Raw genomic sequence first — 57,141 nt, 5'->3', positions numbered from 1 at the left:
CCAACCCCTAGCCGGCGCGCCGGAAACACCCGCAGAAACAACCCCGGACCCGTCTTCGCGAGCACTCTAACGGCGGGGGATGGTCGTGGCTCCCCCGAAGACCGAGCCGTTACCTAACCGTTGCGCGAGGAGTCTGCGGATGGCGACCTCTGGGACCGGTTGGTGTCGCCCCGATTGTTGTCGGAGTCGCCTGAGGAGCCGCCCGGGAGGCTGGGGCGGTCACTATCGCCGCCGCGCGAGCCGGTGGCGCCCTTTCCAGGACCGCGGCCAGCGCCCGGCCCGCCTGGTCCGCTGCCGCCTGGTCCGCCCCCGGGCCCCCAGCCACCCGGTCCCCCGCCACGGTCGCCCTTCATCGGTCCGTGCTGACCGAACTCACCACGAGGGTCACCCTGGTGGTGGGTCAGCGCATTGACCGTTGCTCCGCCGAGGGCACCCACGAGCAGGGCGACGGCCCCGATGCCGATCACTGCGGGCAGACGGAGCACCCGATCTTGCCAGCGCTGCGTCGGCGCGGTCACAGGCGCCGGCGGCAGTACGGCAGAGGACGCGATCGCCTGGGTATCGGCCTGTTCGGCCTCCTGGCCAGCGGCCTCGTTCGGCGGGTCCTGCGGCACTGGCGTCGATGACTGGTCACTCATACCAGCAGTGTGCGGCTGCCGACTGTGCTAGGCCTGTGAATCGGTGACGGGTCCAGACCAGTTGTCAGAACGTGTGGGGGAAGCGCATGGCCTGCTGTGCGATGCCCCGAGGGCGCTGCGCGGCGTTGCGGAATCTCGCGAGACGACCCGGGATGGCTTCGATTCCGCGCCTTGCCGAGTCGCTACCCTCCGGACAGGCCGTTCACAGCAATCTCACAGTCGATCAGATCAGGGTGGTCATATGGACCTGCTGCGCCCCGACGGTTCCCCCTTGCGTGTCCTCGTCGTCGACGACGAGGTGAACATCGCCGAACTGATCGCCATGGCCCTGCGATACGAGGGCTGGGAGGTGCAGCAGGCGCACACCGGCAGCAAGGCCGTGGCCGCCGCGAAGGATTTCCAGCCCGACGCGGTGGTGCTCGACGTGATGCTGCCGGACTTCGACGGTCTGGAGGTGCTGCGCCGGATCCACCGCACCGATCCCACCGTACCCGTCTTGTTCCTCACCGCCCGCGACTCGGTCGAGGATCGCGTCGCGGGCCTGACTGCCGGCGGCGACGACTACGTGATCAAGCCATTCTCGCTGGAGGAGGTCGTCGCCCGGCTGCGCGGGCTGATGCGTCGGGCGGGAGCGAGGAGCGCCGCCGAGCAGAACGTGCTCACCGTCGGCGATCTGGTGCTGGACGAGGACAGTCATGAGGTGTCTCGCGCGGGAGCAGACATCTCGCTGACCGCGACGGAGTTCGAGCTACTGCGCTACCTGATGCGCAACCCGCGACGGGTGCTGAGCAAGGCGCAGATCCTGGACCGAGTGTGGAACTACGACTTCGGTGGCCAGGCCAACGTGGTCGAGCTCTACATCTCCTACCTGCGCAAGAAGATCGACGTCGGGCGGGAGCCGATGATCCACACCATGCGCGGTGCCGGCTACGTGCTCAAGCCCGCTCCGGTCGACGGGTGAGATCCCTGACCGGTCGACTTGTTGCCACCGTGGTCGCGCTGGTGGCACTGGTCAGCCTGCTCGTCGTCGGGCTGACGACCGTCGCCATGCAGAGCTATCTTGCCCACCGCCTCGACGAGCAGGTGCTGCAGAGCCGCGTGGCCCCACCGCACCAGCTCGACCTGACGAACGGGCAGGGATCCGGCCCCGACGATGGTGGCCCGGGTGGCGCGACCGGGCCCGAAGACCAGAATCGGTACGGCGCACTCGGCACTCTGAGCGCCTTCCTCCCGGTCTCGGGCACCGCCGACGCCGTAGGCTCGGTGATCACCGGCGACGACGACGGCACCGACCTGACCGCCGCCGATCTCGCCGCACTCGACGACGTGCCGGTCGACGAGAAGGTGCATGTGGTGGACCTGCCCGACGCCGGTGAATACCACGTCGTCGCGCACAAGCTGATCGGCCAGTCCGGCAGCCAGGTCGGCCGGATGGTCGCCGGACTGCCGACCAGCGAGATCACCCGCACGCTGAACAGCCTGCTGACCCGTGGCGTCGCGGTCGCCGCGCTCGGGGTCGCCCTCACCGCCGGACTCGGCCTCGCGCTGGTGCGGCGCCAGCTTCGGCCGCTGCGCGAGGTGGCCGCCACGGCCCACCGAGTCTCCGAGATCCCCCTGGCCGAAGGCGAGATCAACCTGACCGAGCGGGTCCCCGAGCACCTGACCGACGAGCGGACCGAGGTCGGCCAGGTGGGCGCCGCTCTGAACACGCTGCTCAGCCATGTCGAGACCTCGCTCGACGCTCGCCATCGCAGTGAGCAGCAGGTCCGCCAGTTCGTCGCCGACGCTTCCCACGAGCTGCGCACCCCGTTGGCCACCATCATGGGCTACACCGAGCTCGCCCAGCGCCGCCCCGACGACGCCGCCGGCACTCAGACCGCGCTGTCGAAGGTCGGCGCCGAGTCCGAGCGGATGGCCGCGCTGGTCCAAGACCTGCTCCTGCTCGCCCGACTCGACGCCGGGCGGCCGCTGGAGCGCCATCCGGTCGATCTCTCCCGGCTGCTCATCGAGGCCGTCTCGGACGCGCGCGTCCTCGCGCCCGATCACGAGTGGCGGCTCGATCTCCCCGAGGAAGCCGTCGAGGTGGTCGGCGACGAGCAGCGGCTGCACCAGGTGGTCACCAACCTGCTCACCAACGAACGGCGACACACACCGGCCGGTACGACGATCACGGTAGCCGCTCGGCTCGGGGAGATCACCGGACAGATCACCGTGCACGACGACGGTCCCGGTTTCCCGGCCGAACTTGTCGACCAAGCCTTCGAGCGGTTCGCCCGCGCCGACACCGCCCGCTCCCGCACCGGCGAGGGCGGGGTCGGGCTCGGCCTCTCGCTGGTCAAGGCGATCGTGACCGCCCACGGTGGCGACGTCACGCTGACCAGTCGGCCCGGGGACACCACGATCACCCTCACCCTCCCCGCTGGCTGATCTCTGTGGCTCCAGCCGCGCCGGGCGAGCCTTCACAGGAAGGCGACAGCGAGGTATGAGGGGCGGCCCAGAGTCGCGGGCGACCGTCGCGGTGTGACTACCGACATCGCCACCACCCCCTCGTCTGCCTCGTCGACCGCCGTGGCCGACTCGTTGGCCGACACCGTCACCGCACCACCCGAGCGGCGGCGCCGTGGACATCGTGCTGACAGCGGCAACGGCTCGCCGCACCGTCCTCGACTCGAGCGCATCGGGCTGGCGGTCCTGCTGACCGGCACGGCCGTGCTCTACCTGTGGGGGCTGGACAAGTCCGGCTGGGCGAACTCGTTCTACTCCGCCGCAGCGCAGGCCGGCTCGCAGTCCTGGAAGGCCTTCTTCTTCGGCTCGTCGGACGCGGCCAACTCGATCACGGTCGACAAGACGCCGCTGGCGCTCTGGCCGATGGCTCTCTCGGTGCGCCTGTTCGGACTGTCGTCGTGGAGCCTGCTGGTGCCGCAAGCGCTCTTCGGGGTCGCCTCGGTCGCCCTGCTGACCGTGACCGTCCGCCGCATCACCCACTCCGCTGCGGCGGGCCTCGTGGCCGGCGCCGTCCTCGCACTCACGCCCGTGGCTGTGTTGATGTTCCGGTTCAACAACCCGGACGCTTTGCTCACTTTGTTGTTGATCGGGGCAGCCTATGCGACCGTCCGGGCGATCGAGCCGGACGCCCGCGCGCTGCGCTGGCTGATGATCGCGGGCGCACTGGTGGGGTTGGCGTTCCTGGCCAAGATGCTCCAGGCGTTCCTGGTGCTGCCGGGTCTGGTGGTGGCCTATGCGATCTTCGCCCACGGCCCCTGGCGGCGACGGGTCGGACATCTGGTCGCCGCCTTCCTTGCGATGGTGGTGGCCGGGGGCTGGTGGATCGCGATCGTCGAACTGTGGCCAGCGTCGTCGCGGCCCTACATCGGCGGCTCGCAGCACAACTCGATCCTCGAACTGGCGCTGGGATACAACGGCTTCGGTCGCCTCACCGGCGACGAGACCGGCTCGGTGGGTGGATCCGGCGGCTGGGGCGAAACCGGGCTGCTGCGGCTTCTCGACAGCGACAACGGCGGCCAGATCGGCTGGCTGCTCCCGGCCGCGGTGCTCCTCGGGGCCGGGAGCCTCTGGCTGGCGCGCCGCGACCGAACCCTGCTCGCCGGCCTCACCGTGTGGCTCGGCTGGCTCCTGGTCACCGGACTCACCTTCAGCCTGATGGCGGGGATCTTCCACCCTTACTACAGCGTCGCGCTGGCCCCAGCAATCGCCGCAACCCTCGGCATCGGCGGCTTCGTCGCCTGGCGCGAACGGCAGCGACCGATCGCTCGTGCGCTCCTGTCCAGCACGATCGCGGTGGCGGCCATCACCGCCTTCGTCTTGTTGGCCAGGTCCGCCGACTGGCTGCCTTGGCTGCGGTACGGCGTCCTCGGAGTCGGGCTGATTGTCGCGATCGGGCTGGTGCGCGTCGATCTGCTCTCCACCCGCGCTCGCGGCGTGGTCGCCGCTGCCGCGCTCATCACGGCCCTGGCCGGCCCGACGGCGTACTCCCTCCAGACGGCCTCCACCGGACACACCGGCTCCCTGCCAAGTGCCGGGCCGACAGTGTCGCAGTCCTTCGGCCGCGGCGGCGGACCCGGCGGAGGGCCGGGCGGTGGTGCTGGCGGCATGCCAGGCAACACGGCAGGCAGTCCTCCGGGTGGCACCGGCACGGGTGGTGGCACCGCCGGGCAGCCGTCGACCGGGAGCGCCCAGGCCAACGGTGCACCCACGAACAGAGCATCGACCGGCCAGGGTGGAGCCGGCGGTCCGGGCGCAGGTGGTGACGGTGGTGGCGGCCCCTCGGGGGCGGGCGGTCTGCTCGACACCAGCACGCCCGGCAGCGAGCTCACCGCACTGCTGAGCGCGGATGCGAGCTCCTACACCTGGGTAGCGGCCGCCGTCGGCTCACAGACGGCAGCGGGCTACCAGCTCGCGACCGAGGCACCGGTGATGGCCATCGGCGGGTTCAACGGGAGCGACCCGAGCCCCACTCTGGCCGAGTTCCAGGCCTACGTCGCCGCCGGCAAGATCCACTACTTCATCGCCGGCAGCGGCTTTGGTGGCCAGATGGGCGGCAGCAACAACTCCTCGCAGATCGCGTCCTGGGTGGAGGAGAACTTCACTGCCCAGACGGTCGACGGAGTCACCGTCTACGACCTCACCGCGGATTCGGCCGGGAGCGCATCGTGAGCGCGCTCGAGGCGCTCGCACCCAGCCCTCCCTGCTTGGAGGTCGTCTTGCCGGTCTACAACGAGGAGCGGGCGCTACCGGACGCCGTACGTCGCCTCACCAGGCATCTCGCCACGTTGCCGTGGAGCTGGCAGGTCACCATCGCGGACAACGCGTCGACCGACGCAACGCCACTGGTGGCGCGGCGGCTCGCGTCCGAGTACGCCGGCGTGCGAGTCGTGCAGCTCACCGAGAAGGGCCGCGGGCGCGCGCTCAAGCGGGTCTGGGAGGCCTCGGTTTCCGAGGTGTTGGTCTATATGGACGTCGACCTCTCCACCGACCTGAAGGCACTGATGCCGCTAGTGGCGCCGCTGCTGAGCGGCCACTCCGACCTGTCGATCGGCAGTCGGCTGAGTCGCACCTCCCGCGTCGTCCGGGGCCCCAAGCGGGAGCTGGTGTCGTGCGGCTACAACGTCTTGCTGCGCTCGACGCTAGGTGCTCGGTTCAGCGATGCACAGTGCGGCTTCAAAGCGATCCGGCGGGACGTGGCGGAGGCCCTGCTGCCGCTGGTCGAGGACGACACCTGGTTCTTCGACACCGAACTGCTGGTCCTGGCCGAGCGCGCTGGCCTGCGCATCCACGAGGTGCCGGTGGACTGGGTGGACGACCCGGACTCGCGGGTCGACATCGTCCGCACGGCCCTGGACGACCTCGCCGGCATCCGCCGGCTGGGCTGGGGGCTGCTGACCGGCAAGCTGCCCCTCGACGAGGTCCGCGAACGATTCGGGACCGCCCGAGCCAGCCAAAGCATCGCGCCCCAGGCGGCGATCTTCGCGGTCGTCGGCGGGCTGAGCACCGTCGCCTACGGGCTGCTGTTCCTCCTGTTCCGACAGCTGGTTCCCGCGCAGGCAGCCAACCTGGCGGCACTGCTGGTCACAGCCGTGGCTAACACTGCGGCCAACCGGCGGTTCACCTTCGACACCCGTGGGCCTGGAGCGCTGCGCCACCATCTCCAGGGTCTTGTGGTCTTCGCCCTCGGCCTGGGCTTCACTTCCGCCGCGCTCTGGGCGCTGAACACCACCGAGGGCGCCGATCATCCGCTGGTCGAGGTGATCGTGCTGACCGGCGCCAACCTCGTCGTCACCGTCCTCCGCTTCCTCGCCATGCGACTGTGGATCTTCCGCGCTCCGCCCGTGGTTGACCAGCACGTGGAAGACAAGCAGTTGGTTGGCGCCTCAGCCTCGGGTGAGGGACGTGGCGAGGGGTAGCACACCAGAGGACTTCGCCCGGAACAGAGCCGCCGGACGACCCCTACCAACGGCTGAGGGACGGCTCTCGCCCGTCTCGACGACGAAGTCCTCGGTGCGGCGCATCTTGCGCTGGAAGTTGCCGGCGTCGAACTGGGTGTCCCAGATGACCTCGTAGACGTGCCGCAGCTCCGACAGCGTGAACTCCATCCCGACGAAGGCGGTCGCCAGGGTGGTGTACTCCAGCTTGGCCCGGACTCGCTCCAGCGCATCGGTGAGGATCCGGCGGTGGTCGAAGGCGATCCGGCGCCGGCCGGCCAACAGCGGCGCGATCGGCACCCACCTCACGTCGGCCGCATCATCGCCGGCGTGTGCCTGCACCGGCTCCGGGAGCACCGCGAGGTGCGCCACGCTGACGACCCGCCCGCGCGGATCGCGCCGCGGTGTGCCATAGGTGCCCAGCTGCTCGAGCACGACCCCGGTCACGCCGGTCTCTTCCTCGAGCTCGCGCCGGGCGGCCTCGATGAGATCCTCGCCGGGGTCGACGAAGCCGCCCGGCAGCGCGAGGGAGCCCCGATGCGGCGCGGATCCGCGGCGAATCAGCAGGACGCACAGCTCGTCGTCGCTGATCGTGAAGATCGCGACGTCGGCGGTGACGTAGAAGATCGGGTACTCGCTCGTGTACACCACCCGATCGACCGTAGTTGTCTCTCTGACAACAGACAACAGCCCTGGTTCGCTGCGGGGCATCTGCCGCGGTCTTCTTGCGTCTGCCGCGGTCTTGTGGTGGCAGAGTGCCTTGTATTCCGGGTCCTCAGCCACCACAGCACCGCGGCAGACGGGGCGGGATGCGGAACACCCGACCGTGAGACGGTGTGCCCATGAGGTCACTCGACGGCAAGGTTGTGGTCATCACCGGCGCCGCCTCAGGAATAGGTCGGGCACTGGCTGTCGAGGCGGCCGGACGCGGGGCGCGCGTGGCCCTCTCCGACATCGACCAGGTCGGCCTGGCCCAGACCGCTCGACTGGCGCAGACGGCCGGCGCCCGCGAGGTCCGCACGGACCGGCTCGACGTCGCCGACCGCGCGGCATACGCCGTCCATGCCGCGGCCGTCGCCGACCACTTCGGGGTCGTGCACGTGCTCGTCAACAACGCCGGCGTGGCCCTGTCGGGTGACATCACCGACCTGTCCTATCAGGACCTGGACTGGATCGTGGGCGTCAACTTCTGGGGCGTGGTGCACGGCACCATGGAGTTCCTGCCGCACCTGATCGCCAGCGGCGACGGCCACGTGGTGACCTTGTCCTCGTTGTTCGGCCTGGTCTCGGCACCCCGCCAGAGCGCCTACAACGCCACCAAGTTCGCGATCCGCGGCTTCAGCGAGGCGCTGCGGGAAGAGATGCTGGTCGCCGGCCATCCGGTCGGCGTGACCGTCGTCCATCCCGGTGGCGTGCGCACCGCCATCGCTCGCAACGCCCGGTCCGCGGGGGACCTCGATCACGACCAGGCCGCCCGCGCCTTCGACGAGCAACTCGCCCGGACGGAGCCCGAACGCGCCGCCGAGATCATCGTCAAGGGCATGCTGGCCGGCAAGGCTCGAGTGCTCGTGGGTGCCGATGCACACACCGTCCACCACCTCGCCAAGCTGCTCGGGTCGCGCTACCAGGACATCGTGGCGGCCCGGGTCAGACGACAGCGGGCAGAGGAGGGCACTCAAGCCGCGACGCCAGCGGCGGGGCGATGAGGTTCCCCTGGGGCAGCACGGTCCGCGTCTCGACCCTGAAGTGGCCGGATCGGCCGCACTGGAACTTCGCCGGGAGCTACCTCGGCGCGGACGCTCACGGCGACTGGATCGGCTACCCGACGGGCAGCACCTTCGAGCGCCCCGGAGCGTCGTACGTCTCCCCGGTCGACCAGGTCACCCTCGTCCCCACCGACGGCGCTGAGACGCTTCTATGGGTTGTCAACCTGTAGAAGCGTCTGGGTGGCTGGCCGCCTTCCACGGTCGCGGCGGCCCGCTGCGGGTCTACATCGACCTCACCACGCCCGCGGCCTGGCAGCACGACCGGGTCAGCTGCGTGGACCTCGACCTCGACGTCTACGAGCTTCCCGACGGCACGGTCACTCCCCCGGAGCTGGCAGGGCGTCGATGGACTCGAGCTCACCAAGCCCGGTGAGCAGCAACAGGTCGACCACGATCGAGCGCAGCTGCGCGAGCACGACGTCGGCCGAAAGGTCGCCGGTCCGCTCAAGGCGACCGGTGTCCTGGCCGACGCTGATCAATGCCGGTCGCGCCGCCGACGGCAGACGCTCGGCCCGCAGCTCCTCGGCGATCAGATCCGTCGCGGTGGCCAAGTCGCTGGCCACCAGTGCATAGGACCGAGGCACCGGTCGTTGGTGGTAGGCCGCGACGGCGGTGCGCCGGACCAGCACCCGGGTGCTGCGCAGCGCCCGGTCGAGCGGGTCGACCAGCTCGGCCACCTGCCGAACACCGGGCCCGTGCCGCAAGCGGAACGGTGACGAAGCGACCACGGCGAGGCCCTCGGCCGCAGCGTCCTGCAGCTCCCGGATGAGCGCGTCGGTGGCGCGGGCATCCGCCAGCAGGTCCAGGGCCGGCTCGATCTGGTTGTCGACCATCACGCGACTGGCCGCTCGGAGCAGGTCGGCGACCTTCCGCACCACTGCAGCGGCCTGCTCTCGTGGCCGACGCAGCGGCGCCGCCGGGACCACCGCGGCCGCGACCAGGGCAACCCCGCCGCCGATCAACGCATCGGTCCACCGGGTGAACCCTGCGCCCGGCGCCGGGAGGAGCGTCGCCGCGACGATCGACTGCACCGCGGCCTGCGTGATCAGCAGCTGGCCGGCATCCACCAAGATGGCCACGGACATCGCCGCCGCCACGATCAGCGTCAGCTGCCACGCGCCGGAGCCGATCGTGGTTGCGATCAGGTCCGCCACCATCACCCCGACCGCGACCCCGACCGTCACCTCGGCGACTCGACGGAGTCGTTGACCGTAGGACGTCCCCAAGCAGACGACCGCAGCCACCGGCGCGAAGAAGGCGTGCTGGTGACCCAAGACGTCGGTCGCTACGAACCAGGCGATCCCGGCCGCGATCGCGCTCTGCCCGATGTGCCAGCTCTTGGCTCGCCACCGCTGCAGCCGGATCGCCAGCGACAGCCGGCCACGGGCCAGCGCCGCCGCCATGACGGGCTCCGGCGCCCCGCCCGCCAGCGGCGCGGCTCCGGGATCAGGTGACGCGGCCTCCACACCGCTCGATCCTGCCATGCCCGCCTGGACGATCACCGTCGCTCACCAAGACGACGCCAGACAGACCCCTCGACGCGGGGCCACCACGCCAGACGTTGCCTGCTGAGGCCCGAGCAGCGAGGATCACGGACATGGCCACGCCCTTGGACCCGACCGCTCTCGGCTTCCTCCTCGCAGAGAACCGTCGCGTCCCGATGCACGTGGCCGGGCTGCACCTCTACCGCAGACCAGAGGGGGCGGGGCGCAACTATTCACGGGAGTTGTTCGAGGAGCTGCGGGGCCAAGACGACGTGGCGCCGCTGTTCCGCAAGCGAGTCCATCGCTCGATCAAGACCGGTGGGCAGTATGTGTGGGTCGACGACGACCAGTTCGACATCGACTACCACGTCCGCCACTCGGCGCTGCCCAAGCCCGGTCGCGTGCGGGATCTGCTCGAGCTGGTGTCCCGGTTGCACTCGACCCGGATGGCGCGGGAGCGGCCGTTGTGGGAGTGGCACATCATCGAAGGGCTTCGTGACGGTCGGATCGCGATGTACGTCAAGCTCCACCACGCCTTGGTCGACGGTGTCGCCGCCAGCCGGCTGACCCAGAGCATGCTCACCACCGACCCCGATCGGCGTGACCTGCCGGCTCCGTGGTCGACCCATCCACCGGCACGGACCGCCCACGCCCAGGAGGCGGCCACGCACACCACGGAGCGAGTCCCGACCGCAGCCCTCCAACAGGCGCTGTCGATGGCCGGCGAGGCGGCCGGACTGCCCAAGGCGCTGCTCGACACCCTCAACCGGAGCATGCGCAACGAGACCTCGACGCTCTCCCTCTACGCCCCTCGGACGATCTTGAACCAGAAGATCACCGGCTCGCGTCGCTTCGCCGCCCAAAGCTGGCCGATCGAGCGGATCCGGTCGGTCAGCAAGGCCACCGGCACCACCATCAACGACGTCGTCTTGGCGATGAGCAGCGGGGCCATCCGCGCCTACCTGCTCGACCTCGACGCCCTCCCCGAGACGACGATGATCTCGATGGTGCCGGTCGGGCTCAAAGCGAAGGAGGCCGGCCGAGCCTCGATGGAAGGCGGCAACGCGGTCGGCGCAGTGATGGTCAAGCTCGGCACCGACCAGGCCGATCCCGCCGACCGTCTGCGCGTGGTCCACGAGTCCATGCGCGACGGCAAGCAGGCGTTGTCGGCGATGACACCGCTGCAGATCCAGGCGATGAGCGCGATCGGCCAGGCTCCGGCGATCCTGCCGAGCCTGTTGGGGCTCCCGAGCGCGATGCGACCGCCGTACAACCTCGTGGTCAGCAACGTCCCCGGGCCGCGGGTGCCGCACTTCTTCAACGGGGCCGAGCTGCTCGGCACCTATCCGGTCTCGATCCCCATCGACGGGATGGCGCTCAACATCACCTGCACGTCCTACTCCGACAGCATGGACTTCGGGCTCACCGGCTGCCGGCGCACCGTCCCCCGTCTGCAACGGATCCTGACCCATCTCGACGACGAGCTGACCGCTCTCGAGAGTGCCACCGGAGTCGCCTGACCCCCAGGGACGTGATAGCCCCGGTAGCCCCGCGACCTGCCCCGGCGACCAGTCCGAGTGACCCCCGCGGGCCGCCCCGTCAGGGCCGACGCTCCTCGAACCCGCCGCCGAACTGTTCGGCAACGGCGCGCAGCCGGACCCGGGTGATGTCGGCGACGGTGGTCAGACCCGCGCGGGCGGCGTTCGATCCCGGGCGGGTCGGCTCGGCGCTGTTGATCGAGAGGCACTGACGCGTGCCGCCGTCGGCGGCGTTGAGCAGCGCGACCGCGTGTCCGGTGGTGCCACTCCCGGCGAAGAAGTCGAGGACCACCGCGTCGGCCGGCATCGTCGCCACGATCCGGCGTAGCAGGCCGGTCGGCTTCGGGGACTCGAAGACATGGCCGACCAGTGTCTTCAGCTCCGCCACCGCGGTGTCGGTGGAGCCGATCTCCTCCGAGGGCCAGATGGTGCGCAGCTTCTTGCGGCGGCCCGGGTGGAGCCAATCCTTCTGGAAGATGTCGACCCGCTCACCGCGACGACCTCGGATGAGCTTGCAGATCACGTCCTCTGGTTGCCGCTCCACCTTCGCCGCCGACCAGCGCCACACCGCCGGGCTGCCGTCGCCGAAGACCGGCAGCACCTCGACCGAGCCCGGGAACGGCTCCGCCGAGACGCGGCCGCTGCCCGGATCCCCCCAGAGCGGGAAGTGCATCGTGCGTGCGGTGACCGGGTTGAACTTCTTGTTGGTGTTGCGCAGCGGCAGGTGCCGCAGCCTGCGCCCGTCGGCCTCGACCAGCGGGAAGTCGGCTGGGTTGACCAGGTCGGCACTGGTGGCGTCGAGGCGGCACTCGGTCAGGTCGCGGGCATACACCAGCAGGTATTCGTGGCTGGTGGCGAACCCCCAGCCGAGCTGACGCCCCTTCGGGTTCAGATTCACCACGATCTGCGCCACGAAGTTGTCCTCGCCGAACACCTCGTCCAACAGCAGCCGGAGATGCGCCACCTCGTTGTCGTCGATGCTCACGAACAGCGCACCGGTCAGCGCCAACGTCTCCCGCGCCGCCTGCAGCCGTGGCCGCATCATGGTCACCCACGCCGCATGCCGGGTGGCCCGGCTCCCCTGTCCGACACCGTGCCTGAAGTCGTCGCGGTAGGCGAACTCGTTGCCGGTGTTGTAGGGCGGGTCGATGTAGATCAGATCGACGCTCCGCGCAGGCAACGCGGGCAGCACCTCGAGGTTGTCACCCTCGATGAAGACGTTCCACGGCCGCGCCGCGCGAGCTGTCCTCGCTCCCACTCTCAGCGCAGCTCGTCGTCAGTGCAGCTCGCGCTGTCGACGCCCGGGCATGCGAGGGCCCTTGGAGCGACGCACGTCTTCCGGGTGCACCCGTCGAGACAGGTCGGCGTGCTGCAGCAGGATCGCGAACGGGAGGTCTTGCGGGGGGTACGACGAGATGGGCAGGTCGCCGGTGAACACGACGTACATCGTCTTGCCCTGAGGAGCGATCTTGAGGATCGAGCCGTCGACGACACCCGAGGCATGCGCCAACGCCTTGCGCCGGTTGTTGAGGCTCAACGCCCGCTTGGTCGCCGCGGAGGCGGCCTGCTTGCCACCCTTGTCCCAGGCGATCTTGGCCTGCGGGCCGTACTTCACCGCCAGCATCGCACCGGCCGCCGCCACCTTGGCAGCCTTGCTGGTCTTCGACATCTGGGACTCCTCCCTCAGTTACCGCGGAGATTACCGGTCGACGGCAAGGCGGGCTTGAGCGGCATCGGCCCGACAGCCCAAGCAGCACCCCGGGACCGGCCGCCGCATCGCACCTCTCCCGGAGTGCCTACTCCGCCGGAGGCGGGGCCAAGTCGGCGGGGACGCTGACCAGGGCAACCGTCGTCATCGGCAGCAGGCACTCCGGTGGCGAGCTCTCCAGCGGCGCTGCCCGCAGCATCACTCGCCCACCACCCGCGCTGACCCGCACGTCGGTCGGCACGCCGCAGCCGAAGGCGATCACGGCACCCACCAGCACACGGTCCGAGCCGAGGTCCGCCGAGTCGACCGCGCGGGCGATCCGCCTGCCCAGGGAGGGGTGGGCGAACTGGGTGGCGAACCGATCGATCTGGGTCTGGTCGTCGAGCCGGACGGCGACCGGCGACACCCGGCCGCCCGCGTTCGGCCCGGTCAGGATGGCAACGGTCTGCGCGTCGTCGACCGGCGTGGGCTTGACCTCCGTCGAGGTCGAGGTGGTGCTCTCGCTGCTGGGAGTAGTGCTACCGCTGGTCGAGGAGTCACCGCACCCGGCAGCCGTCAGACTCACGACGGCCAGCGCCGCGACCGCCGACACCCGGAACGGTCGGCGCGCGGCCCTTCTCGAGTTGTCGCACAGCCTCATGCACCCCATGGTGACTCAGACGGCCGTGCGTGGACCACGGTTCCCACCCGGTCGCCACCACCCAGACCATCTGGGGGACACTGGCGCGGTGCCTCGCTTCACCCGCGCCGAGCTGGAGTCGTTCCGCGACGCGGAGGTGCCCGACCTGTTGGGCCCGACGGTCCGGCTGCTCTTCGTCGGCATCAACCCGGGCCTGTGGACGGCAGCGACACAGACCCACTTCGCCCACCCGGTCAACCGCTTCTACCCTGCGCTGCTGCGGGCAGGGGTCATCGACCGACCGATCGACCCGGCCGCCGGGATGACCGACGAGGATCGCCGCTACCTCCTCGATCGCGGGATCGGCATCACCAACCTGGTCCGTCGCGCCACCGCCCGTGCCGCCGAACTGACCGACGGCGAGCTCTACGAAGGCGGCCAGCGGCTGGTCGAAACGGTCAAGCGCTCCGGGGCCGCGGTGGTGGCGGTCGCCGGCGTGACGGCGTACCGCGTCGCCTTCCAGCAGCGTCGCGCCACCCTCGGCGAGCAGCCCGACCACTTGGCCGGAGCACGACTCTGGGTGGTGCCCAACCCGAGTGGCCTCAACGCCCACGAGACAGTCGATTCACTAGCCGAGGCGTACGCCGCCCCCGCCCGCGCCGCCGGCGTACTCCCCTGATCGAGGCAATTTGAGTTAGACGGTCCCGATTGGCTGCTCCGTCGCACGGAAACCAGCCAATCGGGACCGTACTGACTCAAATCCTGACGTGGGCTGTGGACGGAGACCCCGCGTCACTCAGGGAAGGGCTGCTCCTTGCCGAGCACGGTCAGGCCGTCTTGGACCAGGAAGCCGCGGGCGAGGTCCTCCTCGGGGTCGACCCCGATCCGCGCGTTGGCGGGGACCACCACGTTCTTGTCGAGGATCGCGCGGCGTACGACGGCGCCCGCACCGATCCGCACCCCGTGCATCAGGATCGAGTCGGCGACCTCGGCGTCGGTCTCGACGCGGGCGGCCGGCGAGAGCACCGAGCGGTAGACCCGGCCACCGGTGACCACGACCCCGGGCGAGAGCACGGTGTCCTCGGCCACCGGGATCCGCTGCCCCTCACCGCGGACCAGCTTCGCCGGCGGCTGCGGGCCGTAGGAGGTGTAGATCGGCCACTGGAAGTTGTAGAGGTTGAACACCGGAAGCGGCGCCACCACATCCATATGGGCGGCGTAGTAGGACGCCAGCGACCCGACGTCGCGCCAATAGCCGCGGTCGCGGTCGGAGGCGCCGGGGACCTCGTTGTCCTTGAAGTCGTAGACCCCTGCTCGGCCCTGCGCCACGAAGGCCGGCACGATGTCGCCGCCCATGTCGTGGGCCGATCCGCTCATCACCGCGTCGTCGGTCACCGCCGAGACGAGCGCGTCGGCGTCGAAGACGTAGTTGCCCATCGAGGCGAGCACCTCATGCGGGCTGTCCGGCAGGCCAGTGGGGTTCTTCGGCTTCTCCAGGAACTCCCTGATCCGGCCGGTGTCACGGGGATCGACGTCGATCACGCCGAACTGGTCGGCCAGCCCGATCGGCTGCCGGATCGCGGCCACCGTGCAGGCGGCGCCGGACTCGACGTGCTGGTCGACCATCTGGGCGAAGTCCATCCGGTAGACGTGGTCGGCACCGACGACCACGATGATGTCGGGCTTCTCGTCCCTGACCAGGTTGAGGGACTGGAAGATGGCATCGGCGCTGCCGAGATACCAGTGCTTGCCGACCCGCTGCTGCGCCGGCACCGGGGCGACATAGTTGCCGAGCATCGTCGAGAGCCGCCAGGTCTGCGTGACGTGCCGGTCCAGGCTGTGTGATTTGTACTGGGTGAGGACGACGACCTGCAGGTAGCCGGCGTTGACGACGTTGGACAGCGCGAAGTCGATCAGACGGTAGATCCCGGCGAACGGCACCGCCGGTTTGGCCCGGTCGGCGGTGAGCGGCATCAGCCGCTTGCCCTCGCCACCGGCGAGCACGATGGCCAACACCTTCTTGCGGGACCGGCGGCGTCGCACCGCGGGCGACTCGGGAACGGTGCTCATGTTCGGCAGGCTAGTCGCTGGATCACCTGTGTTCCATGTGCTGTCCAGCCCGACGGCGCAGCGGTAGTTTCAGTCCGTGCGAATCGACGTGTTGACCAAGGAGTATCCCCCGGAGATCTACGGCGGCGCGGGGGTGCATGTCGCCGAGCTGGTCCGCGCGCTGCGGGCGATCCCCGATCTCGAGACGCGTGTCCGAGCGTTCGGCGCGCCACGCTCCGAGCCGCTGACGACGTCGTACGCCGACCTGGCCGAGCTCGGCTCCGCCAACGGCGCGGTCAAGACGCTGGGTGTCGACCTGGCCGTCACCACCGGCTGTGCCGGGACCGACCTGGTGCACTCACACACCTGGTATGCCAACTTCGCCGGGCACCTGTCCGCGCTGCTGTACGACGTCCCGCACGTGATCACGGCCCACTCGCTGGAGCCGATGCGCCCCTGGAAGGCGGAGCAGCTGGGCGGCGGCTATGCCGTGTCGTCGTGGGTGGAGCGGACGTCCTACCTGGCGGCGGCAGGCGTCATCGCGGTCTCCGCGGCGATGCGCCAAGACGTGCTGCGCTCCTACCCCGACATCGATCCCGACAAGGTCCACGTGGTGCTCAACGGCATCGACACCGAGGACTGGCGGCCCGCTCCCAACCCGGACCGGATCCGCAAGCTGGGCGTCGACCCGGATCGGCCTCGGGTCGTCTTCGTGGGTCGGATCACCCGTCAGAAGGGGCTGCCGCTCTTCTTGCAGGCGGCGGCCCAGCTGCCGCCGGAGGTGCAGCTCGTCTTGTGCGCCGGGGCGCCGGACACCCCGGAGATCGAGGCCGAGGTGGTCGACCTGGTCGACGGCCTCGCCGCCACTCGCACCGGCGTGGTGTGGATCCGCGAGATGCTGCCGCGCGCGGACGTGATCGCCTTGCTCAGCGGCGCCACCGCGTTCGTCTGCCCGTCGATCTACGAGCCGCTGGGCATCGTCAACCTCGAGGCGATGGCCTGCGAGACGGCGGTGGTGGCCACGGCCACCGGCGGCATCCCAGAGGTCGTCGTGCCGGGCGAGACGGGCCTGTTGGTCCCGATCGAGCAGGCCGACGACGGCACCGGGACTCCGCTGAACCCCCAGCAGTACGTCGACGACTTCGCCGCCGCGCTCAACGAGATCGTCGCCGACCCGGACCGAGCCGCCGCGATGGGCCGAGCCGGGCGCCGGCGCGCGATCGAGGACTTCAGCTGGGCCGGCATCGCCCAGCAGACGCTCGAGGTCTACCGCGCCGTCGCCCACTGATCGTCTCGCAATATGGATGCTCCATCCACATCGTGATACCTGCCGACCGCTGAGCCGGTGAAGTCCCTAGCGTGGACTCGCCGACCGCACACGGCGCCCGGGCTACCCGTGCCCTGAGAGTCGTGCTCGGAAACTTGCCCCGAGAGGACCACCCGATGACGTTCCAGCCCGAGACCCTGGCGGTTCATGCCGGCCAGGAGGAGGCCGACTCCGCGACCAACGCCCGCGCCGTGCCGATCTACCAGACGACGTCCTACGTCTTCAACGACACCGACCATGCTGCCGACCTGTTCGCGCTGCGCGAGCCAGGGAACATCTACACCCGGATCATGAACCCCACCCAGGACGTCTTCGAGCAGCGCATCAACGCCCTCGAGGGCGGCGTCGGCGCGCTGGCGACCTCCTCGGGGTCCTCTGCGGTGACCTACTCGGTGCTCAACCTGTGCTACGCCGGCGACAACATCGTGGCGCTGTCGACGCTGTACGGCGGCACCTACGCACTGTTCGCGCACACCCTTCCGCAGTTCGGCATCGAGGTGCGCTTCGTCGACCCCGAGAAGCCGGAAGAGCTCGCCCAACACATCGACGACAAGACCCGGTTGGTCTTCGGCGAGACCGTGGGCAACCCTCGGATCAACGTCATCGACCTCGACGCCTGGGCCGCGGCCGCGCACGAGCACGGGCTGCCCTTCATCGTCGACAACACCGCGCCCACGCCGTACCTCTGCCGCGCCTTCGACCACGGTGTCGACGTGGTGGTGCACTCGGCGACCAAGTACATCGGCGGGCACGGCACCTCCGTCGGCGGCGTGATCGTCGACTCGGGCAACTTCGACTGGACCGCCCACGCCGACCGCTTCCCCGGGTTGACCCAGCCCGACGGCGCCTACCACGGCGTGGTGTGGACCGAGGCGGTCGGCAACCTCGCCTACATCATCCGGGCGCGGACCGTGCTGCTGCGCAACACCGGTGCCGCGGTGGCGCCGCTGAACTCGTGGCTCTTCTTGCAGGGTCTCGAGACGCTGCACCTGCGGATGGAGCGACACAGCGAGAACGCGCTGGCGGTGGCCCGCTACCTCGCCGACCACCCGGCCGTGGCCTGGGTGAACTACCCCGGCCTGGACTCCTCGGCGGACAAGGCGGTGGCGGACCGGATCTTCACCGGCAAGGGCTACGGCGGCTTGGTGTCGTTCGGCATCAAGAGCGGCCGCGCGGGCGGCGAGACCTTCATCGAGGCGCTCGGGCTGTTCAGCCACCTGGCCAACATCGGCGACGCCAAGTCGCTGGCGATCCACAACGCCACCACCACCCACAGCCAGCTCACTCCCGAGGAGCTCGAGGCCGCCGGCGTGCCCGAGGACATGGTCCGCCTGTCCATCGGGATCGAGAACGTCGACGACATCATCGCCGACCTCGACCAGGCACTGGCGAAGGCCGGTGCCTGACCAGGAGTCATCCGACCCCCGTCAGCGGGTCGTCCTGTTCACCCCGGACGACCCGCTGACGCTGGACGGGGGCGGCCGGCTCGACCACGTCGAGGTCGCCTTCGAGACCTGGGGCACCCTCAACGGGGACGCTTCCAACGCCGTCCTGGTCTGCCATGCCCTGACCGGAGACTCGCACGCGTCCGGCACGGCCGGCCAACCCGGCTGGTGGGACACCATGGTCGGCCCCGGCCGACCGGTGGACACCGATCGCTTCTTCGTGATCTGTCCCAACCTGCTCGGCGGCTGCCGCGGGACCACCGGGCCGACGTCGATCGACCCCGCCACCGGGTCGCCGTACGCCTTGGAGTTCCCGCTCCTCGAGGTGCGCGACTTCGTCACCGTGCATCGGCGGCTGATCCGTCGGCTCGGGATCGAGCGACTGCTCGCGGTCATCGGCGGCTCGCTCGGCGGCATGCAGGCGCTGCAGTGGGCGCTGGACGCTCCTCACGAGGTCGGCAACGCGGTCGCCATCGCGGCCAGCAGCCGTTTGTCGGCGCAGAACATCGCGTTCTCCGCGGTCGCTCGCGCGGCGATCATGCGGGACCCGGAGTTCGCCGACGGTCGTTACATCGACCATCCCGACGTCGAGGGACCCCGCACCGGGCTGGCGATCGCCCGGATGATGGCGCACATCACCTATCTGTCCGAGCAGGCGATGGCCGAGAAGTTCGGCCGCCGGATTCAGGACGCCGACGAGCCGCGACGACGCTTCGGGGTCGACTTCGCGGTCGAGTCCTACCTCGAGCACCAGGGACAGACCTTCCTGGACCGCTTCGACCCGCTGTCCTATCTCTACCTGAGCCGGTCGCTGGACTACTTCGACCCGTTCGCCGAGCCGGGGGCCACTGACGTCCTTGCGGCGGCCTGCGCCGCGGGCCGGGGCACCACCTTCCTGGTGGCGTCCTTCGACTCCGACTGGCGCTTCGCGACCGCCCACTCGCGTCGGATCGTGCGGGTGCTGGAGCGGGCCCGGGTGCCGGTCTCCTTCCGTGAGATCTCCGCCCCGCACGGCCACGACTCGTTCCTCCTCGACGACGGCGACTATCTGGCCACCGTGCGTGCCTTCGTGGACCGGGCGGGTGAGGAGACGGTGGGTACAGCCGGCGTTGGTTCCGGCGCCGAGGCAGGCACGCGCGTCGGCAGCGCGGACACCGAGGGAGGTCCGTCCGATGCGACCTGACCTGGAAGTCGTCGCCGGGCTGGTCGAGCCTGGCTCCCGCGTCCTCGACCTCGGCTGTGGGGACGGCGCTCTGCTGGCCTTCTTGCACGCCGAGCTCGGTTGTCCGGGCACCGGCGCGGACAGTGACGCCGCGTCGTTGCGAACCGCGATCCGACGAGGCGTCTCCGTCATCGAGCTGGACCTGGACCGCCAACTCGGCGAGTTCGCCGACGGCTCCTACGACCTGGTCGTGGTCTCCCAGACCTTGCAGGCCACCCGGCATCCCGACATCGTCTTGGAGGAGGTCGCCCGGATCGCCGGATGCGGGATCGTCTCGGTGCCCAACTTCGGGCTCTGGAAGCATCGCGCCGGGCTGCTCGTGCGGGGCAGGATGCCGGTCTCGGCCGAGCTGCCGCACCCGTGGTACGACACCCCCAACATCCACCTGGCCACCCTGGCCGATCTGGAGGACCTCTTCGGCGCCTTGGGTTTCGACGTACGCCGCCGCGTCCTGCTCGATGCCCACGGTCAGGCCGTCTCCGGTCTCCGCGAGCGCGGCCCCGCCAACCTGACCGCCTCCGCCGCCGTCTACCTGATCGAGGCCCGACCCACCTGACTCGGCCCGGCCGGGAGACGGACTCGAGCCCACTTCCCGTGCACAGTTGACGGCGCGGGCCCGGCCCGTGCGGACCTGTGGAGAGAGCCGGCGCGGGATCGGTGCCACCGATCACAGTCGGGCCATGACCTATCGACCAGTGATCACCAGTCAGGCCGACCTCGAGCGGGTGTGGCGTCATCTGATGCAACCACTCGGCTTCAGCAGGGAGAGCCTGTGGTTCATGTTCCTCGACAGCAGTGGTGCCGCCGTGCCCCAGCTGACTCAGCTTGAGCAGGCCGAGGAGCCACCCGACCGGGAGACGGCAGCCGCGATGACGCAGCATCTGGCCGGCCTGGCCAGAGAGGTGGCCGGCCAGGGCGGTCGGGTCGCTTTCCTGCGGAGTCGGCCAGGGGGTGGCGGGCCCACCGCTCGCGACCGGAGCTGGGCCAATACGCTCGCCGAGGGGTGCCGAGAGGCCGACCTGCCGTGCGAGGTGTTCCATCTCGCCACGGACCACGACATCATCCCGATGCCCTACGACGAACTGATCGCGGTCGGCGTCTGACCCGAGGATCCGATCGGCAGGATCTCGGGGCGACCGGACCCCGGAGCGCGTGCCCACAGCACCCGCTCAGCCGGATACGCTGGCAGTCCTATGGCCCGGCTCCACTACTCCGCGATCTGCTCGTTGGACGGCTACGTGGCCGACGAGCTCGGCCGCTTCGACTGGGCCGTCCCCGACGCCGAGGTGCACGCCTTCGTCAACGACCTCGAGCGGCCGATCGGGACCTATCTCTACGGCCGCCGGATGTATGACGTGATGGCCGGCTGGGACATCAAGGATCCCGACCGGTCGCCGGAGTCCCAGGAGTATGCCGCGATCTGGCAGACCGCGGAGAAGGTCGTCTTCTCCTCCACGCTGGTCGAGACCTGGACCAACCGCACCAGACTGGTGCGCCGCTTCGACCCGGCCGTGATCCGCCAGCTCAAGGGCAACTCGCGGCGCGATCTCAGCGTCGGTGGTCCGACGCTGGCCGGGGTCACTCTGCACGCGGGTCTGGTCGACGAGTGCCACCTGATCGTCGCGCCGGTGATCGTCGGGGGTGGACTGCCGGTGTTCCCCGGTCACCTGCGTCAGCCGATGAACCTCTACCACGAGCGGCGGTTCGGCAACGGGATGGTCTATCTGCGCTACCGCATCCCGCACTGATCTAACCGCTTGGCGAAGCGTGGCCCGCGGTCGACGATTGTCCACAGCCCACACCTGGGCGGGTGCGCAGAGCCGGATGAGCCGCTAGTTTCGGAGTCAGTCAGCGGTCATTCTCGGAAGGGGCTGACATGGGAACTCCGAGACGAAGCGGGATCATCAGCCGGTTCTGCGCGGCTGGTCTCGCACTCGACCTGCTGGTGCTGGCCGGTTGCAGCGACGACGCGCCCGGCCCACCCCCACCCACCTCGTCGTCGCCCACCTCGTCTACGCCGACCGAGCCCACCGACTCCCCCTCGCCGCAACCAGAGTCCGCCGAGGACTTCATCCGCCGCTGGGTTGAGGTGAACAGAGAGATGCAGAACACCGGAGAGACGGAAGCGTTCATGAGTCTGGCCGGGCCGACTTGTCACCCTTGCAGGTCACTGTCCGCTGCCATCACCAAGTTCTACTCGGCAGGCGGCTACGTCAAGACCAAAGGCTGGAAGGTTCACAACGTCCGCAAGGCCTCCACGCCGTCCACACGCTCCACCGTCGTCATCGTTGACGTCGAGAGCAGGCCGACGGAGTACCAGGAGACGCAGACAGGCCCAGTAAAGACCCTCCCCGGAGAACGGACGAAGTATCAGTTCACGCTACGTGGCCAACACGGGTCGTGGCTCGTCGAGGACTACATGGAGATCAATTGAAACGCGTCTTCATCGTGGTCTCATTGCTTCTATTCACAGTGCTGTCCACTGCAGAGGCGCACAGCGCGACAGGCGACGGGGGTTGCAGCACACAGGGAGACCTCACTGATGTGTACAGCCAGTGCACTTACAACGGCGACGAGATCAAAAGCGTCTCCCACTCCGACCCGCACTACCGCTGGATCGTGAAGCCGGTCTGCAAGACGGAGTCTCAGAGTGGGACCTGCTTCAACCCGGTGATCTGCAGCTCCGGAGCTGGCGTGCTCTATGCCGTCTACCGTGTCCAACTGCCCGACGGACCACGCGAACTCTACGGCTACTCCTGCCTGACCGACCAGGAGGCCGCTGACCTGGGCGCGATCACTCCGGCGATGGTCTTCACGGCGATGCAGGGGCTGACCTGGCCCAAGTCCGAGCTGATCGTCCAGCCGCCGGGAGGCGAAACCCTGGTGAACCTCGAGACGAACTTCTACACCTCGAACGTCGAGCCGACCACACAGACGGTGACCCTGCTCGGCCAGCGGGTGGAGATCGAAGCGACACCGGGCCGCTACGTGTGGCACTGGGCCGGTGCGGGCGAGGCGGACAACGCCCAGGACACCGGGAGCATGACGTCCGAGAGCCCCGGCGCGGCGTACCCGGACCTGGCGGTCACGCACACCTACCGCGACGCCAAGATCACGGTGCATCCGTGGGTCGACACCGTCTACACCGGCCGCTATCGGGTCAACGGCGACGGCTGGACACCGATCCCGCAGACCCTCACCGTCACCGGCGAGCCGGTCGCCCTCCGCATCCTCGAGGCACATCCGGTGCTGGTCGGCTGAACCGCGAGACGTCATCCAACTCGGTCGCCCCGGCGACCAGGCACGATGACGTCCGCGAGTCAGGCGGCAGGGAAGGCGCGGGAGAGATGCTCCCAGATCTCGTGCCGCCGACGGGAGTCGTAGGGACCGGGAGTCTGCAAGAGGGCGGCGGTCGCGTCGATGTCGGCGACGGGGTAGCCATGGATCGACGGTGACCACACCCGCGACAGTTGAGCACCCATGAAGCACAGCAGGCCGGCGACGGGAACGTCGCGGCCCGCCAGCGCACGGCGTACGGCGGTGTGCTGCGCGTCGAGCGCCTTCACCAGCAGCGTCTTGTCCCGACCACCCACGAGCAAGCGCTCCCGCTCGGTGTCGGAGACACCACCGGCCCAGGCAACGTCGACGCGGGTGCCCTCGCACGGACGAGCAGTGATCACCCAGACCCCGCGAGATGTGACCGCGAGCGGACCGACGTCACCTCCGAAGCGCACGCCGCGCTGGCGCCGGTCGTAGAGGAACAGCGCATCCGGCCCACCCGCTTCCTCGAGGGCGGCAACGATCGACCGAGCGGTCTGCTCACGATCGGCGATCCGCCGTTGCTGTTCCCGCGCCATCGAGGACTCCAGGTCGACGGACCTGGGTGTCTGGCAGTCCTCGACCACGGCCGAATGTGGTTCCTGTCGCAAGAGCGAGATGGTCAACATAGCTCCCCGAGTTCCCGAGTTTGGTGGTGCCCTTGTGAGCATGGGACGACATCACTGGGGAGAATCCATGCGTTTCGCGGGTAAAGCCCGCACTGGTCCAGTCAGCCGACTTGCTGCGAGACGCTGCCGGAGCGTGTATAACGGCTGGTCAGGCGGGTAGCCGCGGACGAAGGCTTGCAACGGCGCCCATGACCTTGGTAGTACCGACCACAACATGGGGTTGCGGCGCATACTCTGAGCCGAACCGGAGTGAAAGGGGAACGAGACAGTGGACTCTCGGGATCGGGCACACACGACGGCCGCGGCGGAAGTGGGGAGGCGCATCCGAGATGCGCGCATCGCTCAGGGGCTCACCCAAGGTGAGCTCGCGGGTGAGGACTACTCCGTCGGCTACGTCTCACGCCTCGAATCCGGTGATCGGCGACCTAACGCAGCCGTGCTTGCGGTGCTCGCCGGTCGATTGACGGTGTCGGTCGACTTCTTGATGACCGGCGCCGAAGCCAGCGAACGACTCGACAAGCAGCACGATCTGGACAGCGCCGAACTCAGCCTCGCGGCGGGCGACCTCGAAGAGGCTATGGTCGCGTCCTCGCGGCTGATCGAGACCCGCGCCCTGGCGCCTTGGCCCGACCTGCTCCGCCGCGCGAAGGTCATCCACGCCCAGTGCCACGAGGCTCGGGGCGACTGGCATGCCGCGATCATCGAGCTGGAGGACCTGCATCGCGACGACAACCGCGACGAGATGGCCGCGGTCGTCGGCATCGCACTGTCCCGGTGCTACCGCGAGAGCGGTGAATACCAGCTCGCCATCGAGACCGGCGAACGGGTCATGGCCGGCATGGAGGAGTCCGGACTCACCGGAACCACCGAGCACATCCGACTGGCCTCCACCGTCGCCGCTGCCTACTTCGAGGCCGGCGAGGTCGGGATGGCCACCCGGTTGTCCCGGCGGGCGATCGACGCCGCCGACGCGATCAGCTCACCGGAGGCGCAGGCGGCGGCGTACTGGAACGCCTCCAACATCGAGCGGCATGCCGGCAACGTCGAGCGAGCCGTGCAACTCGGCACCAAGGCCCTCTCCCTGCTGGAGAACGGCGGCAGCACGCGTAACCTGGGCAGGCTCCGGCTCCAGTTGGCAACCTTCCTGCTGCACCACTCGGACGGAGATCTGGACGCTGCGCGAGCGCTGGTCGAGCTATCGGCCCAGGAGCACAAGTGGTCTGCGGTCAGCCCGATCGACCTCGCTCGCCACACACTGACCCACGCGCGCCTGCTTCTCCGCGAGTACAGACCACGGGAGGCGCTGAAGATTCTCTCCGAGGTGCCGATGCAGGTCTGCCACCAGGCGCCTCTGCTGTCAGCAGAGGTTCGGGTTCTAGAAACGCTCGCGCTGATCGCGGACGGTCAGCCCGCCGAGGCGGCCTACGCTGACGCTTCCACGCTACTCAGCCTCATCGGCACTGATCGGGGCGCCGCCCAACTGTGGTTCGAGCTGGGCGACGCGATGACCGCAGCCGAGGACTGGACCGAGGCGAGCGTTGCATACCGGCATGCGGCAATGAGCCTTGGTGCCTCACGCGCTCTCGCGCCGATCTACGACCGGCTGGACTACGCGTTCTCCGGTGTGCTGTAGGTCTGCTGATTCAGCAGCACCAGTTGTCGCCGCCACCGCGCTTGGCGACCACGCTACGGAGAGTGGCGGCGTCGGCGGAGGGGGCGTTGACGAGGGTGAACAGGCAGATCGCGGAAAGGACAGCGGCGACGATCCGAGACATGACATGCTCCTTTGGGAGGTGGGGTGTGTTCGGTTCGATGTGACACCACAGTGGCACACTTTGGCAAGTGGGCGTGGCAACCCACGGATGGATTTCTTGCCCACGTTTCTTCTCTGTAGGCCTGTTTGGCGTCGAATCACGCCTGATACGGGCCCGTGGTGAGCCTGACACACCTCACTGGTCTGGACCAGTCGCCATGCGACAAAATGTGTCAAACAGCGTTGTCAAACGCCGAGGAGCCGCGTGATGACATCGCCAGCGGCCGGTTCCCGGGCGCTGTCGTCAGTCGACCGGGTGCCCGACCAGGTCACCGAGCGCGCGCAGCGCCTCGCAGGCACAGGTGGCCGCGCGTGGGAAGTCGACCCGCAGGTCACGGATGCCGTCCTCGGCGTACGCCCGCAGCACCAATCCCTCGGCATCGGCCAGCACCGGGCGGATCCGCGCCTGCGGCGGCAGATCGGGGTCCAACCGCCGCGCGAGGTCGGCCACCAGGCCCGGATGTTGCTGGTCGAGGTGAGCGGTCCAGCCGGCTTCCCAGCCGGCCAGCGGGTCGAGCGGCGCATCGGCGTACGCACTGACCGGGATGCGGTGTTCGAGCGGCTCGACGATGGTCTGCACCCGCCAGTCCAGGGAGACCCGGCGCGGAGTGAGGCGCAGCACCGGAGTCTCGCTCGAGACCCGCAGGAACTGGGCGAGCTGTGGGGTCGGCTCGGCCAGGCCGACCGGGCCCCGCAACCGGACCGTGCCGCGGACCCGATCCGGCTGCGGCACGCCCGAGACATCGACGACCGTGGCGTCGAGGTCCGGCGCCGGGAGCCGGCAGCCCACCGCGGCGAAGTGCTGGTCCGCCTCGGCGGGAGCCGCGAAGAGCAGGTCGCCGGTGGGGCCGACCGCGTGCCGACTCAACTCCCAGACCTCGTTGACCACCCCGACGTAGACCGACGGGCTGGTGGCGAGGATCGATCGGGCCCGCTTCGCCGCCCACGCGATCAGCTCGGTCATCCCTCCAACGCCTTTCCGGCCTTCCAATAGCCCATGAAGTTGGAGTCGGCCAGCGAGGGCGCCGAGCGCGCTCGGCGGCGCAGGCCGACGATCCAGCCGGCCTCGCCCGCGAGCCAGCCGTAGGTCCGTCGCCGGTGGCCACCGTCGATCTCGTCCCAGAGGTCGTCCTCGTCGGGCTCGGGCGCGACCGGCTTCCGGGTCCGCCGCGCTGCCGGGAGGATCCGGCTGAGATGCTGCTCGGCAGCGACGCCGACCGGCCGGCCGTCTCGGGCCACCAGGTGCAGCTCGATCCCCGGCGGAGCCGTCAGCTCCACCGCGTCCGCGAGGTGTGGCAGCTCGAGGATCGCGGTGCCGGTGATGCGGTCGGGCAAGGCCCGCAAGATGTTGCGGATCGCAGGCAGCGCAGTCTCGTCGCCGACGATCAGCACGTCGGTGGCAGCGCCCGGCCGCCAGGCGATCCCATGGCTGCTGGCCTCGGGCGACTGCGCGTCCGGCGCCACGACGATCAAACTGTCACCTGGCACGGCCTGCGCCGCGAACCGGGAGGCCGGCCCGTGCACCGGCCAGCAGGCGACGTCGACGTCCATCATGGATCGGGCGCGGTCCAGGCCCGCGATGCTGTAGGTCCGCACCGCTGGCCGACGGTCGTCGGGCAGCGCGCGCCAGACGTCGTACCACTCGTGCGTGAGCAGGGTCGGGTCTGGCTCGCCGAGCACCAGCTTGATCCGCTGGTCGAGCATCGCGTCGCCGCACTCGTGCAGGTCCGTTCCGGTGAGGGTCAGCCGCCGAAACGACGGACTGAGATCGGTCACGGCCGCGACGCTCACGGCGAACGGGCGGTACGACGGGCGAGTGGATGTTAGGGTCACCTTAGTTAGGTTAACCTAACCGCATTCTGTCGGCCAGGGGTGGTCAGCAGCCGGTCCCGCAGCCCGGCGCCTCACGGTTGCAGGCCCGGAAGGGTGAGCTACCAGGCGTACGCCTCGGGCGCCGGCTTGGCGCCGTTGGGTCCTGCGGGCGGGAAGAGCTCGTCGAGCCTGGCCAACGTCTCCTCGGAGAGCTCGATGTCGAGCGCACGCAGGGTGCCGTCGAGCTGCTCCATCGTGCGCGGCCCGATGATCGGAGCGGTCACCCCGGGCCGGGACAGCAGCCACGCGAGTCCCACGTGCGCCGGATCCTCACCGAGGTCCGCGCACAACTGCTCGTAGGCTTCGATCGTCTCGCGGTGTTCGTCGAGCGACTCCGACGAGCGGCCCTTACCCGAACGCGACCCGCCACCCTCCTTCTCCTTGCGCAGCGCGCCGGAGAGCAGGCCGCCGTGCAACGGCGACCATGGGATGAAGCCGAGGCCGTAGTGCTCGACGGCCGGGAGCACCTCCAACTCGACCCACCGAGTGAGCAGGTTGTAGATCGACTGCTCGCTGACCAGCCCCAGGAAGTGTCGGGCCCGGGCAGCCTCTTGCGCCTGGGCGATGTGCCATCCCGCGAAGTTCGACGACCCGACGTAGAGGATCTTGCCCTGTTGGCGAAGCACCTCCATCGCCTCCCAGATCTCCTCCCACGGAGTCGACCGGTCGACGTGGTGCATCTGGTAGAGGTCGATGTAGTCGGTCTGCAGCCTCTTCAGCGACGCGTCGCAGGCCCGTCGGATGTTGAGCGCGGACAGGAAGGTCTCGTTGGGCCAGTCCCCCATCGAGCCGTAGAGCTTGGTGGCGAGCACCGTCTTCTCCCGACGACCGCCGCCTTGAGCGAACCATCGACCGATGATCTGCTCGGTGATCCCCTCCCCCTTCTCCCAGCCGTAGACGTTGGCGGTGTCGAAGAAGTTGATCCCCTGCTCGTGGGCGCGATCCATGATCGCGTGGCTGTCCGGCTCGGTGGTCTCGGGGCCGAAGTTCATCGTGCCGAGGCACAACCGGCTGACCGACAAGCCAGTGCGGCCGAGGTGGGTGTAGTCCATTGCTGCTTCCCTTCCAGCGCGGCTGACCCCATCGTGGCACGCAGGTCCCCAGGGACGTCATCGGGATTGGTCGCCTGGCGGCCTGGAGGTGCGACGTCTCGCGTCAGGGCTGGACGTCGACGCCGGCGAACACGACATCGCGCGCACCGGTCACGTGCTCGAGCGCGCGGCAGGTGCCTTGACCCAGATCGCAGACCTCGATGACTCCGCGGTGGCGGCTCGGCTTGCTCGGGTCGGAGGACCACTCGAACTCGTCTGGTCACCACAGTCGGCCGCCACCGCCAGCATGGCCACCGCGATCAGCAGCAGCACGGCGCGACCGCACGGTCGACTCTCCCCCGCCATGCCCATGGCGGCACGCCTCGTCGAGACGCCAGGCCTACTGCCAGGCGAGGCGCACGGTGGCGGGTCGGCGGAAAGCGAAGCCGGACGGAGGCTCGTGCGAGACCAGCGTGAGTCCGGGAAGCCGGTCGAGGAGGCCGCCGACGGCGAGGACGGTCTGCAGGCGCGCCAGATGGAGACCGAGGCAGGCGTGGATGCCGAAGGAGAAGGAGAGCGCTCGGGCGGCGTTAGCTCGGCGGCAGTCGAACAGCTCCGGCTGCGGGAAGGTCGCCGGATCGCGGTTGGCGCCCACCACCGAGACACCGACGAACTCCGCGGCAGGGAGGTCCACCTCGCCGATCCGCACCGCCTCGCGCGTCCACCGCTCGATGAAGGCGACCGGCGGCACCACCCGGATCGCCTCGGCGACCGCTCCGTCGAGGAGGCCAGGGTCGGCGCGCACCAGGTCGAGCTGGTCGGGGTGGGTGAGCAGCAACAGCACGGTGTTCATCACCGAGGCCTGGATCGTCTCGATCGCGCCGAACATCACGACCCGGAGCTGCGCCACGATCTCGTCGTCGGTCAGGCCACGGCTGTCCGCAGCCAGGGCCGAGGTCAGCGACCGGTCCGGGGTGCGCCGGCAACGAGCGAGCTCGTCGAGAAGCAGTCTGTTGAGCTCGGCGCGCGCCGCCTCGGCACGCAGCACCGGCTCGGGGTTGCCGTCGTAGACCATCGCGGCGGCGAAGTCGGCGTAGAACCCGTCGATCAGCGGCACGTCCTCCAACGACAGCCCCAGCGCCTGGCCGGCCATCCGGACCGCGAACGGCGCTGCGAAGGCCTTGCCGAGCTCGGGCTCTGCCTCCGGGCGCTTCCGCAGGTCGTCGATCAGCTCGTCGACCAGGCTGCGGATCGGCGCGCCGAACCGCTCCTCGACCTCCTTGACCCGGAACGGCGCGTCGAGCGCGGTCCGCATTCGTGCATGCTCGGCGCCGTCGACGGTCAGCATCATCGTGCCCAGCGAGGCCCGCACGAGGTTCTGCTCGGCCTCCACGGTGGTGCTCGTCCGCGGGTGCAGTGCCTGCCGCGCCGCCTCACGGCTGGTGACCAGCCATCCGCCGAGAGCCGGCACCCAGGAGACCGGCTCGTGCTCACGCAGGTCGTCGATGACGTGCTCGCGGCCGGCCTGCTCCAGGTCCTCGAACCTCACCGCTGCGCCGCGTGGAAACCGCTCTCGGCGCGCGGCGTCCTCGGCGTGTGAGATCTCGACTTGGTCGACCAGTGTCTCGGTCATGGCACCTCCCGACCCGATTCAACCGCATCCGGCTCCGCGGACGCGGTCGCCCGGCCCGACGCCGATCTCAACGGTCTAGCGTGGGCCCGTGGACGGCGACACCTTCACCGAGTTGGGCACCCGAGAGCGGCCGACCTTCGGCCTGGACACGTTCGGTGACGTGCCCCTGGAGGACGGCGTGCCAGGTGACCACGCCGAAACGCTCCGCGAGGTGGTCGCCGAGGGAGCCCTTGCCGATCGGCTGGGCGTCGACTATCTCGGGCTGGGCGAGCACCACCGGCCGGACTTCGCGATCTCCGCTCCCGAGGTCGTGTTGGCGGCGATCGCCGGGCAGACCGAGCGGATCCGACTCGGCACCGGGGTCACGGTGCTCAGCTCCGACGACCCGATCCGGGTCTACGAGCGCTTCGCCACCTTGGCGGCGATCTCGCGGGGTCGCGCAGAGGTGCAACTGGGGCGCGGCTCCTTCGTCGAGTCGTTCGCGTTGTTCGGTCACTCCCTCGACGACTACGACCGGCTGTTCGCGGAGAAGCTGGACCTGTTCGCCAAGCTGCAAGCCGAGGGGCCGACCACCTGGGCGGGCACCGTCCGCCCGCCGCTGACCGGGCAGCGGGTCTACCCACCGACCGAAGCCGGGCGGCTCCCCGCCTGGATCGCGGTCGGCGGCACACCCGAGTCGGTCGTGCGGGCGGCGCGCTACGGCTTCCCGCTCGTGTTGGCCGTGATCGGCGGATCGCCCGCGGGGTTCGTGCCGTTCGCCGACCTCTACCGCGACGCGCTCAGCCAGCTCGGCCGCCCCGAGCTTCCCGTCGGGATGCACTCACCCGGCCACATCGCCGCCACCGACGAGGAGGCACGCGAGCAGCTCTATCCCCACCAGGCCGCGCTCTACACCCGGATCGGCCGCGAGCGCGGCTGGCCACCGTACTCCATGGCAGCCTTCGACGACGCTGCCGGCCCGCAGGGCGCGCTGTTCGTGGGATCACCGGAGACCGTCGCCCAGAAGATCGCCTGGGCCTGCCGGGCGTTGGGGCTGTCGCGCTTCCAGTTGAAGTACTCCGTCGGAGCGCTCCCCCACGACCAGCGCCTGGAGTCGGTCCGACTCTACGGCGAGGTGGTGATCCCGCGCGTGCGTGAGCTGCTCGCCGGGTCGTGACCTCCCGATGCCTGCCTGCTGCTCCTGCAGAAACTGGACGATTCGTCCAGATCGAGAAGTAGAGTTCCGGGAGGCACAGCGCTGTGTCTGCCGCACGAACATCCCTGCGTTCATCCGGAGCAAGATCATGTCGCTTCCCACCCGTTACGAGAGCCTCCTGCGTCGCTGGCGCGTGTCGCACTACCAGCACTGGCAGGTCAACGACGCGCGGCGCCTGGAGCGCAGCCTGCTCACCGCGCGGATGGCCGACGAGCACCTCTGGGGCGTGCAGACCCACGCGCGCGGCTGCTGAAGTTCCTCTCCTCTCCGACCCATCGTCGGGACAACTCCCGAAGGACGCACCGGAGGCGGTGCCGGGATCGACGTTGAGACTCCCTCCCCGACTCATCGTCGGGGAGCACCTGCGCTGCGGTCGACGGTGCCGGGGATCGTGCCGGAGGTTGAGACTCCCTCCCCGACTCATCGTCGGGGAGCACCTGAGCGCCTATGGGTCGAGCAGGGTGACGCGATCAAGTTGAGACTCCCTCCCCGACTCATCGTCGGGGAGCACGCAGGCGCGTACCGGCGCCGTGGTGGTGATGGCGGAGTTGAGACTCCCTCCCCGACTCATCGTCGGGGAGCACTGCCCGCATTGGCCGGGTACTGGTGCTCGGCCAGGTTGAGACTCCCTCCCCGACTCATCGTCGGGGAGCACCGTAAAACCGTCTGGACCTGCGACTCCTGCGGCATCGTTGAGACTCCCTCCCCGACTCATCGTCGGGGAGCACCGTGATGGACTGCACGCCGCCGACCGCCTCCTTGCGGTTGAGACTCCCTCCCCGACTCATCGTCGGGGAGCACGGTTCTCCGCCGACGCCTTGGTGACCTCGGCCTCGGAGTTGAGACTCCCTCCCCGACTCATCGTCGGGGAGCACGAGCCCTGCAACTTGCCGGGTGTGGTGCCGCGGGAAGTGTTGAGACTCCCTCCCCGACTCATCGTCGGGGAGCACCTGCTCGGCACTGCCCTTGGTGACCTTGTCGACAGTGTTGAGACTCCCTCCCCGACTCATCGTCGGGGAGCACCAAGGGACTCGCTCAGACCGAGCGGACCGTCCTGGTTGAGACTCCCTCCCCGACTCATCGTCGGGGAGCACTGCCTTGGCCTTCGCGCGCGCCTCGGTCGTGGCGGAGTTGAGACTCCCTCCCCGACTCATCGTCGGGGAGCACGAGGGTCGATCGCCAGCAGGGGTCGCAGATGTAGGTTGAGACTCCCTCCCCGACTCATCGTCGGGGAGCACCGAAATTCTGTCCAGCAAAGACCTCCTTGAGCGAGTTGAGACTCCCTCCCCGACTCATCGTCGGGGAGCACTCGAAGCCGTGCTCGCTGTCGTGGTCGAGGCACTGGGGTTGAGACTCCCTCCCCGACTCATCGTCGGGGAGCACGCAACACGCCGGAGCCCTTCCGTTCAATCAATGATCGTTGAGACTCCCTCCCCGACTCATCGTCGGGGAGCACCTGCGGGCCTGCGGCGCCCCGGGCGGGGCGTCAGGAAAGGGTTGAGACTCCCTCCCCGACTCATCGTCGGGGAGCACGGTGCCGGTGGTGGCGATGCTGGCGTTCGCGGCGTCGTTGAGACTCCCTCCCCGACTCATCGTCGGGGAGCACATGTCGGACCCGCTGCGGCCGATGCGTTCGGAGCATGGTTGAGACTCCCTCCCCGACTCATCGTCGGGGAGCACCGGAGAACGGCAACCGCGACCCGGACAACCCGACACTGTTGAGACTCCCTCCCCGACTCATCGTCGGGGAGCACCTCGCCCGAACCGCCAGTGCCGAATCTGTCGACGGTTGAGACTCCCTCCCCGACTCATCGTCGGGGAGCACGGCTTCTGGGGATGATTCCTGGCCTTCTGGCAGGGTGTTGAGACTCCCTCCCCGACTCATCGTCGGGGAGCACCTGCCACTGGCACGAGCACGAGGACGACATCCTCAAGTTGAGACTCCCTCCCCGACTCATCGTCGGGGAGCACGCGTGACATCCGTGACAGCCATGACGGTCGCTTGTGAGTTGAGACTCCCTCCCCGACTCATCGTCGGGGAGCACGACATATCGCATACGCGCGCGTTGAAGGGTAAATCGGTTGAGACTCCCTCCCCGACTCATCGTCGGGGAGCACTCACCCGCTTCGAGCGCGCCATCTCCCGGCTGCTGCCGTTGAGACTCCCTCCCCGACTCATCGTCGGGGAGCACGCTGGCGTCGTGGCGGATGTCGCGGCAGCCTGAGTTGAGACTCCCTCCCCGACTCATCGTCGGGGAGCACGTCGGACCCGCTGCGGCCGATGCGTTCGGAGCATGGTTGAGACTCCCTCCCCGACTCATCGTCGGGGAGCACGCCGCGCGCTCGGGACCACTTCTCAGCCCACGGTCGGTTGAGACTCCCTCCCCGACTCATCGTCGGGGAGCACCCTTCCTGGCCGACGCGAAACGGATCTGTGACGAGCGGTTGAGACTCCCTCCCCGACTCATCGTCGGGGAGCACCCCGTCGCGGTTGGCAGCGGCAGCCTTGGAGAACCCGTCGTTGAGACTCCCTCCCCGACTCATCGTCGGGGAGCACCCCGGGCACGTCGTCGACATCGAGGAGGCGCCCCAGTGTTGAGACTCCCTCCCCGACTCATCGTCGGGGAGCACCGACCGCCTGATGGCCGCCAAGCAGGCCGCCAAGAAGTTGAGACTCCCTCCCCGACTCATCGTCGGGGAGCACGACGCGCTATGAAGTCACCGGGAGCGTGGACTCCGAGTTGAGACTCCCTCCCCGACTCATCGTCGGGGAGCACTGACAGCAGGGCTCTCCTACACGCTCCAGGCGGCACTGTTGAGACTCCCTCCCCGACTCATCGTCGGGGAGCACGCCGGACCGGGTGCGGGCGGAGTGTTCCTCAAGCCGTTGAGACTCCCTCCCCGACTCATCGTCGGGGAGCACCGGTCGAGTCGACGTCGGCGTGCGCGGTCGCGCGCGGGTTGAGACTCCCTCCCCGACTCATCGTCGGGGAGCACACTTGCTGCTGGTGGGCGAGGGTGCCCGACTCCTTGGCGTTGAGACTCCCTCCCCGACTCATCGTCGGGGAGCACGGCGCCCTTCGCGTCGAGACGGTAGGCCTTGATGATGTTGAGACTCCCTCCCCGACTCATCGTCGGGGAGCACCGCTGGCCGTCTACGCGACCCGCACCTCGGGGTCGGGTTGAGACTCCCTCCCCGACTCATCGTCGGGGAGCACCGGGGCGCACAGAGCAAGGTGACGGCGGAGTACCAGAAGTTGAGACTCCCTCCCCGACTCATCGTCGGGGAGCACTCTCGCAGTAGAATTAGGGGCATGCCCGCGCCTAGTAAGTTGAGACTCCCTCCCCGACTCATCGTCGGGGAGCACCCGCGGCCACGACTTCGGCCCGATCCACAACGGCATGTTGAGACTCCCTCCCCGACTCATCGTCGGGGAGCACCCTCCTGTGGGCTCTCACGTCGGCGGCGTGTCCGTCGTTGAGACTCCCTCCCCGACTCATCGTCGGGGAGCACCGACCGCACCTGCACCCGCCCCGTCAAGGGGCTGGTGTTGAGACTCCCTCCCCGACTCATCGTCGGGGAGCACCCGCCAGGCCTCGAGGAACCGGATGTGCTGCGCGATGTTGAGACTCCCTCCCCGACTCATCGTCGGGGAGCACCGCAGCCCGGCGTGTTCGAGCGGCAACAACAGGTCGTTGAGACTCCCTCCCCGACTCATCGTCGGGGAGCACTCGTGACGACCTGAGTGCCCTGGTAGGTGCCCCGTGTTGAGACTCCCTCCCCGACTCATCGTCGGGGAGCACCCTGGCGCGACCCACGAACTGCTGGTGGCGGCGGTGTTGAGACTCCCTCCCCGACTCATCGTCGGGGAGCACCAACGTCAGCTCGACGGCACGACCACGAGGACCAATGTTGAGACTCCCTCCCCGACTCATCGTCGGGGAGCACCGTTTATCCGGCCTCCTTTCGTACCGGAGGTCTGTCCAGTTGAGACTCCCTCCCCGACTCATCGTCGGGGAGCACCAAGCGCATCGCCCGCGGCCTGCCCGTGCAGAGCAAGGTTGAGACTCCCTCCCCGACTCATCGTCGGGGAGCACGGTCTCGTGGCCTTGGTAGGTCTTGGCCATCAAGTTGAGACTCCCTCCCCGACTCATCGTCGGGGAGCACCACACGTCGGCCAGTCCTCGCGGCTCCTCCCAGGCGTTGAGACTCCCTCCCCGACTCATCGTCGGGGAGCACTGATCGAGGCCTGCTGCAGCCACATCGTCAACCTCGTGTTGAGACTCCCTCCCCGACTCATCGTCGGGGAGCACCCTTCGCGACCTGCACAGATGCGCGATTCGTCGTTCGACAAACGCGGCTTGAGTGATCGTAGTCAACTCCTGTGTCTCGTGGTCCGGGTTCCTTGCCCATCGCCGAGCATCAACGCTCGAACCCCAGGCAGTTCACCTTACAGATTCCAGGCGCTATCGGGGTCGAGTGCACGCTCCGCTCCGATGACGATGACGTCGTCGAAACCATCACGGTCCACGGGATACACCCTCAGGCTGTCCTCGGAGGGAACCACGACCTCGCTCAGGGTTGTCAGGAGCCTCGCGTAGTCCGTGCGGGAGCAAACCACCTCGAAGACCGAGTACTGGACCCGCTGACCGAAGCCCTCGCAGATACGTGCGACCCGCCGCAGCCTTCTCCTGCCTTCAGGCGTCGTCGTGGATACGTCGTAGGTCACCAGAAGCTTCATGCGACCGCCATCCTGTGGGAAACGTAGGGCGCACCTCGACGGAGCGCGTTGGCCATCGCGTTCGCCTGCACCAGCGGCATCGCTGCCCGTGGGATCGGGGCCACCGCCTTCGCCACCTTCACCTTTGACATCCGGTGAGTGTGCCAAGCGTTCATTACTACCTCACGACCATCCGCCGTAAGAGAACACGAGCCCAAGGCATCCAACTCGAAGTGCTCGGCCCGCAGTTGATGGCGGTTGAACAATGTCACCACAACTCGATCGACGCTCGGACGAAACTCCTCCAGCAGATCCAGAACCAACGCCGGCTGTCCATCGGTGTCACCATGAAGAAACCCGCAGCATGGGTCGAGGCCAGAGACATGGACAGCCCCTTGCACTGCAAGCCGTGCCATACCGTAGAGGAACGAGAGCGTGGCATTCACGGGGTCCCTGGCCGGTCGACGGTTGCGCCCCTTCCAAGCCCCCGATCTGAGCGCGATCCCCAACCCACCGAAGTAGCGCCTGGTCGCTATACCCTCGATGCCGAGAGCAGCATCTCGGCTGGCAGCCACGACTGCGCCTTCGCGATCAGCCTCGACGCTTCCAGCGAGGTCACGCAACTGCGTGGCCAACTCGTCATCGAGATCCCGAGCCCACTGACGAAGTCCCCACGACATCTGGTCAAGCTTCCCCGCGACAATCGACTTGGCAAGTTGGAGTCTCCTCTCGGCATCGAAGTGCGCCTCGAACTGACGCAGCCGGAGATGCCCTCGGCCGGGCGCCTCACCGCTGACAATCGCTCTCGGCTTCCCAAATCGGCTCACGAACGCCACTAGCCTGCCGTCCTCCGCACACCGCACTAGCAGCGGCGTCGACACGTCCACACCGCCACTCACAACGACCGTATCGATGGCGCGTAGTGGGAGCCGCCGAGGAGGTGCCTCGTCATGGAGCGCCTTCAGAGCATCGCTCTCAAGCACCAGTCGGGTGCCCGGAGTATGCACGAACAGGGTGCGCAGAAAGTAGTCGCTCATCGCCATTCAACTCCACGGGGTTGGCAACTATTGATCACGCTGCAGGACCGACATAGCCGAGCGGAGTACGTCGGCGACGATGGCGGCAACCTCAAGTCGTGATGGGCGCTGACAATCAGCTGTTCCACGCGCTCTCGATGGTCCGCCACCACGACTGGCACCCGTCGGCGCTCCTTGACGACGAAGATGGCACCAAGGGTGGACTCCCGGCCGGTCATCTCCTCAAGGCAGAGGGCCTGGGCCACGACCTGGACCGTCGCGGGGAACAGGTCGCCGGCTCCACGTCCGAGCTTGTGCTCGACCGGCGTCAGGCTCCCGTCTCTTGCTTCCTCGATGGTGTCGGCAATCCCGTGGATCCGCAGCCGATGACTGGCCAACTCCACCCGGTGGTGCGCCCGCACGCCGCGCCGATGATCGGTCCCCCCAGTGTCGACGCGTTCATGGACGGCGTCACCGGTCACCGTGAGGTGGTTGTCCAGCCAGACGCCGTCTCGGATCAGGGCCGCCTGAGTCGGACAGTAGGCGAAGTGTTGCAAGGTCGACAACAGGAGCCAGCCGTCGGAACTGTCGTCTTTCGCCACCGGTCATCCACGCAAGAGAGACATTCAGACGAGCCTGCTGTAGCTGACCCCACTCGGCACGGACGCGGGCTCCACAATCACGTAGTCCTCGAACCGTGCGGGCGGAGGCGCGTCGCCGACGTTGACTCGCTGGATGACCACGCTATCGAGCAGGGCCCGAGCCGGCGCGTTCCCAAGGGGGTTGTCGTGGCTGAAGACGAACAGGCCACGGGCGTTGACGTCCGGCCGTGCAGCACTCCTGGTGACTTCGAACATCGTTGCCAGCGTGGCCCAAAGGGTCTGAAGGTCCTCGCGCGTAACCTGGTTATTCCTGGTGGGCTGGTAGTGGATTCGCGCAGCGTAGAGACCATAGGGGATGACGGTCTTGTTGCCCATCTGGGAGGCGTTGTCCTTGTCCTCCTCCTTGGTGGACGCGGTGCGCGTGATGCTGAGGTCCATGGGTAGCACAGCATCCAGCGATCGTCCGATCCCCACGCTGACCGGCCCCGTGACCTTTCCGGCCTGTGCCTTTCCAGTCGAGAGCACCGCCCCGAACATCCGATTGTCGAAGTATCGCTCGATCATCAGCCGCTGAACTGTCACAACGTTCGCGCCGGCGGCCTTCTTGTCCGTCTTGGAGAGTCCAAGCTCGTCGTACGCCGCCTCAAGCTGCTCGTTCAAAGAGACACCCCGGCGGATGAAAATGCCGTTGCGCTCACCGCGCAGCAGCCCCTGCTCGACCTGGAACGCCACAGAGTCCCGGATCTTCCGCTTCAAGCTGGCGTCAGACACGATCCCTTGGCCAGTCTCGAGGTCGGTGCGAGGCTTGCCAGCATTGTCAGGGTCGCCGTTCGGGTTCGAATCGATCGCATCGAACAGAAAGAGCGCGTCGTGCTTCTTGGCGGGATCGAGATGGATGTCGGACATGTCTAGTTCTCCTCCGTGTCGGCGGAATCTGGGTGGTCCTTGAGCTTGTTGCGCTTCGAACGCTCGATCGCTGCCTGAATATCCGACTCGCGCTGCTGGAAGTAGCCTGCGATCCAAGCTGCCTGCTCTCTTGAGCTCAGGCGGCCCGGCGCATCCTCGATCAGAGCATGCAACTTGGCGATCCGCCGCCAGAGCACAGCCGCATCTCTCGCACCCTTCTCTCCCTGTCGCCGCAGGGCGTGCTCGTGCTGCATGGAAAGCACAGTGAGCGCGGCCTCAACGCTCTGAGGGTTGAGCACGGCCCGCGCAAAGTACCTGTCCACGATTGAGGCGTTGACTTCACGCCCTGGAGCGTCCTCCCGTCTTGCGGATCGACGCTGAAGACTCTCTCGAACATAGAAGAGCCGCCCACTCAGGTAGGCCTTCTCACGGCGACTCTCATCGAGGTGTGCACTCATGGACAACTCCTTGTCGGTGCGGTTGAGAACAAGTCGGATCACAGCCAGGCGAGCCATCGCTCGTTGACGCGCCCGCCATCGGACGAGGTTGTCGTCATCAGCGAGCATCCTGACCTCGGCGAGGGCCCGGGAGACTGCGAGTTGAAGAAGGCCACGGGGTGGACGGATCCCGGTCAGCGCCGTAAGGAGCAGAGCCTCGAATGATCCCTCAGGCGCTCTCTCCTTGCGGTCGCCGGCAGGTGCTGGCCCGAGGGACTTGGCCAAGGTGCTGATCGGCAGGTACGGCCGATCGCGGTCGGGGTTCTCGATGTCCGTGAACCAGTTTGCGACGTGTTCCTGGACCTCAGCGAGCTCAAGATCGATCCAACGCCGGACGACGAGTCTTGCGACATTGCCCGAGAAGCTGAGGAAGTAGAAGCGTCCCAGGCTCCGCTCGTCACGGACACCAGAGACCACTGAGTTGTACAAGGCCTGCACGCGTTCGGGATTGAGCTTGCTGTCGTCCAGGCTGGTGATCTGGCCTTTGAGGAGATCCTCGGTTGCCCACCACACAGCGGCCGACGCGTCGCCGAGGTCAAAGCGATGCTCTGGATCGGCGGCGAGGTCATTGAAGGCGGTGACAGCAGCACCAGCGCATGAAGGACACAGCGGCGCCGACTTGAGGCCCGAACCGGTCGCTCCTCGGGCGGCCGAGGCGAAGTTGACGCTCATCAGCGCCACCTGGGAGGTCGACGTCGCCGGGATTCTGGCTCCCGCCAGCGACTGCGGGAGGGTGTCCACGACTGGCCCAAGCCGCCCGCAGGAGAGGCACAGTCCCTCAGCACCGCCGGACTTCGCCTCCGCGACGCGCGCTCCCCAGAACTGTTTCACGGACGCCTTCTCGAAGAATGCGCGGTCCTCGGCGTCGAACTGAAGAGCGATCGGGTCGATGTCCAGCCGCTTGAGGGCGAACGCATCAAGTCCAGCCACAGCAGCCTCAAGACCGGGCATGCCGAGGCGGACCCAGGCGATGTAGTCGTCGACGACGCGGTCCCCACTCTCGTCGGCGTACTCCTGCAGCAGTTCCGCAAACGCGTGCTGCTTGCGCTGCGCAACCCCGAGCTCACGTGCTCGAGCGGCGTCATCCTCAGCTGGCTTGGGACGCGCGAGGACAAACGCAGCCGTGTCGCACCCGATGATCGGGGGTGGGTTGTTGCTCCGATTCATATTGGGGATGACACGCATGGGCGCTGCGAGCTTGCCTTTTGGATCCTCCCGATAGAGCGCGCCGAGGCGACAACCCGAACCTCCGGTGAGGATTGTGAGCTCGAAACCCAGCGCCTTGCGCGCATAGCCAGGAGGGACAACTCCTTGGCTCGGCTGGTGCTTGGTCAACGCGGTGATGATCACGGGCCAACCTCCGCGTTGTGCTGGGCGAGGAGTCCGCGCCTGGGCACATGCATGACGCCGTTTTCGACTCGGGCGTCGAACCAGTCGTAGGTCTCTTTGCCGGTCCGCTCGTCATAGGTGATGGAGTGCAGCATGATGCCGAGGTCCTCATCCCACTTGACCGGCGCGGTGTCGTCGACCGGCTCGATGTCCGCGTGGAACTCACGCATGCCGAGGTACGGCGTCCTGAAGGTCTGGCCGTGATCGACCCGCCTGCGGAACTGCTCCCGCCACTTGGCCGCGTCCTGGTCGCGCGCTTCTGGGTGGACCCAGACGTGCGCATGGATGCGGTATCGAACGTCACGGAGCATGGTCGTCATCCGTTGCTGCACATGCTTGTCTGCATCGAGGTAGCCCTGCTTGACTGCATCCCGAGTGATCGGCACCGCCACCTCGTTGCGTCTCAGGTTGGTCCAGCGCACCGGCGCCAGCACGTCGATCCGCTCGATGACCCATCGGATCTCCGGCTTCCAGAACACGGTGGACAGGAGACCGATCGCTGCCGTTGGGGTCATCAGCGGGTAACTCAGACGCTCGCTCGTGAACTCGGGCCTGGTGAACGCTGCCGCGTCGCCCGCCACTTGGAGAGCAAGCGGCGGGTATCGGAAGGGCCCGGGTACCGCCAGCGCCGACCAGTCATGCGAAGCCATCAGACTATCTCTCTTCCGTGTACGGCTTGGCCGTGCCAAGGTAAAATCTTGACAAAGCTAGCGCGATCCGATAGGCAGGATCCTCTACATGCGGATGGCTGAGGGCCGATGCTGCGGAGAACGGGGGAACAGACGTCCCCGGGCTGTGATCCCGGGGACGTCTGCCTTGGGCTCCGGCCATAGCCGCACACGGTTGGGACTCCCAGCGTTACCGCTGCCACTGACCTGAGTGTCTTTACCATGTCGTGAGTCCGCCATCCAAGACAATCCCGCGTGACGGGTCGTACTCACCACTCCAGCGCAAGACACCCGGCGCGACAACCTCCACAAGTGGGTCCGCGCCGTGCCGCGGCAGGGTTGCTGAGTATCGCTGCAGCAGGCGGCGCTCGTCCCGGGTGAGCAGCCGCCTTGGATCCCCTTCAAGGCCGTCGAGGATGTCGCTGATGATTCGTCTCGTCTCGTTGTCGCCATACTCGGTAACCACCGCCGAGGCGGTCGGTGTCTTGATCATCCGGAATGCGTCCGCCACCGCTGGGAAGTCAAACTTCAGCCGCAGAGCATCGATCTCGTCCTGCATATCACGCGGCACATGGCGCCGATAGAAGGCCTTGAAGTAGTCGGCCAGGTCGGCGGGGCTGTCCAGGTGGCGTCCCTCATTGACAAACATGTCCCTGGTCAGGCTGGCAGCATCGGCGTAGTGGCCACCCGGGATGCCTGGATCCTCGGGCTCGAAGACGACCACACGTCCACCACGGACGCCGAGCTTCCCTTCCCTGTTGCAGCGTCCGGCGCTCTGCACCAGGCTCTCCGCCGGTGCCAGCGCGCGGTACACCACGGGAAAGTCGACGTCCACGCCAGCCTCGATCAACTGCGTTGACACCAGGAGCACAGGGGACTCTGCCTGGAGTAGTCGCTCGACCTCGTCGAGGACATCGAAGCGGTGTTGGGCGCACATGCGTGTTGAGAGGTGCAAGACGTCGACGGTGCCTGGGACATTCTGTTCGAGCAGAGCATGAAGCTCTTGCGCGTGACTCGTCGTGTTGGCGATGACGAGCGCCTGCGGCTCGCTGCTCAGCTCCACTGCAAGCTCTTCCCAAGACTGCTGATGCTTGCGCACCTCGTAGGTCACTCGCTGAGCCACGTCGGGCACATGATCAATCGGCACGATGTCGTGACATGTCATCGGGATGCCGCCCTCGGCGGGATCGCCACTCCACGGGCCAAGGCTCCAGAACGTCGGCTGGGTGGCCGAAGCGAGCAGTACTGTGACGTCGTACTGCTCGACCAACTGCCTCAGCAACATCAGGATTGTGGGCAAGACGTGCAAGGGCAGCGCTTGCACCTCGTCCAGCACGACCACCGAGCCCGCGATCCGGTGCAGCTTCCGCGAAGCGGCGGGCTTGCCCTTAAAGACCGACTCGAAGAGCTGGACCGTGGTTGTGACGATGAACTCCGCATCCCAATTCTCGGCAGTGAGCCTGCGCCACGAGTCCTCCTGGATGTCCGGATCCTCGACGTTGCTGTGATGCTCAAGCACTACCTCCAGGTGCAGATCCTCGAAGATTGCCCGATAGACCGCAGCGTTCTGCGTAGTGATCGACGTGTACGGCACGGCGATGATCACGCGGCGCTTGCCGAACTTGGCGGCATGATGGAGGGCGAAGGCGGCCGTCGCGAGAGTCTTGCCGCTCCCCGTGGGCGCCGGCAGGCGGTAGATCCCGTTCTGTGCGGCGATGGTGGCGTCCGTCGCGGCCGCAATCGACGCTTGGAAAGTCTGCTGCCGGAGCCGGTTCAGATCGTCGTTTGTCGACTTGTCGAAGCGTTGTTGTGAGTACCAGTGGTCGAAGTGGTCACGCAGCACGGCCATACCCAGGTGCTCACGAAGGCGGACCCACTCACTCGCCTTGAAGTGTGCCTCGGTGTCGAGGAAGTCCGCGTCGACCAACGCAGAGTGGACCATCCGAACGAAAAGCTCTCGGTTGCGTCGACGCTCGGCTTGCCTTGCACCGTCGAGGGACGTCGGGAGAGACACCGCTTCGGCTTCAGCGACGAGATCGACGCACAGCACCTCCCTCAGCCGATCGATCAGCGGATCGAGAAGGTGTGGGTCGTCCTCAAGGTCCTCCTCAATGCGCTCGAACTGCGAGCTTGCAGGCAACTGGTGGTGGTGCCCGAAGTTGGCGAGCGTCGCCACCTGAAAGGCGTCCGGGTTGCCCCGTAGCAACCAGCCCAGTCCGCCACCTTCCACCTTGTGGGGCACGCCCAGGTGACGCCGCACCCCGAGATCGCAAAGCCGCAGCGCCTCCTGCACCTCTTGGGTGAGCTTGCCCGCGTCGTGGGTGAGACCGAGGAAGTGCGCGATCGACTCGCCACCGAAAGCCGACGCAAACTCAGCAGCAAGGTCGCCGACTCGGGCAGAGTGTGCCTTGAAGGAGTGCCACCTGCCCTCCTCGTTGGGTGTGTGCGCGTATGCCGGTTCAGAGGCGGGCGTGAGGGGTCTCAACGGCGCAAGATCCCGCCACTGACGCGCCATGCCGCACCTCCCGATCCGAACCGCCCCGCCGTCCTGATCGGCAACCTAGCGGCCCTAGCTTGTAAGTGTCTCGGATACGACCGACACATCGCTCGCCAAAACAGCAGCAAGGCCGACCAGCCCCCGGCCCGCCATCGTCAGAGCATGTCTCTCCTCGACCGCATCGCCATCGATCCGGAGGTCGCCCACGGGCGACCGACGGTGCGCGGCGCCCGCATGCGCGTCAGTGACGTCCTCACCCTGCTCGCCGCCAGCGCTGGCTAGACTGCTTCGAGATCATGGGCACGAGGCGGACCATGTCACCGACATCGGGTCCGGCGATGCCTCGGACCAGGACATCTGGCCGCTTCGCACTCGTCAACGAAGCCGTCATCGTCACCAGGATGAGGACTTCTCGAACATGAGCGCACGCGGCGGCGAGGCCCCGGCGGTCGTCTGGATCCGGATCGGGAACACCCGCCGTGCTGCACTATTGGCGTGGTTCGAGCCGCTGATCGGCGAGATCGTTGCCCTCATCGACAACGGACAGCGCCTCATCGAGCTGCGCTGAGGATAACCAAGCGGCGCGCTCTCTTGGGAATAGCCGTCAGCTCAAAGAGACTCAGGAAGATGTCGGCGCCGTAGGTCCCGAGGTCGACGATCAGGTCGGTCCGCCACCTCCAACCTTGTGAAGCACGCCCAGTGAGCGCCGCGCACCGAAATCGAATAGCCGCTGGGCGAGCTGAACATCCAACCTCACCACAACAACTCGCCCGAGTCGAGCTTGGCCAGGTCGGCCGCTTGGCGCCCAGCGGCGGAGCCGACTAGGTCCCAACCGCCGCGGACACCGCTGCCGACCAGGGTGTCGGAGTAGCGCTCGTGCATGAACTCCTCGACCGCGTCCTCGCGCGAGCGCAGCACCGGCAGCGCCGCGCCGGAACCGCTGTCACCGAGCACATCGGCGTTGGCCGACGTCAGCCGCTCCCCGATCCGCCCGGCGTAGGCGACCAGGAACGAGGCACGAAATGACGGCTGCCTGCCGCGACGCCCCCAATTGTTGTTGCGACCAGCCTCGGCCAAGGCCTGCTGGGCCTGCACGAGCAACGAGGTGAACAGGAGCTCGACGGCGGCCAGATCACCCGCGTGGCCGAGCACCGAGCACATCGCGAGGTCTTGCAGGAGGACGACGCGACAGCGGTTGGCGAGCGCCACTGCGCTCAACAGACTCGCCTTCGCATCGGAGTACGGCGCGTCGACCGGCAAGCGCATCATCCGCGGCACGTCAGCCGTCTCTGGATGGTCCACCAACGCTTGATCGATGGCGTGGCGCGTCATCAACACCTGCGCTTTGGCGGTGTAGGTGCTGGCCTCTTCCTCGAACGGGGTCGCCTCGGCCTTGGCGAGCAGTTTCCGGATCCGATCGAGCGTCGGGTCCGCGGCGGCACCATAGGACGCCGGCACTCCGACGCCGACCTTCGTGTCTGATGCGCCGGGTGGCGAGATCAGCACATCGAGCACGGCAGCCTTGAGCCACGCGCCATCACCTTGACGGCGACCAGGTAGCCCTCGTCGGCGGCGAGGCCCTCGCGGGCTCGCCATGCGGCCAACCAACCAGGGCGGATCGACTGGTCTCGCTGAGAGAGCTCGCGAATCTGCTGCGCCCAACGGTCGTCGACAGCACCCTCCAGCGCGGCATGAGCGGCCGTGACGCCCAACTCGACCAGCCGGCCGGCCACGGCCCCACAGGTCCTGCGGACCTCGCGAGCCAACTCCTGGGGCTGCCACCCAGACTCGAAGAGAGCCTGGCACATGTCCACCAGGATCTGCTCGCCATAGCTGTCAGCCAGGTGTGTATTCAGCGCGGCGAGGCGTTTCGCGGCTCGTTGCGAATCACCACCGACCTGAGCATCGCGCTCGAAGCTCGAACCAGGCAGAGGCGACCAGGAACGACGGGGCGGGCGGGAACGCCTCCCACGAGTCGCCACCACCTCTGCCCTGACCGCGACTGCGTGGCGTGCCGCGGCGCTGCCGGGCTTTGGCCTTCGCGGCCCGTCGTGCCCTTGTTGTTCTTGCCCACCGAGTCCCCGATCAGCTGCAGCCGCTGGTGGAGCCGCAGCCCTCGCAGACGTAGCAAGAGCCGGCCGGGCGCATCTTGGTGCCGCAGGTCATGCAGAGTGGGGAGTCGACGGCGGTGCCGGTGATCTTCTCCAACAGCTCGGCAGAGGTGTGAGCCTGCGCTGTCGATGCCTCGACCGTGGCCTCGACAGGCTCGACGATCTCGATCGTCGGGGCAACCTCCAAGATCTCCGGAGCAGCGTCGTGGTGGTCGGACTTGAGCGACTCGGCCTCGCTGAGCTCGAGCGGCTCGTAGGAGCCGGTCTCGAGGTAGCGCTGCCGCTCCTCGGCGGAGTGAATGCCCAGGCTCGCCCGCTCCTCGAAGCTCATGTAGTCCAGCGCGAGGCGGCGGAAGATGTAGTCCATGATCGACTGCGCCATCCGCACGTCCGGGTCGTCGGTGAGGCCGGCCGGCTCGAAGCGCAGGTTGGTGAACTTCGAGACGTAGGTCTCCAACGGCACGCCGTACTGCAAGCCGATCGACACCGCGATCGAGAAGGCGTCCATCACACCGGCCAGCGTCGAACCCTGCTTGCCGAGCTTGAGGAACACCTCGCCCAGCTCGCCGTCGTCGTGGGCGCCGGAGGTCATGTAGCCCTCCGCCCCGCCGACGGTGAACGAGGTCGTGCGCGAGGCGCGAGACTTCGGCAGCCGCTTGCGGGTGGGGCGGTAGACGATCTTCTCCACCGTGGCGGCTTCGGTCCCCTCCTCCGCGACCGAGCCGCCGGCCGGGACTGCGGAGTCCGCGCCCTTCGCCTTGGCGTCGGCGAGCGGCTGGCCGACCTTGCAGTTGTCGCGGTAGATCGCGGTGGCCTTCAAGCCGAGCTTCCAGGACTCGAGGTAGACGTCCTTGATGTCCTCCACCGTCGCCGACTCGGGCAGGTTGACGGTCTTGGAGATCGCACCGGACAAGAACGGCTGGCAGGCCGCCATCATCCGCACGTGCCCCATCGGCGCAAGCGCCCGAGCGCCCATCGCGGTGTCGAAGACCTCGTAGTGCTCCGGCTTGAGGCCGGGTGCGTCGATGACATGGCCGTGCTCGGCGATGTAGGCGACGATCGCCTCGACCTTCTCCTCGTCGTAGCCGAGCTTGGTCAGCGCGCGCGGGATGGTCTGGTTGACGATCTGCATCGAGCCACCGCCGACCAGCTTCTTGAACTTGACCAGCGAGAAGTCCGGCTCGATGCCGGTGGTGTCGCAGTCCATCATGAAGCCGATAGTGCCGGTCGGCGCGAGCACCGACGCCTGCGCGTTGCGGAAGCCGCTGATCGCACCGAGCGCGACCACGTCGGCCCACGCCTTCGAGGCCAGCTTGTGCACCGCACCGTCGACCGAGGTCAGCGTGCGCAGTGCGTCGTCGGCGGCCTGGTGCTTGCGCATCACCCGCTGGTGGGCGTCGGCGTTGCGGTCGTAGCCGACATACGGTCCGACCACCGCGGCCAACTCGGCAGAGCGCTTGTACGACGTGCCGGTCATCAGACTGGTAATCGCAGCCGCCATCGACCGGCCGCCGTCGGAGTCGTAGCCCAGGCCCATCGCCATCAGCAGCGCGCCGAGGTTCGCATAGCCGATGCCGAGCTGGCGGTAGTCGCGGGTGGTCTGCCCGATCGCCTCGGTCGGGAAATCGGCGAAGCAGATCGAGATGTCCATCGCGGTGATGATCAGCTCCACCGCTCGAGCGAACCGCTCCGCGTCGAAGGTATCGTCGTCGGTGAGAAACTTGAGCAGGTTGAGCGAGGCCAGGTTGCACGAGGAGTTGTCCAGCGACATGTACTCCGAGCAGTTCGCCACCACGACGCCGCTCACGATGTAGGAGTGGTTGCGGGGTTCGGTGAGGTTGTAGGTCGTCTCGAAACCTCGGGAGGCGCGCGACACCAATGTCACCGTCTCGTCCTTGCGGTAGGCGGCGTGGTCGTCGATGACGTGGGTCAGACGGGCGGTCTTGGCGGGCAGCGTGAAGTCGACCTGGGCGGCGAACTCCCTCACCGAGCGGCCGGTGACGCGCAGATCGAAGCTGGGGCCGTCGGAACCGTACGTCGCCTCAGAGCCGTCCTTGCGGGTGTAAGCGAATGAGTTCGACTTGACGCCGGTGTTGTAGAGCCGAGCGGCCATGCCGAACGATCCGAGCAGCTCCTGCACTCCGAGCAGCAGCTCCTCAGAACGGCTGCCGAGGCCGACGTAGCGGGTCCCCTTCACCTCGTCGTCGACCACGCAACCGTCCGCGTCGAAGAGCCCTCGCAAGAAGGCGAGGACGGCGTCCTCCGGTGCCTCGAAGACGGACTCGGGAACGACCTTCTGAGGTGCCTTGGCGCCGGTCACCCCGAGGGCGCGGAAGAAGGCCACGACGTCTCGCTTGGCCGACCGCAGCTGGATCGTGCCGTTGGGCTGGACGCTGGGCTTCGCGTCGAGACCGGTCCAGGCGCGGAGCAACGCCTGGTGCCGGGGCATCACGTGGAGGCGGTCGTCCTCGGAGCCGTAGACGAGCGTCAGGCAGCCGTCGGTGACGCATCCGTCGCCTACCAGCCAACCGACCAGGTGAGCGAGGTCCTCGTCCCACTTCTCCGGCAGGTTCAACGCCGAAGCCCGGCGGGCGATCCTCAGCGCCGACTCGGGGAGCTCGGCACCGGCCAGGGGCCGACCCGCGAAGTGGAGCGACTTGGTGACTCGGTCGTCAGCCTGGAGATCCTCGGCATGCACCCAGCCCCGGTTGGCGGTCCACACCCGGTGGTTGGGGGTGCAGCGCAGCCGTGACCCGTCGGAGAACCGTAGCTCAAGGATCTCGTTGGTCCCGGTGACCATGTAGCGCACCGTGCGAGTGGCCACGATCCGGTCAGCCGGCTCGCTGGCCGAGGTGGCATCGTGGGTGTAGACGTCGAAGTGGTCGCCCTCGGCGGCACGACTCACCAGGTCTCCGATACGGATCAGACCACGGTCGGTCATCACCCGCTGATCCGCGGGGAAGCACGGGTTAGATGCCGTGATCCGCCCGGTCTCGGGGTTGGTGTGCCAGTCGTTGATGGTGTCGTCGTACTGCAGACCGGGGTCGGCGCACTCCCACGCCGCGTGGGCGATCTTGTCGAACAGCTCGCGGGCGTCGACGGTCTCGATCACCTCACCGGTCTGGCGGGCGCGCAGACCGAACTCGCGGCCCTCCTCGACCGAACGCATGAACTCGTCGGAGACGCGCACGGAGTTGTTGGCGTTTTGATACTGCACCGAGGTGATGTCGGCGCCGCCGAGGTCCATGTCGAAGCCGGCGTCACGCAGCGCGCGGATCTTGTCCTCCTCGCGCGCCTTGGTCATCACGAACTCCTCGATGTCGGGGTGGTCGACGTCGAGCACGACCATCTTCGCCGCCCGGCGGGTGGCGCCGCCGGACTTGATGGTGCCCGCGGAGGCGTCGGCGCCCCGCATGAAGGAGACCGGCCCGGAGGCGGTGCCACCGGAGGAGAGCAGCTCCTTCGACGAGCGGATTCGAGAGAGGTTCAAGCCGGCGCCCGAGCCGCCCTTGAAGATGAAGCCCTCCTCCTTGTACCAGTTCAAGATCGAGTCCATCGAGTCGTCGACGGAGAGGATGAAGCACGCCGAGACCTGCTGCGGGGAAGCCGTGCCGACGTTGAACCACACCGGGGAGTTGAAGGAGAAGTACTGGTGCACCAGCAGCCAGGTGATCTCCTCCTCGAAGATCCGGGCCTCGCGGGTGGTGGCGAAGTAGCCGTGCTCCTCACCGGCCGCGCGGTAGGTCTTGACGACCCGGTCGATCAACTGGCGCAGGCTCCACTCACGCGCCTCGGTGCCGACGGCGCCGCGGAAGTACTTCGTGGTCACGATCGTGGAGGCGTTGACGCTCCAGAAGTCGGGGAACTCCACGCCCTTCTGCTCGAAGACCGTCTCGCCGGTCTTCCAGTTGGTCTGCACGACGTCGCGCCGCTCCCAGGTGATCTCGTCGTAGGGGTGGGTCCCCTCGGTGGAGAAGACACGCGAGATCCTCAGGCCGCCCTTCTTGGGCGTCTTCGTCGTCGGTGCGGCCGTTTCGGTCATGCTCTGCCTCCGTGCTCTCTGATGCGTGGATCTCGTGGTGGGTTCTCGTGATGGGTGGAGAGCCCGGGACGCAGCTTCCCCACTACGTCCCGGGCAGTCTGTGGTTATCCGGTGGGTACGGCGTCGCGCGCGACGCGGCCGTCCGCCAACCGGGCGGGCGATGCGGCCCCGACGACCGGGTCGGGCTCCGCGCGGGTCTCGACGGGCTCGGCGACCGAGGCGGCGGGCTGCGTCCGCAGGCGGGCGATCTCCGCTTCGAAGTCGTCGGCGGACTCGAAGGCCCGATAGACGCTGGCGAACCGCAGGTAGGCGACCTCGTCGAGCTCGCGCAGCGGGCCGAGGATGGCCAGCCCGACCTGATGGGCCGGCACCTCGGCCCAGCCTTCGGCACGCAGGGTGTCCTCGACGTCCTGGCCGAGCCGAGCCAGCTGGTCTTCGGTCACCGGCCGGCCCTTGCAGGCCTTGCGGACCCCGGAGATCGCCTTGTCCCGGGCGAAGGGCTCACTGGCCCCGGATCTCTTGATCACCGTGAGCTGCATCAGCTCGACGGTGGTGAAGCGCTTGCCGCAACCGCCGCTGTCGGCGCTGCAGATCCGGCGCCGCCGGATCGAGCCGCCGTCCTCGGCGACCCGCGAGTCGAGCACCCGGGTATCGGTGTTCCGGCAGAACGGACAGTGCACGAGTGGCCCCCTCTCGCGGTGGAAAAAACCCCTCATCCTGTGAACAACCAGGCGCTGCCTGTGCATCCCGGACGGGTGAGTTGTGAACTAAATGTGGAAAACTACATCGGTGTAACTACTAGATGTAGTGGTAACCGTACGTCGCGCCCCGAGGACGTGGCAAGGGGCCCGGGAAAGAAATTCCTTGCCCCCTCATCCGAGCGGCCATCGCCGCAGGTCAGCGGCCCAGCCCTCGGCAAGCAGGCGACCCGGAGTCGGCGTGTCGCGCCTGCGCCCGGCACACCGCTCGCTCGGCGACAATGGAGCGGTGGGCGACACCGAGACAGGGAAGCGGGCGGGGGCACGACGGGCCGCCCGCCCACCGCGTCGCTTCCGCGTCGGCGTCGCCGGCCAGGCCGTCGCCAGCGGACTCGCGGTCCTGGCCTGGGGCGTGTTGGTGTGGTTCGCGATCGACTTCGGTCGCCGGGCCCGCACCGGCGAGCCACGGGCCTGGTGGTTCATGGCGGCGCTGGCGGTGGGTGCCATCGCCTGCCTGTGCGTGGCGTTGATGCTGCTGCTCCGCCTGGCCCGCGCGACCGGCATCGTCGGCGAACGGCCCGGCCACACCCGCTCTCACGCCGCCTCGAAGCACGCCGACTGACCGCTACGACGAGGGTCGTCAAACCGCGAGGGGCGGAGCCGATCGGCTCCGCCCCTCGTCTTCCCCGGTTCGCCGGCTGGGGTCGAGGCAGCCGGCGAATTCTCTGGTGGCTACCCCGCTGCGGGCACCACGAGCTTCTGGCCGGCCTGGAGACCGCCGGTGTCCATGTCGTTGAGCTCCTGGATGTGGGCGACCATGTCGCGCACCTGCCCCGCGGGTGCGATGTCACCGGCGATCTGCCACAGCGTGTCGCCGTCCCCGACAGTGATCACGCGAGTCCGCTCGGGCTCGTCCGTGGCCGCCGACCGAGCGCCGAACCCGAACGCCAACCCCAAGATCAGCAGCAGCGATCCGGCGAAGACCACGAGTCGTCCGCGCCGCGTGAGCCGGACCTGACCCCTCGCGACGGGCCGGGCACTGGGCCGAGTCGGTCGGGCGTGGGACGGGTGGACCTGGGTCGGGCGAGTCTGGATCGTCCGGGGCTGCGGCGTGATGGCGATGGCGCTCATCGGAACCTCCTGGGGAAGTGGCGGGCCGCTCGGCCCGCCAGTCGGAACCTGTTGCTCGGTGTGTGTCTGCTCGGTGCTTCTCTGCTTGGTGCTTGTTCTCGTCGCGCTGGACCTAGGTCTATCGAGCACCTCCGACAGAACCCCGCCCGACTCACTCGATCACACGTTCGATCGAACACGTGTACGACTTTAGAGCAAGTGTTCGAACCGATCAAGCGCCGACCCGAACAAATCTTCGAACCGTTCGCCACGTGGCCCACGACACGCCCGTTCGAACAACTGTTTGAAGCTGGGGCCCGATCGCACTAGCGTGAGACCACGACCAGGTCGCACCGACCGGGGCGGACAGGAAGGTGACGTGCGATGGCAGCGATCCGAGGATCGGGTGGGACATCTGGCTACTCCGACAACGTCACCGAGCTGCCCGACGGCGCGCCGGATGCCACCGGGCTGACCCCGCGTCAGCAGCGCGTGCTGGCGCACATCAAGGACTCCATCGAGAAGCGGGGCTACCCGCCGAGCATGCGGGAGATCGGTGAGGCCGTCGGGCTGACCAGCTCCTCCTCGGTCTCCCATCAGCTCAAGGTGCTGCAGGAGAAGGGGTTCCTCAAGCGCGACCCGCACCGGCCGCGCGCCATCGAGGTCTTCCTCCCGGAGGTGATGGCGGCTCGTCGCTCCATCTCGGCCGCCGAGGACTCCTCGGTCGACCCGACCGATATCGGCGACGCGATGCCCGCGGCGTCCTACGTCCCGGTCGTCGGTCGGATCGCCGCCGGTGGACCGATCCTGGCCGAGGAGCGCATCGAGGACGTCTTCCCGCTGCCGCGGCAGCTGGTCGGCGAGGGCACCCTGTTCCTGCTCGAGGTCTCCGGCGACTCGATGATCGATGCGGCCATCTGCGACGGCGACTACGTCGTGGTGCGGCAGGAGCAGACCGCAGAGAACGGCGACATCGTCGCGGCGCTGATCGACGGCGAAGCGACCGTCAAGACCCTGCAACGTCGAGACGGCCAGGTCTGGCTGATGCCGCACAACGAGCACTACGACCCGATCGACGGCACCAACGCCAGCATCTTGGGCATCGTCACCACCGTGCTGCGTCGGGTCTGACACCTCCGCCGATAAGCGGATGGCGGCCAGGCCTGGATCCGTGGAGAGGGGTGGAGAGGGGTCGCTGCCGGGGTGCTGGTGGCCTGGCGCGTTGGCCAAGGGCAACTACCGGGCACGGCAGTCCGTAGTGCTGGCTGCTTGCCGGGTTCTGGTCGGCTGGCGTCCTGCGGTCGCCGGTCCGCTGCGGGGTTGTGGCGTCTCCCGCGCCCTTGTTGGGGGTGAGTACCCGGTCTACCGGACACTCAGCCCCCACAACGGCGCACCAGACGGGCTCGGATGCAGTTTCGGCCCACTCGGTGCACCTGTCCCCGGGCCCAGAGCCGTCCTGATTCCCGGGGGTCACACGGGTTGCTGCTTTCACAAGGTATGTGGTGATGCCTGCACTTACCATGCGTCATTCACCGAGGTAAGCGGAGCGATCCCTACATACCTTGTGAAAACGGTGACAGGAGTGACCACCAGCGACCAGCAACCCGGCGAGCAGCCGCAAGCCGAGCACCGCTCACCCGGCGTAGCTGCCCTATCGGTCACAACCGAAGGCGGCCAGCAACCCGGAAGACGATCCCGACCACGCGCGGCGCTCACCGAGCGGTAGCTGCCCTTTCGCCCAGCACCGCCACCCGGGCCAACAACCCGCCAACGCACGGCTCCACCGTGGCGTGCCATCCACGGATCAGGGCTAAGGTGCCTGCCATGACCCTGCCGGCCCCGTGGTTCGTGGTCGTGACGTCACCGAACACCTACGCCACCCGCGAGGTCGATGCCGTGATCCCTCGCGTGCTGACCACGCTCGGCGGCGGGGAGCGTCAGGTGACGGTCGACGAGATCGACGCGCTGCATCTGGGGCCGGCCGGGACCGAGCCTGGCTATGACCGGATCCAGGTCGACCGATGGCTCGCGATGGCTCGCGCCGAGCTGGCGGAGCTGGAGGACCCCGACGTCCGGCTCTTCGACGGCAAGATGTTCGCCGTGATGGTGCCCTTGCTGGCGCTCGCGGTCCTGCTCGGTTGGTGGCTCACCCGCTGACCCTCACCCTCGGCGTCATCTGGCGGCCAGCCTGGTCAGCGCCTGCCGCACCACCGCCGGGTCCGTGGTGGACCACATCGGGGGAAGGCTGGCGCGCAGGAAGGAGCCGTAGCGCGCCGTCACCAGCCGCGGGTCCAGCACGGCGACCACACCCCGGTCGTCAGTGGTGCGGATCAGACGGCCGGCACCCTGGGCCAACAACAGGGCGGCATGGGTCGCCGCGACCTGCATGAAGCCGTTGCCTCCGGCCCGGTCGGCGGCGCGCTGTCGCGCCGACATCAACGGGTCGTCCGGCCGCGGAAACGGGATCCGGTCGATGATCACCAGCTGGCACGTCTCACCCGGGACGTCCAGCCCCTGCCACAGGCTCAACGTGCCGAACAGGCAGGTGTGCGGATCCTCGGTGAACTGGCGGGCCAGCTCCGGCAACTGTGCCTCGCCCTGCGCCACCGTGGTGAGGTGTGGCAGCCGCTCCCGGATCGCCTCGGCCGCCGTCTCGGCCGCCCGGCGGGAGGAGAACAGCCCGAGCGTCCGCCCCTGCGCCGCATCCACCAGCTCCGCGATCTCCGCGAGCTGCGCCTCCCCCAACCCGTCCCGCCCGGGTGGTGGCAGGTGCCGGGCGACATACAAGATCGCCTGCTTGCCATAGTCGAACGGCGACCCCACATCCACCCCCCGCCACGGGATCGGTCCCCCGTCACCGGCGTCAACCTGGGCACGGCCGGCCGCCGCGCCATCCGGCGGCGGCGGCGAGCCAGGGGGGTCCCCCGAAGGGCGTGGATGGGTCTGGCCCCCCTGCGCGAAGCCTGCGAGCGCACGGGTGGTTGCCCGCGGGGGACCCCCCTGGCTCGCCGGGGCCGCCTCCTGGCGCGGTTGCCGGCCCTCACTGACCGCCTCTTCCTCGGAGGGCTTCAGCCCGACCGAGGTGGCGATCGTGGAGAAGTCACCGCCCAGCCGGAGGGTGGCGGAGGTGAAGACCGCTGTCTTGTCGGAGAGCAGCTTCTCCCGCATCGGCCCCCAGACCTGCAGCGGAGCGACGCACAGCCTCGGCGGCATCCGCTCGCCGCCCTCGGAGAGCCACAGCACGTCGGCCTCGGAGTGCGCCACCATCCGCTCGGCGGTGACGAAGACCTCCTGGGCCAGGCCGCGCGCCTGGGTGCGGCCGGCCTCGGAGTCCCCGTCACCGGACTCCTGGGGGAACGCCGAGACACAGCCGCGAGCGGCGTCGCGAACCAGGGCGAGCGCATCGCCGAGCACCTCAGGCGTCGTGTCGAAGCGGCCCGACTCCACCTCGTCGATCGCACCTGCGAGCGCGCTGGCGGCGTCGTCGAGGTCGTCGGCCTCGCTGCCGTCGACCCAGCGCTGCGCACGTCGGGCCGCGCGCTCGACGTCGGCCACGGAGAGCTCGTCGGTCGACGCCTGGGTGATCCGCGCGGTCACCTCGTGGGCCTCGTCGATAACCACGCAGTCGTAGTCGGGGATCATCGGGACGCCCTCGATGGCGTCGATGGCCAGCAACGAGTGGTTGGTGACGACCAGGTGGGAGCGCTGCGCCCGCTCCCGGGCCAGCTCGGCGAAGCACTCGGCACCGAACGGGCACTTGGCGGCGCCGAGGCACTCACGATGGGTGACGCTGACTTGGCCCCAGATGCGTTCGGTGTGGCGCGGCGCGTGGTCGCGCTCGCCGGTGCCACCGCCCTCGGCCTCCTCTTCGGCCCACGCCCGCAGTGCGAGCACCTCCTTGCCCATCGAGCCCTCCGGGACCTCGACCAGCACTCCTTGGTCGTCGGGCACGCCCTCACGGATCCGGTGCAGGCAGGCGTAGTTGGAGCGGCCCTTCAAGACGGCGTACGACGTGTCGAGGTCTCGCTGGCCTCCCACCGCGTCGACCAGACGGGGTAGGTCTCTCTCGACGAGCTGGTGCTGGAGGGCCAAGGTCGCGGTGGCGATCACGACCCGGGAGTCGTGGACGAGCGCCGGCACCAGATAGCCGAGCGACTTGCCGGTGCCGGTGCCGGCCTGGACCAACAGGTGCCGGCCCGCGCCGAAGGCCTCGGCCACCTCCTCGGCCATGGTGAGCTGGCCCGCCCGATGTTCACCACCGAGCGCCGCCACGGCGACCTCGAGCAGGCGCGCGACCTCCGACTGCTGGGTGGAGGCGCTGGTCTCGGGCACCTCGGCACCATATCCGGGTGCACCGACCGCCTTTGGCCGCGTCAACAGGTGGGTGAGTCGGCCAAAGGTTTCCCGATTGTCGGCGATCCATGATGTGATCTCTCGTGGACTCGCCGCGGTGTCGTTCCGCGGCATACGTCAGGAGGATTCTTTGAGACGCAGCACTCTTGCGCGACTTGCCGTGGCGGCCGTCGCGACTGCCATGGTGGTGACCGCGCTGTCTGCGCCGGCCGGAGCCGAGCCCCCGTCGGTGACCTCGCCAGCGCCGCTCACGGCAGAGTCGGGCACGCGTCAGGCGCAGGCCGAGCAGGCGTTGGCCACGGTCGAGGCGCTGGCGCATCCGTCGGCCAAGGCTGCGGCCGGGGCCCACCGCGACGCGACGATGGCGTTGCGGGACCTGAGTCTGCTCAAGGGCGCGCTGCCGAAGTCCGAGCGCGCCAAGGCGGCGTCCTACCTCGCCCGGCCGACGAAGGGCACCGGCGGCTCGCCGTACTTGAAGTACAAGGTCAAGGAGGCCAAGCCGGTCTGCGGCAAGAAGGTCTGCGTCCACTACGTCACGAAGACCGCCGACAAGAGCACCGAGGCCTACGCCAAGCAGGCTCTCGCGGTGGTGACGCATGTCTGGCAGACCTACGCGAAGGCCGGCTACAAGACTCCGCCCGGCGACGGCAAGCTCGGCGGCAACAAGAAGTTCGACGTCTACCTCGGCCAGCTCGCCGACGACTACCTCTACGGCTATGTGACCACCGACCAGAAGCGGGGCAAGTCGCGCTGGTCCTACGGCGTGTTCGACAACAACTACACCGACACGGTCTTCAACACGCACACCCCGCTGCAGAACCTCCAGGTCACCGCGGCGCACGAGTTCTTCCACGGTGTGCAATACGCCTACGACGTCTACGAGGACGCCTGGTTCATGGAGGCCACCGCCACCTGGGCCGAGGACGAGCTCTACCCCGACGTCAACGACAACCTGCAGTACCTCACCTATGGACAGCTAGGTCAGCCGCAGTACCCGCTCGACGCCTTCTCAGGGGCCATCCACTACGGCAACTGGATCTTCTTCCGCTACCTGAGCGAGAAGTGGCCGCAGGCCAAGGCCGGGCTGCCCACCATCGTCCGGTCGATGTGGCAGAAGGCCGGCAAGAAGCAGTACTCCATCCAGGCGATCAGCTCGGTGCTGAAGGCCAAGAAGTCATCCTTCGCCAAGGAGTTCTCCCTGTTCTCCGCGAAGAACCGCTTCTCGCGGACCTTCTACGCCGAAGGTGCCGCGCAGGCCTACCCGGAGGCGCCGTTCGCCGACACCATCCCACTCGCCGCGAGCGC

At 68.3% G+C, this 57,141-nt stretch carries 52 protein-coding genes, 1 pseudogene and 1 CRISPR repeat array (1 of these 54 cut by a window edge); of the genes and pseudogenes, 26 read left to right on the top strand and 27 right to left on the bottom strand.

Going from position 1 to position 57,141, the window contains the following annotated elements; translation table 11 throughout:
- Positions 1-113 precede the first annotated feature (113 nt).
- The gene (locus QM714_RS17080; protein ID WP_415102541.1) at positions 114-638 is read right to left on the bottom strand and encodes a hypothetical protein; all 525 of its coding nucleotides are present in this window, start codon (positions 636-638) and stop codon (positions 114-116) included.
- Between the two features lie 241 nt (positions 639-879).
- On the opposite strand from QM714_RS17080, the gene QM714_RS17075 reads away from it, so the two are divergent.
- From QM714_RS17075 to QM714_RS17060, 4 genes are all read left to right on the top strand, one after another.
- Positions 880-1,599, top strand: a complete 720-nt coding sequence (locus QM714_RS17075) for a response regulator transcription factor (protein ID WP_415102540.1) — start codon at positions 880-882, stop codon at positions 1,597-1,599.
- Entirely contained in the window at positions 1,596-3,065 is a 1,470-nt protein-coding gene (locus QM714_RS17070) for a sensor histidine kinase (RefSeq protein ID WP_415102539.1), read from the top strand. The genes QM714_RS17075 and QM714_RS17070 overlap by 4 nt, the downstream gene beginning before the upstream one ends.
- A gap of 93 nt (positions 3,066-3,158) precedes the next feature.
- Positions 3,159-5,312, top strand: coding sequence for an ArnT family glycosyltransferase (locus QM714_RS17065; protein WP_415102538.1), 2,154 nt, complete (start codon positions 3,159-3,161; stop codon positions 5,310-5,312).
- Positions 5,309-6,559, top strand: coding sequence for a glycosyltransferase (locus tag QM714_RS17060; RefSeq protein ID WP_415102537.1), 1,251 nt, complete (start codon positions 5,309-5,311; stop codon positions 6,557-6,559). Before QM714_RS17065 ends, QM714_RS17060 begins: the two co-directional genes overlap by 4 nt.
- Here the strand turns inward: QM714_RS17060 and QM714_RS17055 are convergent.
- Complete coding sequence (locus QM714_RS17055; protein ID WP_415102536.1) at positions 6,527-7,228, bottom strand: NUDIX hydrolase; 702 nt, start codon at positions 7,226-7,228, stop codon at positions 6,527-6,529. The genes QM714_RS17060 and QM714_RS17055 overlap by 33 nt on opposite strands.
- A gap of 191 nt (positions 7,229-7,419) precedes the next feature.
- On the opposite strand from QM714_RS17055, the gene QM714_RS17050 reads away from it, so the two are divergent.
- Genes QM714_RS17050 through QM714_RS17040 form a run of 3 tightly spaced genes read left to right on the top strand, consistent with a single transcriptional unit; the run spans position 7,420 to position 8,716 of the window.
- Positions 7,420-8,283, top strand: coding sequence for an SDR family NAD(P)-dependent oxidoreductase (locus QM714_RS17050; RefSeq protein ID WP_415102535.1), 864 nt, complete (start codon positions 7,420-7,422; stop codon positions 8,281-8,283).
- Positions 8,280-8,513, top strand: a complete 234-nt coding sequence (locus tag QM714_RS17045) for a hypothetical protein (RefSeq protein ID WP_415102534.1) — start codon at positions 8,280-8,282, stop codon at positions 8,511-8,513. The genes QM714_RS17050 and QM714_RS17045 overlap by 4 nt, the downstream gene beginning before the upstream one ends.
- On the top strand, positions 8,495-8,716 hold the full coding sequence (locus tag QM714_RS17040) for a DUF402 domain-containing protein (protein WP_415102533.1): 222 nt from the start codon (positions 8,495-8,497) through the stop codon (positions 8,714-8,716). Before QM714_RS17045 ends, QM714_RS17040 begins: the two co-directional genes overlap by 19 nt.
- On the opposite strand, the gene QM714_RS17035 is transcribed toward QM714_RS17040, so the two are convergent.
- Positions 8,661-9,845, bottom strand: coding sequence for an FUSC family protein (locus QM714_RS17035; protein WP_415102532.1), 1,185 nt, complete (start codon positions 9,843-9,845; stop codon positions 8,661-8,663). The genes QM714_RS17040 and QM714_RS17035 overlap by 56 nt on opposite strands.
- A 95-nt stretch (positions 9,846-9,940) precedes the next feature.
- Between QM714_RS17035 and QM714_RS17030 the strand changes: the two genes are divergently transcribed.
- Complete coding sequence (locus tag QM714_RS17030) at positions 9,941-11,347, top strand: WS/DGAT/MGAT family O-acyltransferase (RefSeq protein ID WP_415102531.1); 1,407 nt, start codon at positions 9,941-9,943, stop codon at positions 11,345-11,347.
- A gap of 79 nt (positions 11,348-11,426) precedes the next feature.
- Here QM714_RS17030 and QM714_RS17025 read toward each other — a convergent pair whose 3' ends face one another.
- From QM714_RS17025 to QM714_RS17015, 3 genes are all read right to left on the bottom strand, one after another.
- A complete protein-coding gene (locus QM714_RS17025; RefSeq protein ID WP_415102530.1) occupies positions 11,427-12,623 on the bottom strand; it encodes a site-specific DNA-methyltransferase in 1,197 nt (398 codons plus the stop codon).
- Between the two features lie 18 nt (positions 12,624-12,641).
- Complete coding sequence (locus tag QM714_RS17020; protein WP_415102529.1) at positions 12,642-13,034, bottom strand: hypothetical protein; 393 nt, start codon at positions 13,032-13,034, stop codon at positions 12,642-12,644.
- Positions 13,035-13,161: 127 nt separating this feature from the next.
- A complete protein-coding gene (locus tag QM714_RS17015) occupies positions 13,162-13,713 on the bottom strand; it encodes a hypothetical protein (RefSeq protein WP_415102528.1) in 552 nt (183 codons plus the stop codon).
- An 88-nt stretch (positions 13,714-13,801) separates the two neighbouring features.
- On the opposite strand from QM714_RS17015, the gene QM714_RS17010 reads away from it, so the two are divergent.
- Complete coding sequence (locus tag QM714_RS17010; RefSeq protein WP_415102527.1) at positions 13,802-14,371, top strand: mismatch-specific DNA-glycosylase; 570 nt, start codon at positions 13,802-13,804, stop codon at positions 14,369-14,371.
- 113 nt (positions 14,372-14,484) lie between these two features.
- On the opposite strand, the gene QM714_RS17005 is transcribed toward QM714_RS17010, so the two are convergent.
- Positions 14,485-15,762, bottom strand: coding sequence for a glucose-1-phosphate adenylyltransferase (locus QM714_RS17005; RefSeq protein WP_415102526.1), 1,278 nt, complete (start codon positions 15,760-15,762; stop codon positions 14,485-14,487).
- 76 nt (positions 15,763-15,838) lie between these two features.
- Here QM714_RS17005 and glgA point away from each other — a divergent pair, with 76 nt between their 5' ends.
- The 8 genes from glgA (at position 15,839) to QM714_RS16965 (ending at position 22,996) form a co-directional block, all read left to right on the top strand.
- Positions 15,839-17,029: a glycogen synthase gene (gene glgA / locus QM714_RS17000; protein ID WP_415102525.1), complete on the top strand. Its 1,191-nt coding sequence runs from the start codon at positions 15,839-15,841 to the stop codon at positions 17,027-17,029.
- A 155-nt stretch (positions 17,030-17,184) separates the two neighbouring features.
- On the top strand, positions 17,185-18,474 hold the full coding sequence (locus tag QM714_RS16995) for an O-acetylhomoserine aminocarboxypropyltransferase/cysteine synthase family protein (protein ID WP_415102524.1): 1,290 nt from the start codon (positions 17,185-17,187) through the stop codon (positions 18,472-18,474).
- Positions 18,467-19,696: a homoserine O-acetyltransferase MetX gene (metX, locus tag QM714_RS16990; RefSeq protein WP_415102523.1), complete on the top strand. Its 1,230-nt coding sequence runs from the start codon at positions 18,467-18,469 to the stop codon at positions 19,694-19,696. Before QM714_RS16995 ends, metX begins: the two co-directional genes overlap by 8 nt.
- Positions 19,686-20,291, top strand: coding sequence for a methionine biosynthesis protein MetW (gene metW / locus QM714_RS16985; RefSeq protein ID WP_415102522.1), 606 nt, complete (start codon positions 19,686-19,688; stop codon positions 20,289-20,291). Before metX ends, metW begins: the two co-directional genes overlap by 11 nt.
- 124 nt (positions 20,292-20,415) lie before the next feature.
- Positions 20,416-20,838, top strand: a complete 423-nt coding sequence (locus QM714_RS16980; RefSeq protein WP_415102521.1) for a hypothetical protein — start codon at positions 20,416-20,418, stop codon at positions 20,836-20,838.
- Positions 20,839-20,928: 90 nt separating this feature from the next.
- Entirely contained in the window at positions 20,929-21,483 is a 555-nt protein-coding gene (locus QM714_RS16975; protein WP_415102520.1) for a dihydrofolate reductase family protein, read from the top strand.
- Positions 21,484-21,611: 128 nt separating this feature from the next.
- On the top strand, positions 21,612-22,169 hold the full coding sequence (locus QM714_RS16970) for a DUF6318 family protein (RefSeq protein ID WP_415102519.1): 558 nt from the start codon (positions 21,612-21,614) through the stop codon (positions 22,167-22,169).
- A gap of 110 nt (positions 22,170-22,279) precedes the next feature.
- The gene (locus QM714_RS16965) at positions 22,280-22,996 is read left to right on the top strand and encodes a hypothetical protein (protein WP_415102518.1); all 717 of its coding nucleotides are present in this window, start codon (positions 22,280-22,282) and stop codon (positions 22,994-22,996) included.
- Positions 22,997-23,055: 59 nt separating this feature from the next.
- On the opposite strand, the gene QM714_RS16960 is transcribed toward QM714_RS16965, so the two are convergent.
- Positions 23,056-23,679 (bottom strand): hypothetical protein, encoded by a 624-nt coding sequence (locus QM714_RS16960; RefSeq protein WP_415102517.1) that lies wholly within the window; start codon positions 23,677-23,679, stop codon positions 23,056-23,058.
- Between the two features lie 271 nt (positions 23,680-23,950).
- Here QM714_RS16960 and QM714_RS16955 point away from each other — a divergent pair, with 271 nt between their 5' ends.
- Positions 23,951-25,315, top strand: a complete 1,365-nt coding sequence (locus QM714_RS16955) for a helix-turn-helix domain-containing protein (protein ID WP_415102516.1) — start codon at positions 23,951-23,953, stop codon at positions 25,313-25,315.
- A gap of 10 nt (positions 25,316-25,325) precedes the next feature.
- Here QM714_RS16955 and QM714_RS16950 read toward each other — a convergent pair whose 3' ends face one another.
- The 5 genes from QM714_RS16950 to QM714_RS16930 form a co-directional block, all read right to left on the bottom strand.
- Positions 25,326-25,457, bottom strand: coding sequence for a hypothetical protein (locus QM714_RS16950; protein ID WP_415102515.1), 132 nt, complete (start codon positions 25,455-25,457; stop codon positions 25,326-25,328).
- A 282-nt stretch (positions 25,458-25,739) separates the two neighbouring features.
- Complete coding sequence (locus QM714_RS16945) at positions 25,740-26,459, bottom strand: DUF2470 domain-containing protein (RefSeq protein WP_415102514.1); 720 nt, start codon at positions 26,457-26,459, stop codon at positions 25,740-25,742.
- On the bottom strand, positions 26,456-27,328 hold the full coding sequence (locus tag QM714_RS16940; protein WP_415102513.1) for a siderophore-interacting protein: 873 nt from the start codon (positions 27,326-27,328) through the stop codon (positions 26,456-26,458). Before QM714_RS16940 ends, QM714_RS16945 begins: the two co-directional genes overlap by 4 nt.
- Positions 27,329-27,426: 98 nt before the next feature.
- Entirely contained in the window at positions 27,427-28,419 is a 993-nt protein-coding gene (locus QM714_RS16935) for an aldo/keto reductase (RefSeq protein WP_415102512.1), read from the bottom strand.
- 379 nt (positions 28,420-28,798) lie between these two features.
- Positions 28,799-30,031 carry a cytochrome P450 gene (locus tag QM714_RS16930; RefSeq protein WP_415102511.1) on the bottom strand — a complete coding sequence of 411 codons (1,233 nt, stop codon included), beginning with the start codon at positions 30,029-30,031 and terminating at the stop codon, positions 28,799-28,801.
- An 88-nt stretch (positions 30,032-30,119) separates the two neighbouring features.
- Between QM714_RS16930 and QM714_RS16925 the strand changes: the two genes are divergently transcribed.
- Positions 30,120-31,187 carry an LLM class flavin-dependent oxidoreductase gene (locus QM714_RS16925; RefSeq protein WP_415102510.1) on the top strand — a complete coding sequence of 356 codons (1,068 nt, stop codon included), beginning with the start codon at positions 30,120-30,122 and terminating at the stop codon, positions 31,185-31,187.
- Between the two features lie 127 nt (positions 31,188-31,314).
- Positions 31,315-31,479: a hypothetical protein gene (locus tag QM714_RS16920; RefSeq protein ID WP_415102509.1), complete on the top strand. Its 165-nt coding sequence runs from the start codon at positions 31,315-31,317 to the stop codon at positions 31,477-31,479.
- 72 nt (positions 31,480-31,551) lie between these two features.
- Positions 31,552-35,540: a CRISPR direct-repeat array (repeat unit 37 nt; unit sequence GTTGAGACTCCCTCCCCGACTCATCGTCGGGGAGCAC).
- 137 nt (positions 35,541-35,677) lie between these two features.
- On the opposite strand, the gene cas2 is transcribed toward QM714_RS16920, so the two are convergent.
- The 7 genes from cas2 to cas3 all read right to left on the bottom strand — a co-directional run bounded on the left by cas2 (position 35,678) and on the right by cas3 (position 43,540).
- The gene (gene cas2, locus QM714_RS16915) at positions 35,678-35,968 is read right to left on the bottom strand and encodes a CRISPR-associated endonuclease Cas2 (protein ID WP_415102508.1); all 291 of its coding nucleotides are present in this window, start codon (positions 35,966-35,968) and stop codon (positions 35,678-35,680) included.
- Positions 35,965-36,990 carry a CRISPR-associated endonuclease Cas1 gene (gene cas1 / locus QM714_RS16910; RefSeq protein ID WP_415102507.1) on the bottom strand — a complete coding sequence of 342 codons (1,026 nt, stop codon included), beginning with the start codon at positions 36,988-36,990 and terminating at the stop codon, positions 35,965-35,967. The genes cas2 and cas1 overlap by 4 nt, the downstream gene beginning before the upstream one ends.
- Positions 36,981-37,565: a CRISPR-associated protein Cas4 gene (cas4, locus tag QM714_RS16905; RefSeq protein WP_415102506.1), complete on the bottom strand. Its 585-nt coding sequence runs from the start codon at positions 37,563-37,565 to the stop codon at positions 36,981-36,983. Before cas4 ends, cas1 begins: the two co-directional genes overlap by 10 nt.
- Positions 37,566-37,589: 24 nt before the next feature.
- A complete protein-coding gene (gene cas7c, locus QM714_RS16900) occupies positions 37,590-38,471 on the bottom strand; it encodes a type I-C CRISPR-associated protein Cas7/Csd2 (RefSeq protein ID WP_415102505.1) in 882 nt (293 codons plus the stop codon).
- A 2-nt stretch (positions 38,472-38,473) separates the two neighbouring features.
- On the bottom strand, positions 38,474-40,318 hold the full coding sequence (locus QM714_RS16895) for a type I-C CRISPR-associated protein Cas8c/Csd1 (protein WP_415102504.1): 1,845 nt from the start codon (positions 40,316-40,318) through the stop codon (positions 38,474-38,476).
- The gene (cas5c, locus tag QM714_RS16890; protein ID WP_415102503.1) at positions 40,315-41,007 is read right to left on the bottom strand and encodes a type I-C CRISPR-associated protein Cas5c; all 693 of its coding nucleotides are present in this window, start codon (positions 41,005-41,007) and stop codon (positions 40,315-40,317) included. Before cas5c ends, QM714_RS16895 begins: the two co-directional genes overlap by 4 nt.
- 235 nt (positions 41,008-41,242) lie before the next feature.
- Entirely contained in the window at positions 41,243-43,540 is a 2,298-nt protein-coding gene (gene cas3 / locus QM714_RS16885; protein ID WP_415102502.1) for a CRISPR-associated helicase Cas3', read from the bottom strand.
- 144 nt (positions 43,541-43,684) lie between these two features.
- Between cas3 and QM714_RS16880 the strand changes: the two genes are divergently transcribed.
- A complete protein-coding gene (locus tag QM714_RS16880) occupies positions 43,685-43,804 on the top strand; it encodes a DUF433 domain-containing protein (RefSeq protein ID WP_415102501.1) in 120 nt (39 codons plus the stop codon).
- Positions 43,767-44,090: a DUF5615 family PIN-like protein gene (locus QM714_RS16875; RefSeq protein WP_415102500.1), complete on the top strand. Its 324-nt coding sequence runs from the start codon at positions 43,767-43,769 to the stop codon at positions 44,088-44,090. Before QM714_RS16880 ends, QM714_RS16875 begins: the two co-directional genes overlap by 38 nt.
- Before the next feature lie 185 nt (positions 44,091-44,275).
- Here the strand turns inward: QM714_RS16875 and QM714_RS16870 are convergent, their stop codons facing one another.
- The 5 genes and pseudogenes from QM714_RS16870 to nrdR all read right to left on the bottom strand — a co-directional run bounded on the left by QM714_RS16870 (position 44,276) and on the right by nrdR (position 50,355).
- A complete protein-coding gene (locus QM714_RS16870; protein ID WP_415102499.1) occupies positions 44,276-45,037 on the bottom strand; it encodes a DUF2786 domain-containing protein in 762 nt (253 codons plus the stop codon).
- Positions 45,022-45,330, bottom strand: coding sequence for a hypothetical protein (locus tag QM714_RS16865; RefSeq protein ID WP_415102498.1), 309 nt, complete (start codon positions 45,328-45,330; stop codon positions 45,022-45,024). The genes QM714_RS16870 and QM714_RS16865 overlap by 16 nt, the downstream gene beginning before the upstream one ends.
- A 277-nt stretch (positions 45,331-45,607) precedes the next feature.
- A complete protein-coding gene (locus QM714_RS16860; RefSeq protein ID WP_415103052.1) occupies positions 45,608-49,189 on the bottom strand; it encodes a vitamin B12-dependent ribonucleotide reductase in 3,582 nt (1,193 codons plus the stop codon).
- A 105-nt stretch (positions 49,190-49,294) separates the two neighbouring features.
- Positions 49,295-49,675: pseudogene (locus QM714_RS16855) on the bottom strand (vitamin B12-dependent ribonucleotide reductase); the annotation flags it as partial.
- 104 nt (positions 49,676-49,779) lie between these two features.
- The gene (gene nrdR / locus QM714_RS16850; protein WP_415102497.1) at positions 49,780-50,355 is read right to left on the bottom strand and encodes a transcriptional regulator NrdR; all 576 of its coding nucleotides are present in this window, start codon (positions 50,353-50,355) and stop codon (positions 49,780-49,782) included.
- A gap of 307 nt (positions 50,356-50,662) precedes the next feature.
- Between nrdR and QM714_RS16845 the strand changes: the two genes are divergently transcribed.
- The gene (locus QM714_RS16845) at positions 50,663-50,995 is read left to right on the top strand and encodes a hypothetical protein (RefSeq protein ID WP_415102496.1); all 333 of its coding nucleotides are present in this window, start codon (positions 50,663-50,665) and stop codon (positions 50,993-50,995) included.
- Between the two features lie 110 nt (positions 50,996-51,105).
- On the opposite strand, the gene QM714_RS16840 is transcribed toward QM714_RS16845, so the two are convergent.
- Positions 51,106-51,504 carry a LysM peptidoglycan-binding domain-containing protein gene (locus tag QM714_RS16840; protein ID WP_415102495.1) on the bottom strand — a complete coding sequence of 133 codons (399 nt, stop codon included), beginning with the start codon at positions 51,502-51,504 and terminating at the stop codon, positions 51,106-51,108.
- A 363-nt stretch (positions 51,505-51,867) separates the two neighbouring features.
- Between QM714_RS16840 and lexA the strand changes: the two genes are divergently transcribed.
- Entirely contained in the window at positions 51,868-52,614 is a 747-nt protein-coding gene (gene lexA, locus QM714_RS16835) for a transcriptional repressor LexA (RefSeq protein WP_415102494.1), read from the top strand.
- A 693-nt stretch (positions 52,615-53,307) separates the two neighbouring features.
- Positions 53,308-53,640 (top strand): hypothetical protein, encoded by a 333-nt coding sequence (locus QM714_RS16830; protein WP_415102493.1) that lies wholly within the window; start codon positions 53,308-53,310, stop codon positions 53,638-53,640.
- A gap of 15 nt (positions 53,641-53,655) precedes the next feature.
- Here the strand turns inward: QM714_RS16830 and QM714_RS16825 are convergent, their stop codons facing one another.
- Positions 53,656-55,815 (bottom strand): ATP-dependent DNA helicase, encoded by a 2,160-nt coding sequence (locus tag QM714_RS16825; protein ID WP_415102492.1) that lies wholly within the window; start codon positions 55,813-55,815, stop codon positions 53,656-53,658.
- Between the two features lie 151 nt (positions 55,816-55,966).
- Between QM714_RS16825 and QM714_RS16820 the strand changes: the two genes are divergently transcribed.
- Positions 55,967-57,141: the 5' portion of an MXAN_6640 family putative metalloprotease gene (locus tag QM714_RS16820; protein WP_415102491.1), read on the top strand. 367 nt of this gene lie beyond the right edge of the window; only the first 1,175 of its 1,542 coding nucleotides appear in the window; the start codon lies at positions 55,967-55,969; the stop codon falls past the right edge of the window.

The organism is Nocardioides sp. (assembly GCF_047602075.1).
GTDB lineage: Bacteria > Actinomycetota > Actinomycetes > Propionibacteriales > Nocardioidaceae > Nocardioides.
Note: the sequence above shows the minus strand (reverse complement) of the source record. Positions and strands in the feature narration are given on the sequence as shown.

What these genes read in the sequence shown, in the direction of transcription:
- QM714_RS16865 (WP_415102498.1), bottom strand. Translation starts at nt 45,330, where the DNA reads ATGTGCCAGGCTCTCTTCGAGTCTGGGTGGCAGCCCCAGGAGTTGGCT.
- QM714_RS16995 (WP_415102524.1), top strand. Translation starts at nt 17,185, where the DNA reads ATGACGTTCCAGCCCGAGACCCTGGCGGTTCATGCCGGCCAGGAGGAG.
- lexA (WP_415102494.1), top strand. Translation starts at nt 51,868, where the DNA reads ATGGCAGCGATCCGAGGATCGGGTGGGACATCTGGCTACTCCGACAAC.
- QM714_RS17080 (WP_415102541.1), bottom strand. Translation starts at nt 638, where the DNA reads ATGAGTGACCAGTCATCGACGCCAGTGCCGCAGGACCCGCCGAACGAG.
- QM714_RS16945 (WP_415102514.1), bottom strand. Translation starts at nt 26,459, where the DNA reads ATGACCGAGCTGATCGCGTGGGCGGCGAAGCGGGCCCGATCGATCCTC.
- QM714_RS16830 (WP_415102493.1), top strand. Translation starts at nt 53,308, where the DNA reads ATGACCCTGCCGGCCCCGTGGTTCGTGGTCGTGACGTCACCGAACACC.
- cas3 (WP_415102502.1), bottom strand. Translation starts at nt 43,540, where the DNA reads ATGGCGCGTCAGTGGCGGGATCTTGCGCCGTTGAGACCCCTCACGCCC.
- QM714_RS16860 (WP_415103052.1), bottom strand. Translation starts at nt 49,189, where the DNA reads ATGGACTCGATCTTGAACTGGTACAAGGAGGAGGGCTTCATCTTCAAG.
- metW (WP_415102522.1), top strand. Translation starts at nt 19,686, where the DNA reads ATGCGACCTGACCTGGAAGTCGTCGCCGGGCTGGTCGAGCCTGGCTCC.
- QM714_RS17020 (WP_415102529.1), bottom strand. Translation starts at nt 13,034, where the DNA reads ATGTCGAAGACCAGCAAGGCTGCCAAGGTGGCGGCGGCCGGTGCGATG.
- QM714_RS16980 (WP_415102521.1), top strand. Translation starts at nt 20,416, where the DNA reads ATGACCTATCGACCAGTGATCACCAGTCAGGCCGACCTCGAGCGGGTG.
- QM714_RS17075 (WP_415102540.1), top strand. Translation starts at nt 880, where the DNA reads ATGGACCTGCTGCGCCCCGACGGTTCCCCCTTGCGTGTCCTCGTCGTC.
- QM714_RS16930 (WP_415102511.1), bottom strand. Translation starts at nt 30,031, where the DNA reads ATGACCGAGACACTGGTCGACCAAGTCGAGATCTCACACGCCGAGGAC.
- QM714_RS17045 (WP_415102534.1), top strand. Translation starts at nt 8,280, where the DNA reads ATGAGGTTCCCCTGGGGCAGCACGGTCCGCGTCTCGACCCTGAAGTGG.
- QM714_RS16970 (WP_415102519.1), top strand. Translation starts at nt 21,612, where the DNA reads ATGGGAACTCCGAGACGAAGCGGGATCATCAGCCGGTTCTGCGCGGCT.
- QM714_RS16880 (WP_415102501.1), top strand. Translation starts at nt 43,685, where the DNA reads ATGTCTCTCCTCGACCGCATCGCCATCGATCCGGAGGTCGCCCACGGG.
- QM714_RS16935 (WP_415102512.1), bottom strand. Translation starts at nt 28,419, where the DNA reads ATGGACTACACCCACCTCGGCCGCACTGGCTTGTCGGTCAGCCGGTTG.
- QM714_RS17015 (WP_415102528.1), bottom strand. Translation starts at nt 13,713, where the DNA reads ATGAGGCTGTGCGACAACTCGAGAAGGGCCGCGCGCCGACCGTTCCGG.
- QM714_RS16920 (WP_415102509.1), top strand. Translation starts at nt 31,315, where the DNA reads ATGTCGCTTCCCACCCGTTACGAGAGCCTCCTGCGTCGCTGGCGCGTG.
- QM714_RS17005 (WP_415102526.1), bottom strand. Translation starts at nt 15,762, where the DNA reads ATGAGCACCGTTCCCGAGTCGCCCGCGGTGCGACGCCGCCGGTCCCGC.
- QM714_RS17030 (WP_415102531.1), top strand. Translation starts at nt 9,941, where the DNA reads ATGGCCACGCCCTTGGACCCGACCGCTCTCGGCTTCCTCCTCGCAGAG.
- cas1 (WP_415102507.1), bottom strand. Translation starts at nt 36,990, where the DNA reads ATGGCGATGAGCGACTACTTTCTGCGCACCCTGTTCGTGCATACTCCG.
- cas2 (WP_415102508.1), bottom strand. Translation starts at nt 35,968, where the DNA reads ATGAAGCTTCTGGTGACCTACGACGTATCCACGACGACGCCTGAAGGC.
- QM714_RS16950 (WP_415102515.1), bottom strand. Translation starts at nt 25,457, where the DNA reads ATGTCTCGGATCGTCGCCGCTGTCCTTTCCGCGATCTGCCTGTTCACC.
- QM714_RS16975 (WP_415102520.1), top strand. Translation starts at nt 20,929, where the DNA reads ATGGCCCGGCTCCACTACTCCGCGATCTGCTCGTTGGACGGCTACGTG.
- QM714_RS17050 (WP_415102535.1), top strand. Translation starts at nt 7,420, where the DNA reads ATGAGGTCACTCGACGGCAAGGTTGTGGTCATCACCGGCGCCGCCTCA.
- QM714_RS17040 (WP_415102533.1), top strand. Translation starts at nt 8,495, where the DNA reads ATGGGTTGTCAACCTGTAGAAGCGTCTGGGTGGCTGGCCGCCTTCCAC.
- cas7c (WP_415102505.1), bottom strand. Translation starts at nt 38,471, where the DNA reads ATGTCCGACATCCATCTCGATCCCGCCAAGAAGCACGACGCGCTCTTT.
- cas5c (WP_415102503.1), bottom strand. Translation starts at nt 41,007, where the DNA reads ATGGCTTCGCATGACTGGTCGGCGCTGGCGGTACCCGGGCCCTTCCGA.
- QM714_RS16840 (WP_415102495.1), bottom strand. Translation starts at nt 51,504, where the DNA reads ATGAGCGCCATCGCCATCACGCCGCAGCCCCGGACGATCCAGACTCGC.